At 64.0% G+C, this 57,671-nt stretch carries 50 protein-coding genes (1 of these 50 cut by a window edge); 49 read left to right on the top strand and 1 reads right to left on the bottom strand.

Annotated elements, in window-relative coordinates; all coding sequences use genetic code 11:
- The first annotated feature begins 298 nt into the window (after positions 1-298).
- The 49 genes from BSZ36_RS10860 (at position 299) to BSZ36_RS10620 (ending at position 56,363) form a co-directional block, all read left to right on the top strand.
- Positions 299-676, top strand: a complete 378-nt coding sequence (locus BSZ36_RS10860; protein WP_094548820.1) for an NADH-quinone oxidoreductase subunit A — start codon at positions 299-301, stop codon at positions 674-676.
- Between the two features lie 103 nt (positions 677-779).
- Positions 780-1,313: an NADH-quinone oxidoreductase subunit B gene (locus tag BSZ36_RS10855; RefSeq protein ID WP_094548818.1), complete on the top strand. Its 534-nt coding sequence runs from the start codon at positions 780-782 to the stop codon at positions 1,311-1,313.
- A gap of 55 nt (positions 1,314-1,368) precedes the next feature.
- On the top strand, positions 1,369-2,091 hold the full coding sequence (locus tag BSZ36_RS10850) for an NADH-quinone oxidoreductase subunit C (RefSeq protein WP_094551289.1): 723 nt from the start codon (positions 1,369-1,371) through the stop codon (positions 2,089-2,091).
- An 84-nt stretch (positions 2,092-2,175) separates the two neighbouring features.
- On the top strand, positions 2,176-3,603 hold the full coding sequence (gene nuoD / locus BSZ36_RS10845) for an NADH dehydrogenase (quinone) subunit D (protein WP_094548816.1): 1,428 nt from the start codon (positions 2,176-2,178) through the stop codon (positions 3,601-3,603).
- A gap of 59 nt (positions 3,604-3,662) precedes the next feature.
- Positions 3,663-4,352, top strand: a complete 690-nt coding sequence (locus BSZ36_RS10840) for an NADH-quinone oxidoreductase subunit NuoE family protein (RefSeq protein WP_094548814.1) — start codon at positions 3,663-3,665, stop codon at positions 4,350-4,352.
- Positions 4,353-4,354: 2 nt separating this feature from the next.
- Positions 4,355-5,008 (top strand): hypothetical protein, encoded by a 654-nt coding sequence (locus BSZ36_RS10835; RefSeq protein WP_094548812.1) that lies wholly within the window; start codon positions 4,355-4,357, stop codon positions 5,006-5,008.
- A 4-nt stretch (positions 5,009-5,012) separates the two neighbouring features.
- Complete coding sequence (gene nuoF, locus BSZ36_RS10830; protein WP_094548810.1) at positions 5,013-6,422, top strand: NADH-quinone oxidoreductase subunit NuoF; 1,410 nt, start codon at positions 5,013-5,015, stop codon at positions 6,420-6,422.
- A 65-nt stretch (positions 6,423-6,487) separates the two neighbouring features.
- Positions 6,488-7,039, top strand: coding sequence for a DUF4920 domain-containing protein (locus tag BSZ36_RS10825; protein ID WP_094548807.1), 552 nt, complete (start codon positions 6,488-6,490; stop codon positions 7,037-7,039).
- A 57-nt stretch (positions 7,040-7,096) separates the two neighbouring features.
- Complete coding sequence (locus BSZ36_RS10820; RefSeq protein WP_094548805.1) at positions 7,097-8,806, top strand: NADH-quinone oxidoreductase subunit G; 1,710 nt, start codon at positions 7,097-7,099, stop codon at positions 8,804-8,806.
- Between the two features lie 82 nt (positions 8,807-8,888).
- On the top strand, positions 8,889-9,983 hold the full coding sequence (nuoH, locus tag BSZ36_RS10815; RefSeq protein WP_094548803.1) for an NADH-quinone oxidoreductase subunit NuoH: 1,095 nt from the start codon (positions 8,889-8,891) through the stop codon (positions 9,981-9,983).
- 290 nt (positions 9,984-10,273) lie between these two features.
- The gene (locus tag BSZ36_RS10810; RefSeq protein ID WP_094548801.1) at positions 10,274-12,646 is read left to right on the top strand and encodes a polysaccharide biosynthesis tyrosine autokinase; all 2,373 of its coding nucleotides are present in this window, start codon (positions 10,274-10,276) and stop codon (positions 12,644-12,646) included.
- On the top strand, positions 12,643-13,440 hold the full coding sequence (locus tag BSZ36_RS18970; RefSeq protein WP_143536855.1) for an SLBB domain-containing protein: 798 nt from the start codon (positions 12,643-12,645) through the stop codon (positions 13,438-13,440). Before BSZ36_RS10810 ends, BSZ36_RS18970 begins: the two co-directional genes overlap by 4 nt.
- A gap of 20 nt (positions 13,441-13,460) precedes the next feature.
- Positions 13,461-14,486, top strand: coding sequence for an SDR family oxidoreductase (locus BSZ36_RS10800; RefSeq protein WP_094548797.1), 1,026 nt, complete (start codon positions 13,461-13,463; stop codon positions 14,484-14,486).
- Positions 14,487-14,710: 224 nt separating this feature from the next.
- Positions 14,711-16,027 carry a nucleotide sugar dehydrogenase gene (locus BSZ36_RS10795; RefSeq protein WP_094548795.1) on the top strand — a complete coding sequence of 439 codons (1,317 nt, stop codon included), beginning with the start codon at positions 14,711-14,713 and terminating at the stop codon, positions 16,025-16,027.
- A 30-nt stretch (positions 16,028-16,057) separates the two neighbouring features.
- Complete coding sequence (locus BSZ36_RS10790) at positions 16,058-17,848, top strand: ABC transporter ATP-binding protein (protein ID WP_094548793.1); 1,791 nt, start codon at positions 16,058-16,060, stop codon at positions 17,846-17,848.
- Positions 17,849-17,865: 17 nt separating this feature from the next.
- Positions 17,866-18,867, top strand: a complete 1,002-nt coding sequence (locus BSZ36_RS10785) for an NAD-dependent 4,6-dehydratase LegB (protein WP_094548791.1) — start codon at positions 17,866-17,868, stop codon at positions 18,865-18,867.
- A complete protein-coding gene (locus BSZ36_RS10780; protein ID WP_094548789.1) occupies positions 18,864-20,078 on the top strand; it encodes a LegC family aminotransferase in 1,215 nt (404 codons plus the stop codon). The genes BSZ36_RS10785 and BSZ36_RS10780 overlap by 4 nt, the downstream gene beginning before the upstream one ends.
- Entirely contained in the window at positions 20,071-21,243 is a 1,173-nt protein-coding gene (gene neuC, locus BSZ36_RS10775; RefSeq protein WP_094548787.1) for a UDP-N-acetylglucosamine 2-epimerase, read from the top strand. The genes BSZ36_RS10780 and neuC overlap by 8 nt, the downstream gene beginning before the upstream one ends.
- Before the next feature lie 2 nt (positions 21,244-21,245).
- Positions 21,246-22,322, top strand: a complete 1,077-nt coding sequence (gene neuB / locus BSZ36_RS10770) for an N-acetylneuraminate synthase (protein ID WP_094551287.1) — start codon at positions 21,246-21,248, stop codon at positions 22,320-22,322.
- 43 nt (positions 22,323-22,365) lie between these two features.
- Complete coding sequence (locus tag BSZ36_RS10765) at positions 22,366-23,415, top strand: nucleotidyltransferase family protein (protein WP_094548785.1); 1,050 nt, start codon at positions 22,366-22,368, stop codon at positions 23,413-23,415.
- The gene (locus BSZ36_RS10760) at positions 23,412-24,338 is read left to right on the top strand and encodes a Gfo/Idh/MocA family protein (protein ID WP_094548783.1); all 927 of its coding nucleotides are present in this window, start codon (positions 23,412-23,414) and stop codon (positions 24,336-24,338) included. The genes BSZ36_RS10765 and BSZ36_RS10760 overlap by 4 nt, the downstream gene beginning before the upstream one ends.
- On the top strand, positions 24,335-25,045 hold the full coding sequence (locus BSZ36_RS10755) for an acylneuraminate cytidylyltransferase family protein (protein WP_094548781.1): 711 nt from the start codon (positions 24,335-24,337) through the stop codon (positions 25,043-25,045). The genes BSZ36_RS10760 and BSZ36_RS10755 overlap by 4 nt, the downstream gene beginning before the upstream one ends.
- Positions 25,038-25,862, top strand: a complete 825-nt coding sequence (locus BSZ36_RS10750) for an SDR family oxidoreductase (protein ID WP_094548779.1) — start codon at positions 25,038-25,040, stop codon at positions 25,860-25,862. Before BSZ36_RS10755 ends, BSZ36_RS10750 begins: the two co-directional genes overlap by 8 nt.
- 88 nt (positions 25,863-25,950) lie before the next feature.
- Positions 25,951-27,027, top strand: a complete 1,077-nt coding sequence (locus BSZ36_RS10745) for a hypothetical protein (RefSeq protein ID WP_143536854.1) — start codon at positions 25,951-25,953, stop codon at positions 27,025-27,027.
- Positions 27,028-27,051: 24 nt separating this feature from the next.
- Positions 27,052-27,849, top strand: a complete 798-nt coding sequence (locus BSZ36_RS10740) for a glycosyltransferase (protein ID WP_094548775.1) — start codon at positions 27,052-27,054, stop codon at positions 27,847-27,849.
- Positions 27,846-28,715: a sulfotransferase family protein gene (locus BSZ36_RS10735; RefSeq protein ID WP_143536853.1), complete on the top strand. Its 870-nt coding sequence runs from the start codon at positions 27,846-27,848 to the stop codon at positions 28,713-28,715. The genes BSZ36_RS10740 and BSZ36_RS10735 overlap by 4 nt, the downstream gene beginning before the upstream one ends.
- Positions 28,712-29,641 (top strand): polysaccharide deacetylase family protein, encoded by a 930-nt coding sequence (locus tag BSZ36_RS20155; RefSeq protein WP_094548771.1) that lies wholly within the window; start codon positions 28,712-28,714, stop codon positions 29,639-29,641. The genes BSZ36_RS10735 and BSZ36_RS20155 overlap by 4 nt, the downstream gene beginning before the upstream one ends.
- Before the next feature lie 202 nt (positions 29,642-29,843).
- Positions 29,844-30,449 (top strand): sulfotransferase family protein, encoded by a 606-nt coding sequence (locus BSZ36_RS10725; protein ID WP_143536852.1) that lies wholly within the window; start codon positions 29,844-29,846, stop codon positions 30,447-30,449.
- Between the two features lie 91 nt (positions 30,450-30,540).
- The gene (locus BSZ36_RS10720) at positions 30,541-31,647 is read left to right on the top strand and encodes a glycosyltransferase family 4 protein (RefSeq protein ID WP_179271139.1); all 1,107 of its coding nucleotides are present in this window, start codon (positions 30,541-30,543) and stop codon (positions 31,645-31,647) included.
- Positions 31,648-31,652: 5 nt separating this feature from the next.
- Positions 31,653-32,243 (top strand): GNAT family N-acetyltransferase, encoded by a 591-nt coding sequence (locus BSZ36_RS10715; RefSeq protein ID WP_094548765.1) that lies wholly within the window; start codon positions 31,653-31,655, stop codon positions 32,241-32,243.
- 42 nt (positions 32,244-32,285) lie between these two features.
- On the top strand, positions 32,286-33,377 hold the full coding sequence (locus tag BSZ36_RS10710) for a GNAT family N-acetyltransferase (RefSeq protein ID WP_094548763.1): 1,092 nt from the start codon (positions 32,286-32,288) through the stop codon (positions 33,375-33,377).
- 207 nt (positions 33,378-33,584) lie between these two features.
- Positions 33,585-34,706, top strand: coding sequence for a glycosyltransferase (locus BSZ36_RS10705; protein ID WP_179271138.1), 1,122 nt, complete (start codon positions 33,585-33,587; stop codon positions 34,704-34,706).
- On the top strand, positions 34,703-35,755 hold the full coding sequence (locus tag BSZ36_RS10700) for a GNAT family N-acetyltransferase (RefSeq protein ID WP_094548759.1): 1,053 nt from the start codon (positions 34,703-34,705) through the stop codon (positions 35,753-35,755). The genes BSZ36_RS10705 and BSZ36_RS10700 overlap by 4 nt, the downstream gene beginning before the upstream one ends.
- 15 nt (positions 35,756-35,770) lie before the next feature.
- Positions 35,771-37,054, top strand: a complete 1,284-nt coding sequence (locus tag BSZ36_RS10695; protein WP_094548757.1) for a hypothetical protein — start codon at positions 35,771-35,773, stop codon at positions 37,052-37,054.
- Entirely contained in the window at positions 37,051-38,046 is a 996-nt protein-coding gene (locus BSZ36_RS10690; protein WP_094548755.1) for a polysaccharide deacetylase family protein, read from the top strand. Before BSZ36_RS10695 ends, BSZ36_RS10690 begins: the two co-directional genes overlap by 4 nt.
- A gap of 4 nt (positions 38,047-38,050) precedes the next feature.
- Positions 38,051-40,021 carry an asparagine synthase (glutamine-hydrolyzing) gene (gene asnB, locus BSZ36_RS10685; protein ID WP_094548753.1) on the top strand — a complete coding sequence of 657 codons (1,971 nt, stop codon included), beginning with the start codon at positions 38,051-38,053 and terminating at the stop codon, positions 40,019-40,021.
- Positions 40,022-40,157: 136 nt separating this feature from the next.
- Positions 40,158-41,930, top strand: coding sequence for an N-acetylneuraminate synthase family protein (locus BSZ36_RS10680; RefSeq protein WP_281253167.1), 1,773 nt, complete (start codon positions 40,158-40,160; stop codon positions 41,928-41,930).
- Positions 41,927-42,610 carry an HAD family hydrolase gene (locus BSZ36_RS10675; RefSeq protein WP_094548749.1) on the top strand — a complete coding sequence of 228 codons (684 nt, stop codon included), beginning with the start codon at positions 41,927-41,929 and terminating at the stop codon, positions 42,608-42,610. Before BSZ36_RS10680 ends, BSZ36_RS10675 begins: the two co-directional genes overlap by 4 nt.
- Before the next feature lie 2 nt (positions 42,611-42,612).
- The gene (locus BSZ36_RS10670; protein WP_094548748.1) at positions 42,613-44,139 is read left to right on the top strand and encodes a capsular polysaccharide export protein, LipB/KpsS family; all 1,527 of its coding nucleotides are present in this window, start codon (positions 42,613-42,615) and stop codon (positions 44,137-44,139) included.
- 3 nt (positions 44,140-44,142) lie between these two features.
- Positions 44,143-45,330, top strand: coding sequence for a glycosyltransferase family 4 protein (locus tag BSZ36_RS10665; protein ID WP_094548746.1), 1,188 nt, complete (start codon positions 44,143-44,145; stop codon positions 45,328-45,330).
- Positions 45,331-45,401: 71 nt separating this feature from the next.
- Complete coding sequence (locus tag BSZ36_RS10660) at positions 45,402-46,751, top strand: DUF4910 domain-containing protein (RefSeq protein ID WP_094548744.1); 1,350 nt, start codon at positions 45,402-45,404, stop codon at positions 46,749-46,751.
- The gene (locus BSZ36_RS10655; protein WP_094548742.1) at positions 46,748-47,422 is read left to right on the top strand and encodes a class I SAM-dependent methyltransferase; all 675 of its coding nucleotides are present in this window, start codon (positions 46,748-46,750) and stop codon (positions 47,420-47,422) included. The genes BSZ36_RS10660 and BSZ36_RS10655 overlap by 4 nt, the downstream gene beginning before the upstream one ends.
- Positions 47,423-47,534: 112 nt before the next feature.
- On the top strand, positions 47,535-48,482 hold the full coding sequence (locus tag BSZ36_RS10650; RefSeq protein ID WP_143536851.1) for a hypothetical protein: 948 nt from the start codon (positions 47,535-47,537) through the stop codon (positions 48,480-48,482).
- Entirely contained in the window at positions 48,479-49,648 is a 1,170-nt protein-coding gene (locus BSZ36_RS10645; protein ID WP_094548738.1) for a glycosyltransferase family 4 protein, read from the top strand. Before BSZ36_RS10650 ends, BSZ36_RS10645 begins: the two co-directional genes overlap by 4 nt.
- A 75-nt stretch (positions 49,649-49,723) precedes the next feature.
- On the top strand, positions 49,724-50,401 hold the full coding sequence (locus tag BSZ36_RS10640; RefSeq protein ID WP_143536850.1) for a sugar transferase: 678 nt from the start codon (positions 49,724-49,726) through the stop codon (positions 50,399-50,401).
- Positions 50,398-51,003: a NeuD/PglB/VioB family sugar acetyltransferase gene (locus BSZ36_RS10635; RefSeq protein ID WP_094548736.1), complete on the top strand. Its 606-nt coding sequence runs from the start codon at positions 50,398-50,400 to the stop codon at positions 51,001-51,003. The genes BSZ36_RS10640 and BSZ36_RS10635 overlap by 4 nt, the downstream gene beginning before the upstream one ends.
- Positions 51,004-51,023: 20 nt before the next feature.
- Positions 51,024-52,166, top strand: a complete 1,143-nt coding sequence (locus tag BSZ36_RS10630) for a DegT/DnrJ/EryC1/StrS family aminotransferase (RefSeq protein ID WP_143536849.1) — start codon at positions 51,024-51,026, stop codon at positions 52,164-52,166.
- Positions 52,167-52,299: 133 nt separating this feature from the next.
- Positions 52,300-54,213 carry a polysaccharide biosynthesis protein gene (locus BSZ36_RS10625; RefSeq protein ID WP_094548733.1) on the top strand — a complete coding sequence of 638 codons (1,914 nt, stop codon included), beginning with the start codon at positions 52,300-52,302 and terminating at the stop codon, positions 54,211-54,213.
- Positions 54,210-56,363, top strand: coding sequence for an acyltransferase family protein (locus BSZ36_RS10620; protein ID WP_094548731.1), 2,154 nt, complete (start codon positions 54,210-54,212; stop codon positions 56,361-56,363). The genes BSZ36_RS10625 and BSZ36_RS10620 overlap by 4 nt, the downstream gene beginning before the upstream one ends.
- A gap of 16 nt (positions 56,364-56,379) precedes the next feature.
- Here BSZ36_RS10620 and BSZ36_RS10615 read toward each other — a convergent pair whose 3' ends face one another.
- Positions 56,380-57,671 carry the 3' portion of a capsule assembly Wzi family protein gene (locus tag BSZ36_RS10615; protein WP_094548729.1) on the bottom strand. The gene runs 400 nt beyond the window's last position, so the window shows 1,292 of its 1,692 coding nt (coding positions 401-1,692); its start codon lies off the right edge, out of view — the gene reads right to left on this strand; it ends in the stop codon at positions 56,380-56,382.

Genomic DNA, 57,671 nt, shown 5'->3' with positions numbered 1-57,671 from the left:
CGCCGTAGTACGAACTGCGGCGCCCTTCGTGTCTCTATGTGCGGCGGTGTGCGAGGACCCGCGCGCCATTTCGGAGAGGGGTATACAGTGAACGGCCCCGCCGGCGCTTTCGCTTCACACCGCTGAGCCGGGCGCGGGTGCCCGCAAGAGGCCGGAGGTGTGAGAGCCTCTGCTACGGGCCGGAAGCGGACGCGCAGCGTGCCCGAGTAGAGAGGCGTATGTGAAGGGGGCGTTTCATCGCATCCTCGCTCGGCGCGCGCGTACTTTCCGAGCCCCCTCTGCACGCGTCTACGCCGCGATGATCACTGACTTCGTCCCGCTCTTCATCATGATCCTGCTGGCCCTCGGGCTGGCGTTCACGCTCCTGAAAGCGGGGCAGTATCTCGGGCCGTACAAGCCCGGGAAGATCAAGGGCAGCGCCTACGAGAGCGGCATGGACCCGGTCGGTACCGCTCGCGAGCGGTACTCGGTCAAGTTCTACCTCGTCGCGATGATCTTTATCGTGTTCGACGTCGAACTCGTGTTCCTGTACCCCTGGGCGGTCTCCTTCGGGGAGTTCCTCCGAGCAGGAGGACCGGCGGTTCTCGGCTCGCTCGCCGTAGTCGGCGTGTTCATGTTCATCCTCGTCGTGGGCCTGATCTACGACATCAAGAAGGGCGGGTTGGACTGGGACTGAGCCGCCAGAGGCTCTGGTTTTCAGTCCTGAGTGAAAACAGCCTCTGGCGCCCGAACCTCGGCGCCGTAGGGCCGTTCTCCCCACCACGCACACCCCAAGCACCATGTTTAGCGAAGAAGGCGGCTTCCTCACGACCTCCGTCGACGCGGTCGTCAACTGGGCCCGGTCGAACAGCCTCATGCCCATGCCCATGGGCCTCGCCTGCTGCGCCATCGAGATGATGGGCTTCGCGGGTCCCAAGTACGACGTGGCGCGCTTCGGCTCCGAGGCCATGCGGTTCTCGCCGCGCCAGGCAGATCTCATGATCGTGGCAGGGTGGTGCTCTCACAAGATGGCCCATACCGTTCGCCGCATCTGGGACCAGATGGCCGGCCCCAAGTGGTGCATCGCGCAGGGCGCCTGCGCCTCCACAGGCGGAATGCACCGCTGCTACGGCGTGGTCCAGGGAATCGACAACTTCCTTCCTGTGGACGTGTACATCCCCGGTTGCCCGCCGCGTCCGGAGGCTGTTCTCCACGCGCTGATGGACATCCAGGAGAAGATCCGCGCCGAGCAGTCTGTCGCCAACGAGGCGCACGACCTCAGCGGTCTCGTCGTAAAGCCGACCGACGAGGAGCGCCGCCTTATCGCCGCCTAAACTCACTGCCGCTCACGCCTATAGCGTGGGCCTCTGGCGCCTCCAGCGCACCGACATGGCCGAGACTCCCAACGACTTTCACGCCACCAAGAACACCATCGGTGGGCCCGACGACGGGCTCCAGGTAGACCCGGGGCAGGAGACGCAGACGCTGAAGTTTTACTTCACGCCGCGCGTCGGCCTCGCCGGCGAGGTGGAGCGGCTCAAAAGCGAGAACCCGCATGCGAAGTCGAGCACGTATCTGCCCGACCTTGCGGACGCCCTCAAGGCGCGCTTCGGTGATGCCATCGGGGAAGTGACGCTCTACGCAGGCGAAACGACGGTTTACGTCGATCGCGCGTCCATTCGTGAGGTGTGCCGTGCCCTCCGCATGGAGATGGGCTTCGACTATCTCTCCGACATGGGGACCATCGACCGGTTCACGGAAGAGGACCGCTTCGAGGTGTTCTACAACCTGCTCAACCTCAAGGCCCGCCAGAGGCTCCGCCTCAAAGTCCGCGTGGACGAGGAGGACGCCGTTGTGCCCAGCGTGATGAGCATCTGGCGCGCCGCCGACTGGCATGAGCGCGAGGCGTGGGACATGATGGGCATCACGTTCGACGGCCACCCGGACCTCCGCCGTCTGTACATGCCGGAGGATTTCGAGTACCACCCGGCCCGCAAGGAATTCCCCACGCTCGGCATTCCCGGATCGCTCCCGCTCCCGCCCAACGAGCCCGATGGTCCGCTCACGATGGACCCCTTCGCCCGCGCCCACGGCGACATGCCCAAGCAGTAATCCGTGATGCGTGATTCGGTTGGCCCGCCTCTGCCGCCAGAGGCCCGGCCAACGCTCACGCATTCCGCATCACGAACCAGACCTATGGCCGCCATTCCCTCCAACGTCCCCGTCGCGCACGCCGCCGCCCCTGGCGACGACGAGAACCTCTTCACGTTCTGGCCGCGGCACAACGCCGCGATCTACAAGGCGCTCGCGGACAAGTACACGCACATCGAGACGCCGGCTTCCGGCGATGGCGCGGCCTCTGGTGACGGCTCGATGGGCGAGCCGGAGGTGGTCACGCCGGACGACAAGCGCCGCGCAGAGTGGCGCGAGGAGCACTCCGCGACGACGGATCCGCTGGAGAGCAGCATGATCCTCAACCTCGGGCCGCAGCACCCGGCCACGCACGGCGCGCTCCGCGTGGTCGTGCAGCTGGATGGCGAGACCATCGAGCGGTGTCTGCTCGACGTGGGCTACCTCCACCGTGGCATTGAGAAGCTGGCCGAGGTGAAGACCTACCAGGAGTTCATGCCCTACACGGACCGCATGGACTACATGTCGCCGTACTCGAACAACGTGGCGTGGTGCCTCGCGGTCGAAAAGCTGTGCGGCATTGAGGCTCCCGAGCGTGCGCAATGGCTGCGCACCATCGGCTGTGAACTGGCCCGGATCTCGTCGCACCTCCTGTGGGCCGGCACGATGGTCATGGACGCCGGCGCCCTCTCGGTCTTCCTGTGGACGTTCAAGTACCGCGAGGAGATCTACTCTCTCTTCGACGAGATCGCGGGCGCGCGCTTTACCGTTTCCCACTCCCGCATCGGTGGCCTCGCGTTCGATTTCTCGGACACGGCGCTCGCCATGATTCGCGCCTTCTGCGACGACTTCGAGCGCAACCTCGCTGACTGGCGCAAGCTGCTCGACCGCAACCGCATCTGGATCGACCGCAACATGGGCGTGGGCGTGGTCTCGTACGAGGACGCTATCGCAGAGGGCTACACCGGCCCGAGCCTTCGAGCCTCTGGCGTCGAGTACGACGTGCGCCTTTTCGAGCCCTACCTCGTGTACGACAAGCTCGACTTCGACATCCCGATGCGGACCGAGGGCGACAGCCTCGCGCGCTACTTCGTGCGCGTGGAGGAGATGCAGCAGTCGATCAACATCATCCGGCAGTGCTTGGATCGCCTGCCCTCCGGCCCGGTCCGCGTGGACAACGCGAAAGCCGCCTACCCGAGTAAGGACGAGGTCTATTACTCGATGGAGGGCATGATCCACGACTTTATGATGACCGACACCGGCGTCGCCCCGCCAAAGGGCGCCGAGTGCTACCACGCCGTCGAGAGCCCCAAGGGCGAACTCGGTTTCTTCCTCGCGAGCGACGGCACCGGCAGCCCCTGGCGCGTGAAGATGAATACTCCGTCCTACTCCAACCTCCAGGGTTTGGAGTCCATGATGGAAGGCGCGATGGTTGGCGACACCGTCGTCCTCATCGGCTCCATCGACCCCGTTATCGGCGACTCTGATAAGTAGGGTACAGGGTACGGGGTACGTGGTACCCGTCTGTACCCTGCACCTCGTACCCCGTACCCATGAGCCCACAGACCCCCGGCGGCTTCGTCTCGCCCAAACCGCAGTACACGCCCGGCGAGACGCCGGAGCGGCACTTCTCCGACGACGAACTCGTCTGGACGGAGGACGAGAAGGCGCAGATCGAGACCTACCGCGCGCAGTACCCGACGAATGACGGCGCCGTCATGAAGGGCCTCTGGCTCGCGCAGGGCAAGTTCGGCTGGCTCCCGCCAGAGGTCATTCGCCTCGTGGCCGACACGCTGGAGATCCCGTACGCGAAGGTCTATGGCGTGGCCACCTTTTACACGATGTACTTCAAGGAGAAGAAGGGGCAGTTCGTCCTCGACGTCTGCACGTGCTTCTCCTGCCAGGTCTGCGGCGGTTACGATATCCTGCACTACCTCGAAGACTCGCTCGGCGTCAAGGCTGGGATGACGACCGAGGACGGGCTGTTCACCATCCAAGAGGCCGAGTGCCTCGGCGCCTGCGGCTCCGCGCCCATGCTCCAGGTCACCAACGGCCCCTACGTCCACAACCTCACGACCGAGAAGGTGGACAAGATGATCTCGTCGCTCCGCAACGGTGAGACGCTGCCGTTCGAGAGCGTCACGCTTCCTCAGGACGAGGACGAGATGGGCGGCAACCGCCGCTCTGACACGGAAGCGGTCACCGCATACCGCACGCCGCCGGTCTCGGAGCACATCCACTAGACGTGAGCGAGCGCCCCGCCCCCCTGATCATCGCCGCTGACCGCCGCCCCTCTTTCGAGGTGCGCGGCGACGTCTCACGCACCATCGGTCGCGCCTCTGGTGAGGCGGCCTCTGGCGCCAGAGGCAAAAAGGCTGTGACGCGTCCCCCGGGCGCTGGGCTCACGCTCCGCGAGCGGCGAATCAAAAAGATCCTGCTCAAGGAACTGGAGAAGCTCAAGAAAGGAGAGGGCGGGGGAGGCCTGAGCTACGCCGAGAAGCAGAAGCTGGAGAAAACGCTCGATGTAGGGTTCATCGACGCCGAACTGGCAAAGATGGATCAGTTCGACCGGCGGATGAAGCTGCTTCGCAATTGGGCGGCCATTCCCGTCATCGTGATCGCCGTCGCTGCCACGGCCTGGAATCTCGCCAGCGGCCAGCCGTTCGACGCCATTTTCCCTGCGCTCTGGCCCGCGCTTATCGGCTTCTCGCTCCTGATGCAGGCGAAAGCCAACAAGCGAAAGCGTTGGATCTACGAAGCCCTCCGCGAACTCTCCGACGCCGACGACCTCGACGTCCAACTTCCCGAGTCCGTCGCCCTCGCCGACCTGCTCATCGACCGCATCGTCGAAGCCGAAGACGCCACCTCTGGCGTCCCGCTCCGCCGCACCCGCGCCTAAACACATGGCCGACACCGACACCCTCCTCACCGGCGCCTCCAAAGCAGGCGACTGGCGCTCGTACGAGCGCGTCATCCTGCCGCCGATCAAGGACCTGCACAAGATCGAGGTCTACGAGCGCGAGGCCAATGGCTACAAAGCCCTCCGCGACGTGATCGTGGACGGCAAGTTCGATCCCAAAGGTCTGACTGATCACGTCAAGGCCTCGGGCCTCCGCGGACGCGGCGGCGCCGGGTTCTCGACGGGCCTGAAGTGGAGCTTCATGCCTCCGGTCGACCCCGACAAGCCGCGCTACCTCGCGTGCAACGGCGACGAGTCTGAGCCGGGCACCTTTAAGGACCGCCAGATCTTCGAGTACAACCCGCACCTCATGATCGAGGGCATCGTGTTGGCGTGTTACGCCATGACGATCAAGACGTGCTACCTCTACATCCGAGGTGAGTACTGGGAGTACGTCGAGCACGTGCAGAAGGCGGTCGATGAGGCCTATGCCAAGGGGTACCTCGGCAAGAACATCATGGGCACGGACTTCTCGACGGATCTCGTCGTGCAGGCCGGCGCAGGCGCCTACATCTGCGGCGAGGAGACGAGTCTTCTCAACTCCGTTGAGGGTAAGCGCGCCTATCCGCGCATCAAGCCCCCGTTCCCGGCTCAGAAGGGGCTGTGGAACATGCCGACGACCATCAACAACGTAGAGACGCTCGCGGACGTGCCGCTGATCGTCAACCGCGGCGCGGAGTGGTTCGCGGGCATCGGTCCAGCCAAGCACCCTGGTCCAGTCCTCTACGGCATCTCGGGCCACGTCAACCGCCCGGGCGTCTACGAGTACCCGACCGGCATGCTCATCACCGATCTCCTGGAGGTCGCTGGTGGCGCCAGAGGCGGCAAGAAGATCAAGGCCGTTGTCCCTGGCGGTAGCTCCACGCCTCCGCTCACGTGGGAGATGGCGCTGAATGCGTCGATGGATGCCGAGACGCTCCGCGAAGCGGGTTCGTCCATGGGCACCGCCGGTCTGTGCTTCCTGGATGAGGACACGGACATGGTGAGCTTCACACGGCGCATCGCGCACTTCTACCATCACGAGTCCTGCGGCCAGTGCACGCCCTGCCGCGACGGCACGGGCTGGATGGAGAAGCTCCTCGCGCGCATCGACGCGGGCGAAGGCTACACCCGCGACCTCGACCTCCTGCTCGACCTCTGCGACCAGATGGAGGGCCGGACGGTCTGCGCCCTCGCCGACGCCGCCGCATGGCCCGTCCGCTGGGGCATCAAGCGCTTCCGCCACGAGTTCGAGGCCAAGTGCCAGCAGACTGCCTTCGCGGGCGCCGACCTTGCCTCTGGCGACGGCGCAAGCGCTGAGCCTGTCCTGGAAGGGGAGGAGGACCACACCATCACCCCCGGCGGCACTCCCTGATCCTCTCGCGCCAGAAGCCGCCCCTTTGGTCGGTACCTTCGCGCCAGCCCCCAACACCTCCTGACATGAGACGTTTCCTTCTTCTCCCTGCTCTCGCGCTCGCCTTCACGGCGTGCTCCTCCGAGTCTGACGCGCCAGAGGCCGCTGGCGACGACGTTGCCGTCGCTTCTGACGCTCCAGACGCCGGCGATGCGATGGCGGGTGCCGAAACCACCGTTGGTGAGCCCCTGGGCTCTGACCTGGAGATCCTCCCCGTCTCGTCTGTCATCGAGCAGGCCAGTGATCTGGATGGTGAGACGCTCGTCGTCGAGGGCACCGTGTCCAAGATTTGTCAGGTGAAGGGCTGCTGGCTGACGCTCCAGAACGAGGCTGGCGAGACGTTCCGCGTTGCCGTTCCCAAAGACGACGCAGGCGAATACGTCTTCACCTTCCCGATGGACGTCACGGGCGCGACCGCCCAGCTAGCCGGCACGTTCTCCGTCGAGGAGGAATCCGTTGAGGACCAGAAGCACCTCGCTGAGGACGAGGGCCAGTCGCCGGAGGCCATCGAAGCCATCACGGCGCCCAAGCGCACCTACGTTCTGACCGCCTCTGGCGCTCGCCTGACGCGCGCCTAATCCCGATTTCGCCTCTGGCACGCGCCAGAGGCTTGACCGCACACCGCATCCCGCCCCATGCCGACGCTCACGATAGACGGCACCCCCCAAGAGTTCGAGCCCGGTGACAAGGTGCTCCAGTTCTGCCTCGATCACGGCGTCGAGGTGCCGCACTTCTGCTACCACCCGGCGCTGAGCGTCCCGGCCAACTGCCGTCAGTGCTTGGTGAAGGCGGGCACCCCCATGATGGACCGCGAGACTCGCGAGCCTGTCCTGGACGATGATGGCAACCCGAAGATCAACTACTTCCCGAAGCTCATGCCGAGCTGCGCGCTGGACGCGACGGATGGGATGGTCGTTCACACCCAACAGGACTCCGTAGAGGTTGCCGAGGCGCAGGCCAGCAACTTGGAGATCATGCTGGTCAACCACCCGCTGGACTGCCCGATCTGCGATCAGGCCGGACAGTGCCCGTTGCAGATCCAGGCGTACAAGTACGGTCCCGAGGGATCACGCTTCGAGTTCCAGAAGGTGCACAAGCCCAAGCGCATTCAGCTTGGGCCGAACGTGATCCTGGACGCCGAGCGCTGCATCAACTGCACGCGCTGCACCCGCTTCACGGCCGAGGTGACAGAGACGCACCAGCTCACCATCATCAACCGGGGTGACAAGAACCACCCGATGACGGCCCCGGGCGAGGTCTTTGACGACGCCTACTCGATGTGCACGACGGACATCTGCCCCGTTGGTGCGCTGACCGAGGATTACTTCCGGTTCAAAGCGCGCGTCTGGGAGATGTCCAAGACGCCCTCTGTCTCCGACTTCGGCGGCAAGGGGATCAACGTGGATCTCTGGGTCCGCAACAACCAGATCCTCCGCATCACGCCGCGTGAGAACCTGGATGTCAACGAGTACTGGATGCCCGACGCGGCCCGCCTCGTCTACAGCACCTACAACGAGAACCGGGCCTCTGGCGCGATGGTCAACGGTGCTCCTACGGAGTGGGACGCTGCCTACGACGCGGCAGCCGACGCGCTCCAAAACGCCAGAGGAGTGTTCTTCCTCGGCTCCGCTTCGGCAACGGTCGAGGACAACCACCTGCTCGCGAAGCTCGCCGAGTCTGTTGGCGCTGAGACGCCGCGCTACTTCTCACGGCGAGAAGAGGGGAGTGGCGATGGCTTCCTGATCTCGGACGATCCCGCGCCGAACACAGAAGGGGTCGAGCGCCTAGGCTTCCAGGCGATCGATCCGCTCACCATGGCTGGAGCGATCGCAAACGCCGACGTGGTCTACATCCTCCACGACGATCCCGTCGCGATGGGCGTGGCTGCGGGGGACCTGGAAGGCAAGACGGTGATCCTGCACCCGACCCACAGCACGAACGAGACGCTGCCTCTGGCGGACATCGTGCTTCCGATCACGATGAGCGTCGAGACGCTCGGCACGTTCGTGAGCGAAGACGGGCGCGCGCAGCTTCTCCGCCCGGCCAAGATGATCCGCGCGGTCAACCGCTCGCTCATGATGGCCTCCGGCGTGGGTCAGGGCCGCCCCGACAAGGTGGGCACGCCGTTCGACCGCTGGCACGACGAGGACAACAAGGTGGACTGCCTTCCTGGTTGGACGTCGCTCCCGGCAGTGGCGGAGCGTCTCGGCAAGCCGATGCACGTTCGCTCACCGCGCCAGGTCATGTCAGAGGTCTCCGATTCCAACCCTGCTTTCGCGGGCGTCACCCACGAGGCCATGGGCCTTCTCGGCGTCTCGCTCCAAACCGAAGCCGAACCCGCATAGCCCTGCTTCTGGCGCCGATACCCTCGCGCCAGAGGCCTGACCGCTTCCCCGCTGGCGTCTCCGCCAGAGGCCCCTCACCCGAATGGAACTGCTCGTCTCTGTGTGGCAGGTCGTTGACCTCCCGCTCGCCATCTTCCTCGTCATCAACCTCCTGCTGGTGACGGCCTCGTTGCTCGTCTATGCAGAGCGAGTAGTGAGTGCGTTCATCCAAGAGCGGTCAGGCCCCAACCGAGTCGGTCCGCGCGGGTTGCTCCAGCCGTTTGCGGATGTGTTCAAGCTCCTCTTCAAAGAGGACATCGTGCCAACAGCTGGTAACGGATTCATCCACTCGCTGGCGCCCGTACTGATGGTGGTCATTGCGATGAGCACCGCCGCAGTTATTCCGTTCGCCGGTTCAGCCGCTGGCGGCCCTGTTGTGATTGCGGACGTGAGCGTAGGGCTTCTCCTCATCCTCGCGATGACGAGCATCTCGGTGTACGGAATCACTCTCGCTGGTTGGGCCTCCAACTCCAAGTACTCCTTGCTGGGAGGGCTCCGCTCCTCGGCGCAGATGATTTCGTACGAGCTCGCGATGGGCGCTGCTGCTCTCTCTGTCGTCCTCTATGCGGGCAGCCTCTCGATGTTCGACATCGTGGAAAGCCAGAACGAGTGGGGCATCCTAGGCTGGAACATCTTCCGCAACCCCGTCGGGTTCGTGGTATTCGCGGTCTGTGCCTTGGCAGAAACCAACCGCGCACCGTTTGACCTGCCAGAGGCTGAGCAGGAACTGGTGGGGGGCTACCACACGGAGTACTCGGGAATGAAGTTCGGGATGTTCTTCTTGGCGGAGTACGTCAACCTCTGGATCGCGAGCATGGTTGTCGCCACGCTCTTTCTCGGTGGTTATTTGCTCCCGTTCCAGGGCTTCTTCGTCGACGTGCTTGGCGTAGACGGCCTTCTGTTGACAGCGCTTCAGATGATCACGCTTGTCGCGAAAACGGCATTCTTCGCCTTCTGCTTCATCTGGATTCGCTGGACGCTGCCTCGTTTTAAGTACGATCAGCTGATGAACCTCGGTTGGAAGTACCTGTTGCCAATCGCCATCGCCAACATCTTTGTGATTGCCTTGGTCGTCATCGGCCTCTTCTTCGGCTTTGGCGTGTTTGAAGGCCGGACGATCCCAGGATTGGGCCTGTAGCGCCAGAGGCCTTCATCAGGAACAGCGCGCCCGGTCTCTCTGCGAGTCCGGGCGCCTCGCGTTTAGGTCGACTCTCCAATCTGTATGGCGAAAGAGAAGCGCGAGCTATGTGTTCGTAGCACTCTCTTGGGTAGGAGTGAGCGTTGTGTCGCCAGAGGCCGCTTTGCGAATGGGTGTGACCTGTAGGGGAAGAATGGTCCCTGTCCCGAGAGCGGGTGTAGAGACAGCGCTGCTGCCGTAAGTTCTAGCTCCAATCCACACTCGTCCAGGCTGAAGGGCGACCGACCATTATGGGACCGACCCAACCGTTTCCCCCCGATTCGTTCCAGGCACCGGCCGGGCCGGCTCCCGGCGAGCACGTCGATTACGCGCGCTCCGGCTATTACGGGCCCGCAAACAAGCCTCCGTCTGACTTTGGAACGCAGCTTCGCGACTGGGTCGATCTGATCATTCGAGGCCGGAACTGGGTTCTTGCGACGTTCTTAATGGTTGCGATCCCGGTTACCATCTACGCGATTCTGGCGCCGAATGTGTATCGGGCTTCGTCCTTCCTCTACATTGAGTCCAACGATCAAGCAGCACTGACTACGGTAGGTTCGATGGGAGCCGGAACACAGGGTACTGTGGCCAACGAGCTTTACCTCTTGCAGTACGCACAGGACCTTGCCGACGACGCCGCGCGTGCGCTTCTCGTGGAGGCGGAAACGGCGGGGGGTGAGTTGCCCATTACGCAAACGAATGACGGTGACCTTGCACCGGTCGAGACGGTCGCTAACCGCGTTGGCAACGCGATTAGGGTAGACGGCGCCCAAGACGGGGTTGAAGGTATCCAGATCTCAGCCGTTAGTCAGTCCCCTGTAGAGGCCGCGCGCGTCGCCAACCTGTATGCGGATCTATACGTGGCTCGTACCCAGTCATCTAGCCGCTCGTCCGTTTCCGCAAGCCGCAGCTTCCTCAAGCGTCAGGTGGATTCAGTCGCGGTCGAGCTTCGGGCCCGCGAAGAGGCTACTGAGGCTTATATGAATCGCGAAGGTGCCGTCCGGCTGGATCAAGAGGCCTCTAATCTCGTTGGCCAACTGTCGCAGCTCGAGGCAGAGCGTGATCAGGCACGCGTCGAGGTCGGCATCCGGTCCAACCAGATCGCCACGCTCCGCAACCAGATTGAGAGCCTTGAGCAAAACGTCGAGACGCGACTCAGGGCAACGGCGGACCGCGAACTGTCCGAGTCCCAGGCACGAGTTGCAAGCCTTCGAGCACAACTCAACCAGGAGTACCTCAGCAACCCCGAGTTCAGAAATGGCGGGGCTGATGTGCCTGCTCGCGTTCTAAACGCGCAGCGGGAGGTCGCGACGCTGGAGCGGCGGATTGAGCAGCTCAGCGGCCAAATCGCGCGTGAGGCGATGGCTGCCGGCGGCGTCGATGGCAACACCTCGGGCCTTTCTCGCATCGCGAACCTCCGGGATCAGTTGGGGCAGGCTCAAGTGGAGTTGAGCGGCCTACGCGAGCGCATCAACATCCTCAACAGCCGGATCAGCGAGTACCAGGGTGACCTCGACCAAGTGCCGGCTCAGACGGTAGATCTCGCTCGCCTCATTCGCGATCGGGAAAGCACCGAGCAACTCCTACGTAACCTGACGGCGAAGCTTCAAGAGGTCAGCGTCCGCGAGTCCGCGGAGCTGGGTTACGCAGAAGTGCTACGGCCGGCCCCTGTACCCTCGACGCCAGCGGCCCCGAACCGGACGCGCATCATGATGCTTGGCCTAGCCATTGGACTCGGTCTCGGCGTCGTCCTCGCCGTTGGTCGGGACCAGTTGGACCAGCGGATTCGCCGTCCCATTGACCTCCGTGACATGGGCTACCCCGTGTTGGGCGTGATCCCGAGCATCGACCGTCTGATCGAAGACGACTTCGGCGGAGCTGAAACTGTCCGGGTCCAAGACCGTGACGTAGATACGCGGCTAGTCACGCTGCTCGTGCCTGTCGCCCAGGCCTCCGAAGCCTTTCGAGGTCTGCGTACGAGCATCCAGTTTTCCCGTCCAGATACAGTTATCCAAACAATCCTGGTCACTTCAGGGAGTCCAGGCGAGGGCAAGACGACAATGTCCTCAAACCTCGCCGCGGTGATGGCGCAGTCCGGACGCCGCACCCTCTTGGTTGACTGCGACTTGCGCCGCTCGCGCGCGCATAAACTGTTCGGTCTCAACCGGGAGCCGGGCTTGACCGACCTCCTCTCGCGAGGCGCCAACGGTCCAGCCTCTGGCGCAGCCATCGGGGCTGTGGAGGTGGCGGACGATCTCTTCGTCCTGCCCGCTGGTTCCCACGTTCCAAACCCGTCGGAACACCTCGGGTCTCTCGCGTTGCGTCAGCAACTTGACCAGTTCAAGAAGGAGTTCGACATCATCATCTTAGATGCTCCACCTGTCATGGCAGCTACCGATGCCGTCCTGCTCTCCACGCAGGTGGATGCGTCTATGCTCGTCGCTGCCGCAGGTAAGACGAAGGACTACGAGTTGGAGTTCGCCGTCACGGAGCTCACTAACGTGGGCGCTCACATCATCGGTGTTGTGCTCAACCGGTTCGACATCACTAAGGAATACGCTTACCGCGCGCAGTACAGGTACCAGTACGGGAAGAAGTACACCTACGGCGCGTCGTCCACATGATCCGATACGCCGCCACAATCGCACTCCTCGCCTGCCTATCCCTACCGGCAGCCTACTCCCAAACGGGAAGCACAGGCGAACTCGATCCCCTCTCACGGACCGCCTCATCAGCTCCAGGCTTCTTTTACAAGTTCGAGCGCAACGATCGCCTTATCAGCGTTAGAACCTCGGGCGCTATACAGAACGCCGTCGTTCTAGTCGGGGAAGGTGCTACGGTCGCCGACCTGATCTCCTTGTCCGGTGGTGTCACTGTAGACCGGTTGGGGAACGCTACCGTTCGGCTGCACCGTCAGGGGCGCGTGGTTTCCGAAATGGAAGTCCGAGATCTGTACACCGACAGCAGCCTCGCCCCAGCACTCCAAGAGGGGGATGTCGTCGAGGTAGTAGGGTTGAACTCAACTGTCCCTGGTTTCTTCGTCCATACGGAGCCAGGCGTTGAGTCCTTCTCCGTCACGGCCTCTGGCGCATTCGCTTCCCCCGGTCGCTATACCTTGAACGTTGGAAGCACAGTGGGCGATCTGGTAGCGTATGCGGGCGGTCTCGGCTCTCTAGGCGTTCGGGACTCCCGCACAGACGTTACGGCAACGGTGCGGCTCTACAGGAGTGGGGAGGTCGTGATGGAGTCCCCGCTTAGAGAGCTATATGCACAGCCGACGATGCTCTTACAACCCGGCGACGCACTCGATCTCGAGGTTGTCTCACGCAGCAGGACTCCCCTCTGGCGAGACGTGCTCAGCGTTACGACGACCATACTGGGCGTGGTGGTGGTGGTGGAGCGCGTGTTCTTCCGCTAAAACACCACACCTGAACACCGATGCTTGCTGACACCTTACGAGACCCCCGCACATGGTGCGTGACAGGGGCAGCGGGCTTTATCGGTTCGCACCTTGTGGAGACCTTGCTCGAGCATGGGCAACGGGTCGTCGCCCTCGACAACTTCTCAACCGGCCACCGGCGCAACCTAGACGATGTCCGAAGGTCTGTAGGACCTGACGCATGGGAGAGCTTCCGCCTTGTAGAAGGCGACATCCGCGAGTTGGAGGTATGTAAAAGAGCGGTTTCCGGCGTTGACGCCGTTCTGCACCAAGCTGCTTTGGGGTCCGTACCGAGGTCAATAGCTGACCCTCTGGCGACACACCAGGTCAACGTCGACGGGTTCGTTAACATGCTGCTCGCCACGCGTGACGCGGGGATCGGACGGTTCGTTTACGCCTCGTCGTCGTCCGTCTATGGCGATCACCCTGGGCTTCCGAAAGTGGAGGGGAAGATCGGTACACCGCTGTCTCCTTATGCCGTTTCCAAGAGGACGAACGAGCTCTACGCCCGAACCTTCGAAGATCATTACGACCTCACGTGCGTCGGCCTCCGGTACTTCAACGTGTTTGGTCCGCGCCAAGACCCCAATGGAGCGTACGCTGCCGTTATTCCGAAGTGGGTTGGGCAGCTTTTATCTGGCGATCGCCCACATGTGCATGGGGATGGAGAGACCAGCCGAGACTTCTGCTACGTACGGAACGTCGTACAAGCGAATATTAAAGCCGCAGTCACGCCAGAGGTTTGTGGCGTTTTCAATGTAGCATACCAGGCTAGGACGACTCTCTTGGATCTGTACCGATATATCGTAAGTGGGCTTGAAGCATACGTAGGCGGTGAGTTGCCTTCCGAGCCCACGTTCGGTCCCTTCAGGGAGGGGGATGTCCAGCATTCCTTAGCGGACACCTCGCGCGCTCAGGCAATCCTGGACTATTCGCCTTCCCATTCTGTTCGCGAAGGGTTAGAAGAAACGTTGGCTTGGTACGCATCCGCTCATAAGGGCGCCGTAGAGGACGCTATCGCTTAGGTCTGTGGTAGCTTTATCTCACCGTGGTTTTTGTCGACCGGCCGGCGGTAAGGTGAAAAATCATCGTCCGGTTCACGCAGGGCTCACAAGCAGATTGAACAGAGAACGCGTGGGAGAAGACGGTTAAGGGGGGGCTACTGTAGCTTCGGTAGACTGCCCGCTAGAGAAATTCCTTCCAGGCTGGCCATTCCTTGCTCCCCGTCCTAACCGCTACTTACCGACTCGTGAACGACTCCACTTCTCGCGCCTTACAGGATCTCCTCAAGCGCATCGACGAACGGAGCGCGCGGGTCGGCGTAATCGGTCTGGGTTACGTGGGGCTGCCCCTAGCAGTGGTCTTCGCTGAAGCTGGACTGCAAGTCGTTGGCGTTGACGTCAACGAAGCCGTCGCGAGGGGAGTGAACCTAGGTGAGTCCCACGTCGAAGACATTCCGAGCAGCCGGTTGCAACCGCTCGTCGAGAATGGGCTCCTCTCTGCCACGACCGATTTCAGCGCGCTGTCCGATTGCGATGGGATCTCGATCTGCGTGCCGACCCCGCTGCGGAAGACGGGGGACCCCGACGTCTCGTACATCATCGCCGCGACGGAGCAAGTGAAAGCGCATATCCGCCCGGGCACGGTGGTCGTGCTGGAGAGCACGACGTACCCCGGTACTACGAGGGAAGTCATTCTCCCGGAGCTTGAGGAGGAAGGCCTCACCGTTGGGAAAGACCTGTTTCTCTGCTTCTCGCCGGAACGCGTCGACCCGGGCAGGGAAGACTGGACGACGGTGAACACCCCGAAGGTGATGGGCGGCGTGACCGACGCGTGCGTTGAGGCCGGGATGGCGTTGTACGGCGCGGCGATCGAGACGCTGGTTCCCGTGACAAGCCCGGAGTCTGCGGAGATGGTGAAGCTGCTAGAGAACACGTTCCGAGCTGTAAACATCGGCCTTGCGAATGAACTTCTTATCATGTGCGACAGGCTGGGCCTCGACGTTTGGGAGATCATTGATGCAGCCTCTACGAAACCATTTGGCTTCATGAGGTTCACGCCGGGTCCTGGGTTGGGAGGCCACTGCATCCCCATCGACCCGTTGTACCTCTCGTGGAAGCTCCGCTCTCTTAACTACACGGCCCGGTTTATAGAACTGGCGAGCGAAGTGAACACGTCGATGCCGGCCTACTGGGTACAGCACATCCAGGATGCCCTCAACGAGGAGGGCAAGGCCATCAAAGGGAGCCGCGTACTGGTAGTTGGCGTGGCGTACAAGCGCGACATCAGCGACATGCGAGAGAGCCCGGCTTTGGACATCATCCAGCTTCTCCAAGATAAGGGGGCCGACGTCAGCTACCATGACCCCCACGTGCCCGTGCTCGATCACGCCGGCATTCACCTCCGCTCTAGCGGGGTTGAAGAGGGGATGGGCGCTGCTGACTGTGTCGTCGTCGTAACGGACCACACCGACGTGGACTGGGACGCCGTGGGCACATTTAAGGGGGCCTTGGTTGACACGCGTGCGGTGCTAAACCGCCAGAAAGCAACAGCTCTCGCGACGTAAGAATTGCCTCGGTCCGCCAGAGGCGGTCTCATGCAAATAATTCAGCAGCTCTATAAGCTTTTCAACCGCCGAGAGCGGTTGCAACTGTCTGTGCTCTTGGTAGGGCTCATCGTTCGCGCGTGTATTGAAATGGTCGGCGTGGGGAGCATCGCGCCGTTTATGAGTGTCGTAGCGGACCCCTCGGTCGTGGAGACCAACGAGTGGTTGCGAAAAGCGTATGTCGGGTTCGGCTTTGAGTCCACAACCTCGTTTCTGATCGCGCTCGGCCTGGCTGTGGTCGCGGTCCTGGCGATTAGCAACGCGATTAGCGCGCTCACGATTTGGGCCATGCTCAGGTTCTCGTGGGGGATGCACCATCGTTTGTCGTTACGCCTTCTCAAGGGGTACCTCTCTCAGCCTTATTCGTTCTTCGTTCAACGGAACAGCGCGCAGTTCAACAACAGCATCCTGTCTGAGGTACAGACCGTGATGAATGGGGTGTTATCTCCCGCGTTGAACGTGCTCGCTCGGTTCCTCGTCGTCGTCGCGCTGATCGTTCTTATCATCTTACTCGACCCGTTATTAGCGCTTGCAACGGTCCTCGTATTGGGGGGCGCGTATGGAGGGATCTACTACTTGGTGCGTACGAAACAGCGCAGGCTGGGTAGGCAAAAGGTGCAAGCAAACGAGAAGCGGTACAAGATCACCGGCGAGGCGTTTGGCGGTATCAAAGACGTGAAGGTCTTAGGTCGAGAAGACGCGTTCGCGTCCAGGTTCGCCCCGTACTCGTGGACGTACTCGCAAGCGACGGCGTCGAACCGCGCCATCGCCCAACTCCCTCGCTACCTCTTAGAGACCATCGCGTTTGGGGGGATCATCCTCATCGTCGTGTACTACCTCAGCGCGGGGGAGGGGATTGCCCGGATCCTTCCGACGATTAGCCTCTACGCGTTTGCTGGCTTCCGCTTAATGCCAGAGCTACAGAACATGTTTGGGTCATTCGCGAGCATGCGGTTCAGCCAGGCGGCCTTGGACGACCTCACGGACGACATCGCGGAGTTCAAGCCCCGTGGCCAACGCGACGAATCCACTGAGCCTCTGGCGTTCCAGCAAAGCATCGAGCTTCAGGACGTCACGTTCCGGTACGACGGGGGCGAGACGCCCGCTCTGGACGCGATCTCGCTGCGCATCCCGAAGAACCACACAGTAGGGCTCGTAGGTCCGAGCGGGTCCGGCAAGACGACTCTTGTGGACCTGCTGCTGGGGTTGTACGTGCCGGAGAGTGGGGCCATCCTCGTAGACGGTCGGCCTCTGGCGGAGCCGACGATGCGCGCATGGCGGCGTCAAATCGGGTACGTCCCGCAGCATATCTTCCTTTGTGATGACACGATCGCGAACAACATTGCCTTCGGGGTACCCCCCGAAGAAGTGGACCACAAGCAAGTAGAGCGGGCGTCCCGTATCGCCCACCTCCACGACTTTATCGGCTCCCTTCCCGACAAATACAGAACGGTAGTGGGAGAGCGCGGCGTCCGGTTGAGCGGCGGCCAGCGCCAAAGGATCGGCATCGCCCGCGCGCTCTATCACGACCCAGAGGTGCTTGTTATGGACGAGGCGACCAGCGCGCTGGACGGCGTGACGGAGGACGCCGTGATGGAAGCCGTAAGCGACCTCTCCGGGCAGAAAACGCTCGTACTCATCGCGCACCGCATCACGACGGTCCGCGACTGCGACCGCATCTTCTTGATGAAGGACGGCAAGGTCGCAGAGACGGGCACCTACGACGAACTCGCTGAGCAAAGCGCCGCGTTCCGTGCGATGGCAAAGCTGGAACCGGCCTGACGCACAACCCAACCCCAATGGCTAAAAAGATTCTTGTAACCGGCGCTGACGGGTTCATCGGCTCGCACCTCGTCGAGGCCCTTGTCGAGAGAGGATATGACGTGCGCCCGTTCGTGCTGTACAACTCCTTCGGTTCGTGGGGGTGGCTGGACGACCTCGACGCCGACGTGCAGGCCAAGCTGGACGTGTTCGCCGGGGACGTGCGCGATCCCAACGGCGTGCGGAAGGCGATGGAGGGGTGCGACGTCGTGCTCCACCTCGCGGCGCTTATCGCGATCCCGTACTCGTACCACTCCCCAGACACGTACGTGGACACGAACGTGAAGGGAACGCTCAACGTCATGCAGGCGGCGCGGGACCTCGGCGTGGAGCGTGTGGTGCACACGTCGACGAGCGAGGTGTACGGGACAGCGCAGTTCGTGCCCATCTCCGAGGAGCACCCGCTGCAAGGGCAATCGCCGTACTCCGCGTCGAAGATCGGCGCCGACCAGATCGCGTACTCATTCTACGCCTCGTTCGACACGCCCGTAACCCTCCTGCGCCCGTTCAACACCTACGGCCCGCGGCAGTCGGCCCGCGCGGTGATTCCGACAATCATCACGCAGATCGCCAGCGGCAAGCGGAGGATCAAACTCGGCGCATTGCACCCGACACGGGATTTCAACTTCGTCGCGGACACCGTCCGAGGGTTCATCGCAGCGGCGGAGACCGACGCGGGGATCGGAGAGGTTATCAACGTGGGGAGTGGGTTCGAGATCTCGATCGGCGACCTAGTGCACGTCATCGCGGAGGCGATGGGGGTGGAGGTGGAGGTCGTGACCGACGAGGAGCGGATGCGCCCCGAGAAGAGTGAAGTGGAGCGGCTCCTGGCGTCGAACGAGAAGGCGGCGGAACTGCTCGGCTGGCGACCGGAGTACGGCTCCCGCGAGGGGCTCCGGCGCGGCCTCGCCGAGACGGCGGAGTGGTTCACGCACAAGGAGAACCTCCGTCGGTACAAGGCCGAGGTCTACAACGTATGAGCGCCGCCCCCGTCCAGCGCCCCGCCTCTGGCGCCAGAGGATCCCTGGCGGGCGACGTCCTAGAAACGCTCCAGGGCGTCCTCGGCTCGCCAGAGGCGTTCGTCCCGTTGCACGAGCCAAGGTTCGCCGGCAACGAGTGGGAGTACGTTAAGGAGTGCATCGACACCGGGTGGGTGTCGTCGGCGGGGAAGTACGTCGACCGGTTTGAGCAGATGCTCGCCGAGGTGACGGGCGCGCGGCGAGCGGTGGCGGTCGTCAACGGGACGGCGGCACTCCACGTCGCGCTCCGCTTGGTGGGCGTTGAGCGGGGCGACGAGGTGCTGATCCCTGCGCTGACGTTTGTAGCCACGGCGAACGCCGTAGCGTACTGCGGCGCCACGCCGCACTTCGCCGACAGCGAGGAGGCCACGTTGGGGATGGACCCGGACGCGCTCGAGGACTACCTCGCCGGGATCGCGGAGGTGCGCGATGGCGCGTGCGTCAACCGCCAGACGGGCCGCGTGATTCGCGCCGCCGTGCCGATGCACACGTTCGGGCACCCCGTCCGGCTCGGGCCTCTGGCGGAAGTCTGCGAGCGGTACGGCATCGCGCTCGTGGAGGACGCGGCGGAATCTTTGGGCTCGATGTACCGCGGCGTGCACACCGGCCGCATCGGGCGCGTGGGGACGCTGAGCTTCAACGGCAACAAGACCATTACGACCGGCGGCGGCGGCGCGCTTATCACCGACGACGAGGCTCTGGCGGACCTCGCCAAGCACCTCACTACGACGGCGAAGCAACCCCACCGATGGGCTTACCACCACGACCACGTGGGGTACAACTACCGGTTGCCCAACATCAACGCCGCGCTGGGGTGCGCGCAGGTGGAGCAGCTGGACGGGTTCTTGGCTTCCAAGCGGGAGCTCGCCTCGCGCTACTCCGAGGCGTTCGCGGGCGTGAAGGATGTCCAGTTCGTGGAGGAGCCACCGGAGAGCACGAGCAACTACTGGTTGGGCGCACTCTTGCTCGCCAGAGGCCGGGAGGATGAGCGCGACGCAGTCCTCGCCGCCACCAACGACGCCGGGATCATGACGCGGCCCGTCTGGTCGCTGATGTCCAGCCTCCCGATGTACGCGGGCTCCCCGTCGATGGACCTCTCCGTCGCCAGGGGCATCGTGCGGCGGCTAATCAACATCCCTAGCAGCGCGTTCTTGGTGTCGGACCATGCGTAAAGTGTGCGTCGTCACGGGTTCAAGGGCGGAATACGGGCTGATGTACTGGGTGCTCCGGGGCATCGCCGATGCTCCGGAGCTCGACCTTCAGATCGCCGCGACGGGGATGCACCTCTCGCCGGAGTTCGGGGCCACAGCGGGCACCATTGAGGCCGACGGCTTTACGATCTCAGAGCGCGTGGAATCCCTGCTCTCCAGCGACACGGCGGTGGGCGTCGCGAAATCTATCGGCTTGGGCGTGATCGGATTCGCCGACGCGTTCGCGCGGCTGGCACCGGACGTCGTCGTCGTGCTGGGCGACCGGTTCGAGGTTCTCGCTGCGGCGCAGGCAGCACTCGTCGCGAAAATTCCCATCGCGCACATTCACGGCGGCGAAACAACCGAGGGCGCCTTCGACGAGGCCATCCGCCACAGCGTGAGCAAGATGGCGACGTACCACTTCACCGCGACCAAGGACTTCCGGCGCCGCGTGATCCAACTCGGCGAGTCGCCGGAGCGGGTGTTCAACGTGGGGGCGCCGGGGTTGGACCACGTGCTCCAAACCGAGGCGCTCTCGCGCGAAGACTTAGAGGCCTCGCTCGGCGGGTTCTCCCTCGCTGCGCCCGCCTTCCTGGTCACCTACCACCCCGCGACGCTCGCCTCTGGCGGCGTGGAGGCGCCCGTCGCCGCGCTCACAAAGGCGCTCGACCGCTTCCCCGACGCGCACGTCCTTATCACGAAGAGCAACGCGGACACCGACGGGAGGCGCGTCAATGAACTGCTACAGGCGTACGCCGATGCCCGCCCGGACTCCGTAAAGCTAGTCGACTCCCTCGGGCAAATTCGCTACCTCAGCGCGCTCCGCCACGTCAGCGCCGTGATCGGCAACTCGTCGAGCGGCATTACCGAGGCGCCGTCGTTCGGTGTCCCGACGGTGAACATCGGCGACCGGCAAAAAGGCCGGCCCCGGGCCGAATCGGTCCTCGACTGCGCCGAGAACGCCGACGCCATCGAAGCCGCGATCCGCCAAGCGCTCGGAGACGAGGTGCAGGCGCGGCTCGCCACCGTGCGCTCCCCATACGGGGGAGGCGGGGCCTCTGGCGCCATCGTCGAGCACCTCCGCACGCTCCCCCTGGGCGAGGGGGTCCTCGCCCGTCCGTTCTACGACCTCCCCCACCACCCGTGAGCGTGTACATCATCGCTGAAGCTGGCGTCAACCACAACGGGTCCGTAGACCGCGCGATCGAACTCGTGGAGGCGGCCGCGCGAGCGGGCGCCGACGCCGTGAAGTTCCAGACCTTCAGGGCCGACGCGATCGTCAGCGCCTCGGCTCCGAAGGCGGCCTACCAAACCGCCACGACGGGCTCGGCGGAGTCGCAGCTGGAGATGGTCCGGAAGCTGGAACTCGACCGTGGCGCCCACGAGCGAATCCAAGAGGCGTGCCGGCAGCACGGCATTGAGTTCCTGTCTACGCCGTTCGACCTGGCTAGCGTGGACCTCCTCGTCCGCGAGCTGGGCGTGCCTCGCCTGAAGGTCCCCTCAGGCGAGGTCACCAACGCGCCGCTCCTGCTCCGCGTCGCCCGCCAGAGGCTCCCGCTTTTCGTCTCGACGGGAATGTGCACGCTCGGCGACGTCGAGGACGCCCTCGGCGTGATCGCCTTCGGGCTCTCGGCGCCAGAGGCGGCTGCGCCCTCGCGCGAGGCGTTCCGCCACGCCTTCGCCTCTGGCGAGGGCCAAGCCGCCCTGCGTGAGCACGTCACGCTGCTGCACTGCACCACGGAATACCCCGCGCCTCTGGCGGAGGTCAACCTCCGCGCGATGGGGACGCTCCGGCACGCCTTCGGTCTGCCGGTGGGCTACTCCGACCACACAGAGGGCATCACGGTCCCCGTAGCCGCGGCGGCGCTCGGCGCAACGGTCATCGAGAAGCACTTCACCTTGGACCGCACGCTGCCCGGCCCGGACCACGCCGCCTCGCTAGAACCCGGCGAGCTCGCCGCGATGGTGCAGGGGATCCGTGAGACCGCTCTTGCTCTTGGCAAGCCGGGCAAACGGCCCACGGCGGTAGAGGCCAAAAACGTCTCCGTCGTGCGTAAGAGCATCGTCGCCGCCCGTCCCCTCGCCAGAGGCGAGGTGCTGACCGAGGAGGCCATCACGACGAAGCGTCCGGGCGGGGGGATCTCTCCCATGGATTTCTGGGAAGCCGTAGGCCGCGAGGTCTCCCGCGACTTCGCCGCGGACGAACCCATCCGGTTTTACAAGTAGAGCCTCTGGCGAGGGCGTACCCTGTAGCTCTCCCCTCTGACCTATGCGAGACTGGAAACAAACCCTCATCAGCCCGAAGGCGACCGTCCGCGAGGCCGTCCGCGTGATCGATGCCGCGGCGCTCCAGATCGCCCTCGTCGTTGACGATGAGGGGCGGCTTCTCGGAACCGTGACCGACGGCGACGTCCGCCGTGCGATCCTAAGCGGGGTATCGCTCGACGACGACGTTGCAGGCGCTACGAACCAGAACCCGACGACGGCGAAGGAGAGCGACGACCCGGACGCGCTCCTCGCGCTGATGCGCCGGAAGCGGCTCCACCAAATCCCCCGCGTGGACCTCCGGGGGCGTGTGGTTGGCCTTGAGGTATTGGACGACCTCTTAAGCCCCGAGCCAAAGCCCAACGCTGTCGTCCTGATGGCCGGGGGGCTCGGGACCCGGCTCCGGCCGCTAACCAACGACACCCCGAAGCCGCTGCTTCGCGTAGGGCCCAAGCCCATCCTTCAGACCATCCTTGAAGCGTTCGCTAGCCACGGGTTCAGCCGGTTCTACCTCTCGGTGAACTACCTCGCCGAGCAGGTCGAGGAGCACTTTGGGGACGGGAGCCAGTGGGGAGTTCAGATCGAGTACCTCCGCGAGAAGCAGCGCCTCGGCACCGCCGGCGCGCTCTCGCTTTTGCCGGAGACGCCAGAGGCGCCTTTCTTCGTCATGAACGGAGATCTCCTCACACGGCTCAACTTCGCCCAACTCTTGGATTTCCACACACAAAACGGAGCCGCCGCTACAATGTGCGTTCGGGAGTACGAAATGCAGGTGCCCTACGGAGTGATCGATATCGAGGAGCACTCCATCGTGGATATCCGCGAAAAGCCGACCGAGCGGTACCTCGTCAATGGCGGCGTCTACGTGCTAGATCCCAGCGCGCTGTCGCTAATTCCGACCGGCGAGAGGTTCGATATGCCAGACCTCTTCACTCAACTGATCAGCGAGCAGAGGTCCGTCGCGGCGTTCCCAATCCGGGAGTACTGGATGGACATTGGCCAGCCGGAGGATTTTCACCGCGCGAATGGGCACTTCGATGAGGTGTTCGCATGAGGGCGCTCGTCGTGGGGTACGGCTCTATCGGAGCGCGGCATACTCGCATCCTCGAAGAGGATGGTCACGATGTAGGCGTCGTGAGCCGAAGGCCGGTCGACGTTTCCCGTCGATACGGCGCGCTCTCACAAGCCATCCGCGAGCACCATCCGGAGTACGTCGTTATCGCCAACCGGACGGAGGAGCATCGGCGGACCGTCAAGGAACTCGTAACCTGTGGATTCGAGGGCGTTCTCCTCGTAGAAAAGCCTCTATTCAACCAGCCTGGCTCTTTCCCGCCGAACGGGTTCAGTGCGTGCTACGTCGCGTACAACCTCCGCTTCCATCCGGGCGTCCAGCACTTACGCCAGCGGCTTCGTGGCGAGCGCGTTCTATCGGTGCAGGCGTATGTAGGTCACTACCTCCCATTGTGGCGCCCGAATCGGGACTACCGCACCACGTACTCCGCGCGGAAGGAGGAGGGCGGGGGGGTGCTTCGGGACCTTAGTCACGAGTTGGACTATCTCAACTGGATCCTGGGGGGGTGGAAGCAAGCTGAAGCGCGCGGCGGCCACCTTAGCTCTTTGGAAATCAATACCGAGGACGCCGTAGGGATTTTGGCTTCGTTCGAGAAGTGCCCGGTGGCGACCGTCCACCTCAATTACCTCGACCGCGTAGGGCGCCGTTCCGTACTGGTTAACACAGACGCCCGTACACTTGAACTCAACCTTACGGAGGGGTATATCCAAGAGGACGGCGTGAGGACTCTGTTCGAAGTAGGTCGGGACGACACGTACCGTGCCCAACACGCGGCGATCTTGGCAGGAGGTGGGGATGCCTGCACGGCAGAAGAAGCCCTTGACGTGCTGGACCTTGTCGCTGAAGTAGAGTCCTCGCTACGTCCCCTCTCACTGAGCGCGCCCGCGCCGATCCCTAGCCGATGACTAGACTTTGTACTATCTGCGCCAGAGGCGGCTCGAAAGGCGTTGAGGGAAAGAACCTCATGGATCTAGGAGGGAAGCCTCTCCTGGCGCACTCTATCGAGCAGGCGCTCGCCAGTGGCTTGTTCGGAGTCGTAGCAGTGAGCAGCGATTCAGAAGCGATCCTCCAAGTCGCTTCGGAGTGGGGTGCCGAGGTAATCATCAAGCGGCCGGGTCATCTCGCTACCGACCGCGCGCCCAAAGTCCCTGTTATCCAGCACGCTGTGCAAACGGCAGAAGCAGAGACCGGCATGCACTACGACACGCTTGTAGACTTGGATGCAACCTCACCGCTGCGTGTCCCTGCTGACATTGTTGGCGCCGTCGGCCTTCTTGAAACCCGGGGTGTTTCTCAAGTCATTACGGCGATGCCTGCTCGTCGGTCTCCATATTTCAACCTCGTCGAGTTGGACGCTGCCGGGCACGTGCAACTGAGCAAGCGTTTAGATTCGTCCGTTAGTCGCCGGCAGGACGCTCCGGCCTGCTTCGACATGAACGCTTCTGTGTACGTATGGACGCGCGAGGGGCTAACAAACTGGCAGTCTCCCTTCAACCCAGACACGCTACTGTACGAAATGCCTGAAGAGCGGTCCGTAGATGTCGATTCGCCGCTTGATGCAGAGTGGGTCCGCTTTCTTTACGAGTCGAGAGATACCCGCAGCTATGACTGAATCTTATCGAGGACTATTCGACCTGACCGGCAAAGTGGCACTCGTAACCGGCGGGAGCGGGTTGCTCGGTACGCACTTTTGCGCAGGCCTCGCTGAATACGGCGCATCAGTGGCGGTGGTCGATCTTCAGGAGGAAGCCGCCATTGAGGCGGCTCATTCTCTGCGGGAGCGTTTCGGTGTCCGAACGGTAGGGGTGGGCTGTGATGTGAGTGACCCTGCCGCCGTGGACGACACGGTTCGACTCGTAGCGAGCGAGTTAGGACGCGTTGACATCCTCCATAACAATGCTGCGTCAAAGTCTAACGACTTAGAAGCATTTTTCGCGCCGACGGAGGATTACGCAGTAGAGGAGTGGAGAAAGATCATGAGCGTCAACCTGGACGGTTTGTTCTGGATGGCCCGCGCCGTTGGCCGCCAGATGATAGCGCAGGGGGCCGGCGGAGCCATCGTGCAAACGGCGTCTATCTACGGGGTGGTAGGGCCAGATAGCCGGATCTATGAGGGGTCCCAATACCTCGGGCAAGAGATCAACACTCCGGCGGTGTACGCGGCGTCGAAAGGGGGCGTAGTGTCCCTGACTCGCTACCTCGCGACGACGTGGGCGCAGCATGGCATCCGCGTGAACTCCCTCACGCCTGGAGGGGTGGAAAGCGGTCAGAACGAGGCCTTCACATCGAACTACGCGGCGCGAACGCCGATGGGCCGGATGGGTAGGCCGGAAGAGATGGTAGGGGCGCTGATCTATCTATGCTCAGACGCTTCCAGCTACGTGACGGGTCAAAATCTGATTGTGGACGGAGGGTGGACCGCGTGGTGATCTCTTCCGTACCCGAGTTGCCCCTTTGAAACCGTTGCCTATCTCCCCCCCCCTTCAGTTCGAGACGGTCTGCATCGCGTCTACGCGCATGCAGTACATCAACGTCGTAGAGGCCGCGGCCTCGCTTGGGTTCTCCTTCGAGTCCTCCCTCCTCGTAGCGCCAGAGGCGATGCGCATACGGCTTGGGGAACCCAAAGAACCGTGGGGGGACGTGCGGTGGTATTCCTACGGAAGGGACATCGGGAGGCTGAGCCGGTGGCTCGGCCGCTCTGCCTTAGGCCGAGCGAGCCGAACGGTTGACCACGTCCGGATGTTCGCGCAGTTGCTGCCACCAGACCTAAAGGGCGGACGCTTAGTTCTCGGTAACATCTTGGACCGTAGGCTCCGCCATGTCGCCAACGCGCTCGACCCTGCCGAGTTGGTATTGATCGATGACGGGACGGCTACCATCGTCGTTGCCCAGCGGCTCCGAGACCAACCCATACAAAGTGTCTTGGCCAGAGTGGTAGAAAAAGGCTTGCGGCTGGATACGCGGTACCCCACACGTGGAACGCTGTTCACCATTTACGACGTAGATCTACCCCCGTCGTGGACACTCCGACACAATGAGTACTCCGTTCTGGGGGCGAAACTCAGGTCTGTGACGACCGCAAATGAGGCGCTCATCATTGGGGGGCCATACGTCGACTACGGTTGGATAGACCTTGATGACTACATTACACACCTTGAGGGCATTCAGGAATGGGCCCGTACCCCCATCACCTACGTCCCCCATGGGAAAGAAAGCGCGAGCGTCATCGCGGCTATTGAGTCTGCACTAGGATGCAGGACGTGGCGGCCGCCAGAGGCGTTGGAGGTCGCCCTCGCGCACCGTGGGGTCGTTCCCCGCCACGTGATCGGGTTCTACTCCTCATTCCTGCCGAATGCTGCCATGCTCTTCGGTGGAAGATGCGATGTTCTCGCTCTCGACATTGCGTTTCCGTATATGCCAGAGGCTATACGGCCTGGGATCGAAGACGTGTACGACTACCTGAGGATGAACGTTCAGCTCCCGAACTTCGCCGTAGTGACGTCAGAGGCCTTACATACTAGGCCTGCGCATATAGGCATAGTGGCGGAGGAACCGAATCGGGCAACTCTGCAGAGCAGTGGGGGTAAAAAGTAATGATTACGTTCGCTAGTTATACGAATGATCTGTTTTTTTCCAGGTATATTATGTCTGTACAAAAGTATAATATATAACTCTCAGCTAGAAAGTTTCAAGCTCGTCGTACTTTCTCGTGGGCTGTCTGCAAATAATGAGAGTACTCTCAGACAGTTACCCGGGGTTAGGGTTATAAACCTGGACAAGTTGGATGGTTTGGGGGCCGGGACTGGTCTTAATGCAAAAAAGATGTTCAATATGAACAAGCTTTACCTGTTCGGCCTTGACGAGTACGAAAAATTAGTATACCTAGACGCTGATATGTTGTGTCTTGGAGATCTGCGCCCTCTCGAACATATCGAGCCTTGGGCAATGGCTCCAGATTACGGGCAAAATGTAGGGGCGTCTGTGGGTCAAAGGATGATGTTTAACACGGGCGTTATGGTGTTGCGGCCATGTAAGGAAACGTTTGGCAATTTAGTAAAAACGTTGAGGGGTATGAGGTTTGGTCACTTTGCTGATCAGGCTGTCATAAACAAATATCTTAATGACGATAGTGTTCCAGTTGAGTGTCTTCATCCCAAGTGGAATCTTATTATCTCAAACAAACATATAAACAAGAAAATGTATAGTGATATTATGAAAAGCGGCGTTAAATTTATGCATTTCACTAAAATAAAGCCTTGGGCAATTGGGCGTGGTCTCCTCGTGGAGAAGACCTCCTCAAAGGTGTATCTCCACGCCAAAGACAGGTTGCTGCGGTGGAGGTTTAAGGAGGAAATAGCATTGTGGAAGAGTGCCGACGCCTCCATGCGTATTGAGACCGCCTCGTCCGCAGTATGACCTCCATAATCCTCCTATCAGATAAGTCCTCCGGCTCCAGCGCCGTTCAGCGTGAGTTTCTTCGCGCTGGTGCGCGGACGCTAGGCAGTACTCCGCATATGGAGGAGGAGACGCTATACTGGATGAAAGCGGCTGCCGTATTGGAGATGGAACAACCTGCCATGCGGTATAGCCGTGACGTCCCGTATACCCGGAGCCGTGCGCGGGCGGAACTAGAGTATCTCCTGAGGGAAAACGTTCCTGGTTTTTCCATTCCTTCAGATCATGAGGCGCTTGTGTTGGATGGGTGGCGGGCGTTGTGCGAAGCATATGCGCCTGCGCTGTTCGAAAAGTCACCGCATCACCTCCACTCACGCTCCGCGCTCTCGCTGATGCGGAGGGCCTCTTGCGAACTGAGCGACGTGGAGTTCCGTTTTGTCGGGCTTGTGCGCAACCCTGTCGACACGCTCTACTCAATGTGGAGCCGCTGGCGCTACGTACCCGAAGTCAGAGAGCGTGAGTGGGTCCGAGCTTACGGAAACCTGTTGAGATTTAAGGACGACATGGGAGACTCGCTACGGGTCGTTCGGTACGAGGACATCGCTTCGGATCCGGCCGAACTCGACTCTCTCGTGGCATTCGCGCTGGGTGTTGGGCAAGAACCAGATTCAAGGCTCCACACGCGGTCCGTCCAGAAGTGGCGAGAGGACAGCCGCTTTGGGTACCAACCCTCCGAAGCCGTGCTCCGCATGGGGGAGAGGTTTGGGTACGACAGGCCATCAATGATCAATCCGCCGAGGGCAGGGTGGGCTATTTACTCCAACGCGACCCGCGCGTTTCGCGTGGGCCAGCAAGCGCTCGCCCGGCTCCGCGGACGAGTACAATGATGGGATCTGCGAGACTATCGAAGACGATCGACAGCGCGCTTGCACGCTCTCCGTTCCAGGCCGCGCACCGATGGCGGACACGGGGAGACCTAGCTGTTCTCGCGTACCATAGCGTCGAAGACGGCGCGCAGTTTGCGCGCCAGATGGACCTAGTTCGCGAGCTTCGCCGCCCGGTTTCCTTAGACCACATCATCCACGCTATTGAGAACAAGACGCCGCTGCCCCCCCGCGCCGTTCTGGTAACGTTCGATGACGGCGACCGAAGTGTGCTAGAAGTCGCCGCGCCGATCCTGCTTGAAAGGCAGATTCCAGCCGCAGCGTTTGTCGTTGCCGGCCTATTAGACACAGACGCGCCATTTTGGTGGGACGAAGTCGAAGACCTAGTTCGCAGAGGGGGGCGGGCTGACATTATCGACCCTCGGGAGTCCCCATTCGGGGTGGTTCGAACGCTTAAGAGGATCTCGAACTCGAAGCGCCTTCTTGCTATCGAATCGCTAAGGCGTACGGCGCGAGAGCCTGCGCCTCGGATGCTGCAGTTACGTCGGTCCGAACTCGTGGAACTTGAGCGCAGCGGGGTCGAAGTCGGCAACCACACGATGACGCACCCGTGCCTCCACGAGTGCTCAACACATACGATCCGAGAAGAACTGGCTACGTCGCAGCGCGAGCTGGCTCAGGTGTTGGGCCATGCTCCGCGCGCGCTCGCGTATCCCAATGGGGACCATGACCCTAGAGTTCGAGAAGCAGCTGAAGCATGCGGCTTTCGAGCAGCGTTTCTGTTCGATCACCGTATGGCGCGGAGCCCGATACCGGATCCTCTCCGGATTTCTCGCCTACGCATCGACGCGACCGCATCATTGGAACGGCTACGGGTCACGCTAAGCGGCTTACATCCTGCGGTGCACCAAGCTCTAGGGCGTCCCTGAACCGCCCGCGCACATAGCCATCAGGGCGGAGCGTTGGGCAGGCGGCCAATCGGTTGTTTCCTGCTGATCGGCAAAAGCGTTTCCTCATGCTTGACGGGCTCAGTAGTCTGAGTGGCTATTATATTCCGCATCTCGTCACCCGTCTCTTACTCGGCTGAAGGTTGCCGGGACCCCGACTTAAAATTATAAATCCGATCCGGGCATGAAGCAGAAAGTTTTTGGGATAGGACTGGGTAGAACTGGCACGACTACTCTTAGAAAGTGTTTTCACCTATTGGGCTATTCGACAGTTGGTTCAGATGATGACATGTTTGAGCTATACAGTAGTGGTGAGATGGACCGCTTGTTGTTCGAGGTCGACAAGTTTGATTTTGCCAAGGACTATCCCTGGGCTCTTATGTATAAGGAGCTTGATGAGAGGTTTCCTGATAGCAAATTTATTCTGACTACAAGAAAGAGTGGCGACATCTGGTACGACAGCTTGCGGAGGCATGCAAAGCTGAAGGGGAAAGACATGAGTTTGTCTGTGCGAGGCCTCGTGGGCGAGGGTTCTGGCAAAAAAGATTACATAGAAATGTATGAGAATCACAATCAAGAGGTAAGGGATTACTTCAGGGGGCGGGATAATTTTGCGGAGATGTGTTGGGAGAACGGGCATGGGTGGGGGGAGATCTGCACGTACCTGGGTTTGGCTATACCCCTGGAGGATTTTCCTCACAGCAACCCCAGCCCGAACCTAGCCAAGCGATATTACCTGAAGGCACGGAGGCCGATCCGGGCGCTGATAAAGAAGTACACCGGATTGTAAGGGCAGCACTGTTCCCGTACCCGAGGGTTAGGGGCAGCCTGCAATGTCTGCGCAGAGTGACCTGACATATTCCTTTAGACCCCGCTCTCGTATGCCCCTGGCGCTCCGCATTGCGCAACTCGTCTCAAGCCGCCAGAGGCGAGGGGCTGAAGTCTTCGCCTCGGACCTCTCCGAAGCCCTCGCCGCCCTCGGGCACGAGGTCTCCTTCGCCGGCTTGGCAGCACCCCCCGTGGAGCCTCTGGCGCCAGAGGTCACAAACGTGGACCTCACGTCGGGGCCTTTGGCGTCAATGAGTTTGGAGATCGTCCGCTCGACCGCTCGGCACATCCGCGAGACGCGGCCCGATGTGATCCAGGCCAACGGGGGGGCGGTCATGAAATACGTCGCGCTTGCGCAGGCGTGGGGGCGGACGCGGGTGCCCGTGGTGTATTGCAACATCGGGCTCTCCAGCGACTGGGTGCGGCACAGAGCTCAGAGGGCATGGACCGGGTGGCTGCTCCGACGGGCCGACGTGACGGCTGCGGTTAGCGCAGCAAGCCGCGACGATCTCCTCCGCCAGTACGGCCTCGACCCTGCGGTCGTCCGAGTGGTCCGGCGAGGCGTAGACGTGGGAGCAAGGGTACGCGCTGACGAGGGCCGCCGGGCGCTTACCGAAGCGGGCGTCCCCTCCGGGTCCTTTGTGGTGTTGCACGTTGGGAGCTTCTCGGAAGAGAAGAACCACGCGGGACTTATCCGCATTGTTGAGCGCGTGCGTGCGGAATCGGACCGCGACGTCCGGCTAGTGTTGGTGGGTGGCGGACCTCTCTACGAAGCCGTCGAGAGGTCCGCTCCTGCTCACGTACACATCCTCGGCATTCGCGAGGACGTCCCCGCTTTGATGGCTGGCGCCGATGTCCTCTTGCTTCCCAGCCGGACGGAAGGGATTCCGGGCGTCGTTCTTGAGGCGGCCGCCCAAGGGATCCCTACGGTAGCGTACGACGTGGGCGGTGTCAGCGAGGCTGTCCGTGACGGAGAGACCGGTGCTGTCATTGAGGCGGGGGACGAGGCTGCTGCCTCTGGCGCAGTGCTCCGGCTAATCCGAGAGCCGATGACGCTTGCTGAGTGGGGGGAAGCCGCCCGGGCATTCGTGCGCGACGAGTACAGCTTGGACGCGAGCGTCCACGCATTTTTAGACCTCTACCGAGAAATCACTCGCTGACGCGGATGGCACACTTCCTCAAAACGCTCTGGCGGAAGGTCCGCGACCGATTGTATCACCGAGTCGTCTACATTTACTACGTCGTAGACCTTCCCGCGCCGGAGATCGCGCAGGACTCGCCTCGCGTGGCGGTGGACGACCCCTCGGCGCACGACGCCCCGGTACCCGACGGCTCTGCTCGGGCGTCGCCCTCGTTTAGCAATCGGGTTGAGGACCGGGCGCGGACCGGGTCCAAGTTCTACACCGTCTCGTTCAACGGCAACCTTGCCCACTGGGGGTGGGCCACGCCCTTCGAGGGCAAGATCCGGCTGCGCTCAGCCGGAGCGGTGCTCGTGACGGGCAAGCCGGGCGTGATGCTCGTGGACTTCTACACCGAGCCAGCGTTCCGCCGTCAGGGGCTCTACGCGGAGAACATCCGCAAAATGCTTCACGACGCCACGGCCTCTGGCGCCGAGCAGGCCTTTATTGCGACGAAGATGACGAACACGCCGTCGCGCCGGGCCATCGAAGGAGTGGGGTTCCGCCCGTTCCGCGAGTACACCCGAACGCGCGTGCTCGGCCGCTCGTGGACTCGGGCGCGCGACCTCCCCTCTTAAAAAGCGCCCGCCCGCTCTCCCCCGAGACCCGGCGGCATCTCTATGCAGCCCCCCTCCGAAGCCGCCGTGCCGACGTTCCAGATCACTGAGGAAACCATCTCGCCAGCCTTCACCGACGAGTGGGAGGCGCTGGTGTATAACGTGGGGGGCTCGTTCTTCCAAAGCCCGCAGTGGGTACGCGCGTGGCAGAAGGCGTACGCGCCAGAGGCGCCCCTTCTCGCCCTGACGGCGCGCGACGCCGACGGCGCACTGGTAGGGACGTTCGTCCTCGCCGAACTCACGCGGGCCGTCCACCGCTACGCACCGCTCCCCCTCGCCTACCTGGGCGTCGCGGGCTCGGGCGCGGGCTCGGCCGATCGGCTGGGGCCTCTGGCGGAGTCCGAGGACCTCGCACGCGCGCTGTTCCACGCCGCGCTCGGCGCGCGCCCTGGCCGCTCGGTCTTGCTGGAATCACTGGGGCCGCTCGCCCCGCCAGAGGTCGAGGGCGCGCTGACGAAGACCGCGACCTGCCCCGTGGCGGACCTCTCGGATGTTGAGGCCGTAAAGGCGCTCTGGAGCCGGAAAACGCGGAAGAACAACCGGCGCCACCGCCGCAAGGCCGAGGACGCCGGCCTGAGCCTCCGGTGGTACGAACCCGGGGAGGCCACGGCCGACGTGCTGAAAGGGATCGGTGCGCTCCACATCGCGAGGCAGCAAACCCTCGGGCGCTCCGGCCTCTTCGACGAGCAGCGGCTCCGCGTGCTCCAAGCGATCGGCGAGGGGCGGTACCGCGACAGCGACGGACTCTGGGTCTCAACGCTCACCGATGCCAGCGGGGTGATCCGCGCTGGGCTTATGGGCTTCCAGTACGCGGGAGGGTTCTACGAGTACAAGACGGGGTGGGACCCTGATTACTACGAGGTGTCCCCAGGTAAAGTCCTCAAAACAAACTCAATTGAGCGAGCCATAGATGGCGGGCTGAGCCGCTACGAGTTCCTTCGCGGGACAGAGTCCTACAAGTTCCGCCTCGGCGGCGAGAACCGCCCCGATACGACTGTGCTCGTCCCGCGGGGCGCCGCAGGACGGCTGCTCGCCATCCGAGAGCGCTTCGGCGCGGAGGCCACTGAGCACGCCGACGAGGAGTCGTCCGATTAAGTCGGGAGGGGGGGCATACCGGGCGCGTCACATCGATGAAGAGGGGGCTGCTTATGCTGCGCTCCGGAGGCGCGAGCAAACGACCGCCGCGCGTCGCCGCACGGTCCTCTGGCGAACGGTATGCGAAGACTGAGAGCGCCGCCTCGAACCCGCACCCCCGGGCTGTACACTCCCTTTCACCCCGCTTCTCCCGTCCCGCGCCGCGCTGTGAGCATCCGCGTTCTCCATCTGATTAAGAGCCTCGGCAGGGGCGGGGCCGAGGTACTGCTAGAGGAAGGGCTCGCCAAGGCAGATCGCGAGCGGTTCGAGTACAGTTACGGGTACTTTCTCCCGTGGAAAGACGCTGGCGAAAAGCCCCTGCGCGACCTCGGCGCTGGGGTGAGGTGCTTCAACGCTGGGGGGACGGCGCGGACGCTGCTCTCGGCGCGGAGGGTCGCCGCATACCTCCGCACGAACGGCATCGACCTCGTGCACGCTCACCTGCCCATCTCTGGAGTCGTCGCGCGGGTGGCGGGCCGCATGGCGGGCGTCCCCGTGGTGTACACCGAGCACAACGTGATGGAGCGGTACCACCCCGTCACGCGACGCTTGAACCTCGCGACGTGGGGGTGGCAGAACGTTGCCATCGCGGTGTCGGGCGACGTAGCCGAGTCCATCGAGTCCCACGCCGGTGCTAAGGTCCCCGTCCATACCGTGCTGAACGGCGTGAACGTGTCCACATTCGACCCCGAGGCGTACTCGGGGGACGCGGTGCGGGCCGAGTACGGCATCGCGCCAGAGGCCCCCGTCGTGGGCACCGTCGCGGTCTTCCGCCCGCAGAAGAGGCTGGACCACTGGCTGGACGTCGCGCAGAAGGTGGCGCACCGGGTCCCAGAGACGCGGTTTGTTGTGATCGGGGACGGACCCCTGCGCGCCGAACTGGAAGCGGGCGTGGAGGCGCGTGGGTTGGGCGAGTCGGTCTTACTCGTCGGGTTCCAAGAGAAAGTGCGCCCGTTCCTCGCCGCGATGGACGCGTACCTCATGACCTCGGAGTTCGAGGGGCTCCCAATCGCGCTCTTGGAGGCGATGGCGATGGCCCTCCCGCCCGTCGTGACGGGTGTCGGCGGGATCCCGGAGCTGGTCGCCGACGGGGAGAACGGGGCTGTCCGGCGGTTTGGCGACACTACGGGCCTCGCCGACGCGCTCGTCCCGTTCCTGACAGAGCCGGCACGCCGACGCCGGACCGCGCTCGCGGCGCGCCGCACGGTGGTGGAGGGGTTCAGCATGGGCGGGATGCAGGGCGAGCTGGAATCGATCTATACCCGCGTGCTCGGCGCGCCAGAGGCATGAGCGCAACGGGACCACACGCCGCGGGCACGCCCGAAGCGGACGGCCTCACGATCCGGCGAGCGACGCCAGAGGACGAGGGGGCGATTATTCAACTCATCCGTGAGAGCATGGGGCCAGACGACGCCGTGGAATGGTCGGCGGAGTTTTGGCGTTGGAAGCACGAGCGCAACCCGTTCGGCACATCGCCTGTCCTCGTCGCCGAGGACGCCGGGCGACTCGTTGGGCTCCGGACATTTATGAGGTGGATGTGGACATGCGAGGGGCGACCGGTTCCAGCCGTCCGCGCCGTCGACACGGCGACACATCCCGACTACCGGGGGCGTGGGATCTTCCGTCGCCTCACCGTCCGTCTCCGCGATGAAATGGGCGAAGAGGGCGTCGCGATGGTGTTCAACACTCCAAACGATAAAAGCCGTCCGGGATACCTCAAGATGGGTTGGGAAGTCGTCGGGAACCCTACCGTCTGGGTCCGGCCCGTCCGACCCCTTCGCGCGGCGAGGGGATTGTTGAGCGGCGACGGTTCGCCTCTGGCGCCCACCGTGCGCGCTGAGGCGGCGGTAACAGCGCTCGATTCTCCCGGTGTGGCGTCCATCGTAGACGCCGCAGGGGCGGGCGGGGTAGGGCGGTACCACACCGCTCCTACTCTCGACTACCTCCGATGGCGCTACGGCGCCATTCCGGGGTCCGACTACCACGTCGCAGTGCGCGGGGACGGCAGCGGCGGCGCGTTGCTCGTCGTGAAGACCCGCCTCCGCGGGCGGATCCGCGAACTCCGCGTGTGCGACGTGGTGGCAAACGAATCGGCGGAATCGCGCCGAAACGCGCGGGTGCTGCTCCGCCGAGCGGGCCGCTTGGCGCACGTGGACGCGGTGATCGTGATGCCGACGCCAGAGGCCCGCTGGAGCGACCTCGCGCGAGCGGGGTACGTCCCTGTGCCCCGGTCCGGACCCACGCTCACCGTCTACCCCCTGGACCTTGCACCCGGGGTTCCGCGCCCTACTCTTCTGAACAATTGGAGCTCGTCCATCGGCGCCTTCGAACTCTTCTAGCCCGTTAAGTCAGACATGCGAGAGATAAACCTAGAGCTGATCCCACTCTACGACAGTCCCCTGGGCGTCGTGGCGATGCTGATGGTCTACTTGTTTATCGCCTTCGGGGTCTCGACGTCCCGACTCCGGCCAGCGCTGAAGTGGTTGCTTTGGGGAGGGCTCGCCGCGCGCGTTGTGGGCGTGCTGCTGCGCGATGGGATTAAGGCGGACGCTATCCGGTACTACAAGCTCGCGGGGTCGCACGCGTTGCACTTCGCTCAGTTCGACTTCTCTCCGTTCTGGGATAGCACCCAGTGGTGGGGCGGGAGGGACTGGATGGGGTCGAACATCATTCCGTACCCGGCTGGGTTCATTATGGTGTTCCTCGGGCAGAACATCATGGCTGTGTTCTTCGCATACGCGCTGATTGCGTTCGTGGGGCTTCTGTGTTACGTCCGCGCGTTTGAGAACAGCCTGCCCCGAGCGTCCTCGACGGGATACATGGCGTGGATTTGCCTATTCCCATCGCTGTGGTTCTGGCCGTCCAGTATCGGCAAGGAGGCGCTGATGACGTTTGGACTCGGGGTAGCGACGCTGGCGTACCTCCGGTACGACGGGCGCACACGTTGGGCGCTCCTTGTGGCGGGGCTCAGCGTAGTCTTCGTCATCCGGCCGCAGGTGGTAGCCGTGTTTGCGATGGCTATGGTGCTCTCCACATTTCTGGATTTCAAGCGGTGGACGCCTCTCCGCATCTTGCAAGGGGCGGCACTTCTGGGGATCGGATTTGCGATGATGTGGTACTCCTTGAGATTCGCTGTGGAGATGGATGGCGTAGGGACTGTCGAGGACTACGTGGCGACAAACGCCAATAACTCCACTCAGGGTGGTAGCGAGGTTGGCGCTGCATCAATGAGTCCTGTTGGTGTTTTTGTGTCCATCTTGAACGTCCTATTCCGTCCTTTCCTATGGGAGGCTCACAACGTGACGGCTGCTTTCGCCGCGATAGAAGTGTCGATGATGTGGGGGATCATCTTCGTGAGGAGGCGTCAAATCGCAGCCATGTTCAGAGTGTGGCGGAACCACCTCGCCCTCCGCTTCGCCATCCCCTTTACGGCGCTTTACGTGATCGCGCTGGGGATGAACCTCGGCAACCTGGGGATCATCGCGAGGCAACGGGTCCTTGTCTTCCCCCTGTTCTTCCTCATCGTAGAGGCTGGTACGATGGCGGTGGCCGCAGAGACGAGGAGGCGTAGTGCGATTCCCCCCGCACCACCGCGCTTCCCGATGCGGGGGGCCGGGACCCGTCCGGTGCCGACGTGAGCGACCTCCAACCGACGGTGGCCTCTGGTGCCTTCGTGCTCTCGGTCGACTTCGAACTGCACTGGGGCGTGCGCGACCACACGCCGCCAGAGGCTCCGTACGCCCAGGCGCTGCGCGCCGCGCGCGGCGTGGTGACGGAGACGCTGCGGAGGTTCGAGACCCGGGGCGTGGCCTGCACGTGGGCGACGGTCGGGTTCCTCTTTGCGCGGACGCGGGACGAGCAGGAGGCGCTCTCGCCCGCGTCCCGCCCCGCGTACGCGGACGCGGCGCTGGACCCTTATGCCGAGCCCGTGGGGAGCGGCGAGAGCGAGGACCCGCTCCACTTCGCCGCGAGCCTCGTCGACGAGATCCGCGCGGCGCCCCGCCAGGAGCTCGCCACGCACACGTTCTCGCACTACTACTGCGGCGAGCCCGGCGCCACGCCCGAGACCTTCCGGGCCGACCTCCGCGCCGCCCAGAAGGCCTCTGGCGAGCCCGTGCGCTCAATCGTCTTCCCGAGGAACCAGAGCGGCGATGCCTTTCTAGCCGTTCTTCCGGATGTTGGAATTGACGTCTACCGCGGTAACCCCGAAGGTAGACTCTGGCGCGCCGAGGACGGTGCGATGGGGCGGCAACTCCCGCGCCGACTCGCGCGGCTAGCCGACTCGTACCTCCCGGTCCGGGACGACGTCGTGCGGTGGGACAGCGTCCTCCGGCCGGACGGGCTAGCCGACGTGCGGGCTAGCCAGTTCCTCCGCCCCGTCTCCCCGCGACTCGCGCCCCTGCGCCCGCTGCACCTCCGGCGTCTCCGGCAAGGGATGACGGCGGCGGCACGCCGGAAGCAGGTGTACCACCTGTGGTGGCACCCCCACAACTTTGGGACCTATCCCGAGGAGAGCTTACGGGACCTCGACGCGCTGCTCGACCACTTCGAACGACTTCGCGACCGCTACGGGTTCGCCTCGCTGACCATGGCCGAGGTCGCAGACGCGGCGCGACGCCGCAACCCCTAACGACATGTGTGGACTCGCCGGATGTTTCGCCCCCGCCACGAGCGCGGCCCAGCGCCAGGCCGAGGTCGCGCGCATGAACGCGTGTATCGTGCACCGCGGCCCCGACGCCTCTGGCGTATGGGCGGAGGAGACGGGCCGGGTGGCGCTGGGGCACCGCCGGCTCTCCATCCTGGACCTCTCAGAGGCTGGCGCGCAGCCGATGCGCTCTGCTAGCGGCCGGTTCGTCGTCGCGTTCAACGGGGAGGTCTATAACCACCTCGACCTCCGCGCCGACATAGACGGCGTGGAGTGGCGGGGACACTCCGATACGGAAACGTTGGCGGCGGGCTTCGAGGCGTGGGGCATCCGCGCAACGCTGGAGCGCGCGGTGGGAATGTTCGCGCTCGCGATCTGGGACCGTGAGCACGGAGAACTCGTTCTGGCACGAGATCGGCTCGGCATCAAGCCGCTGTACGTCGGGCGTCTGGAAGGAGGGGGGGTCGCGTTCGCGTCGGAGTTGGAGGCCGTAGCGCGGCACCCGGCGTTCCGCCGCGAGATCGACCGCGAGGCTGTGGCGCTCCTCCTGCGTTACGGGTGTATCCCCGCCCCTCATGCGGTGTACGAAGGGGCTCGGAAGCTCATGCCGGGCTCCATCGTGACGTACCAGGCGCCCCACTTGGATGCGGGCGAGGAGGAGGTGTACTGGTCCGGTGCCGCCGTCGCCGCGCGGGGCCAGGCGTCCCCATTCACCGGCTCGCCAGAGGCCGCGGTCGACGCGCTGGACGGCCTCTTGCGCGACGCCGTGGGCGCGCGGATGCTGGCCGATGTGCCGCTGGGGGCGTTCCTCTCTGGCGGCGTGGACTCCTCGACGGTGGTGGCGCTGATGCAGGCACAAAGCAGCCGGCCCGTCAAAACGTTCACAATTGGCAGCCACGACGCGCAGTACGACGAGGGCGAAGACGCCGCGGCCGTCGCCAAACACCTCGGCACGGATCACACATCGCTGGTAGTGAGCCCGGAAGACGCGCTGGCCGCGCTGCCGGCCTTGGCCGCAAGTCAGGACGAGCCGTTTGCGGACCCCTCCATGCTGCCGACGTTCCTCGTCTCCCAGCTCGCCCGCCGTAACGTGACAGTCGCGCTCTCGGGCGACGGCGGCGACGAGCTCTTCGCGGGCTACAACCGCCACCAGTGGACCGAGCGCGTGTGGCGCGCCATCCGCCCGGCCCCCCGCTGGGTGCGCGGCGCGGTCTCGCGCGGGATTGAGGCCGTATCGCCAGAGGCGTGGAACGACCTCTTCGAACGGTTCGCGCCCGTGCTCCCGCCGTCGCTCCGCCTCCGGATCCCCGGCTACAAGCTGCACAAGCTCGCCGGCGTACTCTCAGCGTCGTCCCCGCTGGACGTATTCGAGCGCTCCTCGGCGCAGTGGCAGGACGCGGCCCGCCTTGTGCGCGGCGCTGACGGGCTCGCGCCAGCGCATCCCAGCGAGCTTGCGGGACTACCCGACATCGCTTCTCAAACGATGCTCGTGGACCTCTTGCGCTATCTCCCCGACGTGATCCTAACCAAGGTGGATCGCGCAAGCATGGCCGTAAGCCTGGAGGCCCGGGTGCCGCTCTTGGACCATCGCGTGGTGGAACATGCGTGGAGCCTCCCTCTCGGCCTCAAGCTCCGCGACGGCACCACGAAATGGGCGCTTCGCCAGGTGCTCTACCGTTACGTGCCGCAGCCGTTAATCGACCGGCCGAAGTCCGGCTTCGACCTACCCCTTTACGACTGGCTGCGTGGCCCTCTCCGGGGCTGGGCCGAAGCGTTGCTCGATGAAAAGAGACTCCGAGAGGAGGGCATCTTCGAGCCCGAACCTATCCGCGAGGCCTGGGCACAGCATCTCGCCGGGACCCATTCGCTGGAGTACCCTCTCTGGACTGTCTTGATGTTTCAGTCATGGTTGGACGGGCGCCACACGCCAGCAATCGAGGCCGAACGCGCACAGGAGTAACGCCTCCGTCAGCGACGGAGGGTATTGCGGCATAAGGTTGCAATGGAATCTTCTATGGGAACGAGAAGGCGCGTTCGGCGCGCGGATTAGCTTGCATGGATGCTCCGCGCCCGTTTCCGTGGACAAACCCATTGGAATGACAGAGTCCATCCGTTCCCATCCTACATGCCACGCAATCATCCAGGCCCGGATGGGAAGCCAGCGGCTGCGCGGTAAATCGTTGATGCCTCTGGCGGGAGCGCCGTTGCTTTCACGGGTGCTGGACCGGGTTGGCGCGATGGACTTCGTTGATACGATCACCGTCGCAACATCCAACGAAGCGGCAGATGATCCCATCGCGGCTGTATGCGCGGCGCGAGGCGTCGCCTGCGCCAGAGGCCCCGAACGCGATGTGCTCGCACGTTTCGTGCTGGCAGCGCAAGAACTCGCGGACACCGATGCGGTCCTGCGCTTCACCGCCGATAACCCACTGTACGACGCTGATCGGACTCGGCAGCTTGTCCATGCCTATGCCTCTGGCGAGTATGGCTACGCTGGGATCAAGGGGCTCTCGCCTCACGTGCCGGAAATTGTACGCGTGAGCGCGTTGCGAGAAGCACACGCTGAAACAGAAAGCGCGTACGACCGCGAGCACGTCACCCCATTTGTGATTGCGCGGCCGGATCGGTTCAGCGCGCTGATCCTGCCTGAGGACGCGTTCGGCTTGCGCCCAGGCCTATCGCGCCAACTCACGTTGGATACGGCCGAAGACCTCTCGCGCATCGAAGCGCTCTTGCGCGACGTTGAGGCCTCTGGCGATCCCGCGACGGTTGAAGCATGCTATGCGTGGTTAGAGAAGCGCGAGGCGCCAGAGGAGGTTGTACGTCTGGCCGGCCACAAGGTGGGGAAGGGGCAGGCGTCCTTCATCGTGGCGGAGATCGGACAGAACCATAACGGCGACCTAGAAACCGCGCTCGAACTCGTGGAGATGGCCGCGCGCTGCCGCGCGAGCGCGGTCAAGCTCACCAAGCGTGACATCGCGAGCGATCTCAGTCGCGAGATGTACGACCGACCGTATGAGGGTCCGCAGTCGTTTGGCGCTACCTACGGTGAGCACCGCGAGGCGCTCGAACTGACCGAAGACGAGCACCGCGTCATTCGCGATCACGCCCACGCCAGAGGCCTCGTGTGGTTCTGCACGGCTTGCGACATCCCTTCAGTGGAGATGATGGAGCGGCTAGGCAACCCCGTGTACAAAGTCGCCTCGCGCGATCTCGACAATGAGCCGCTTCTAGCGCGTATCGCGCAGACCGGCAAGCCGGTCATCCTCTCGACGGGAATGGCGGGTCTGGAGGACTTGCAGATCGCGCTCGATGCGCTGGGCGATGGGCCGGAGGCCATCATCGTGCTGCACTGCGTCTCGCAGTACCCTACGCCTATCGACAGCGTGAACCTGCGGGCGATGGACACCCTGCGGGAGGCCACAGGCCTGCTCATCGGGCTCTCAGATCATACCACGGGACTCGCCTCGTCCATTGCGGGCGCCGTCATGGGTGCCTGCGTGGTTGAAAAGCATGTCACCCTCTCGCGCGCCGCCAGAGGCACGGATCACGCAGGGGCATTGGAGGAAAGCGGGTTGCGCACCCTCGTCAAATACATCCGCGAGGCAGAGCGCGCGATGGGTGACGGCAACCCCGCAGCAGATCCCGCCACGGAGTCGGCGCGGCAGAAGCTCTCGCGCAGCCTGACGCTCAACCGGCCTCTGGCGACGGGAGCGGAGATCACTGAGGACGCACTGACACTCACCAGCCCGGGAACGGGCGTGCCATGGCGCCGCCGAGGTGAAGTGGTGGGCCGAAGGGTGGCGCGGGATTTGGAGTCGGGTACGCAGATCCGCTTTGCCGACCTGGAGCCCGACTCCTCTGCATGACTGTTGCTCCTCTTTCTGCTGTCCTCTTCGATGCCGGTGACGTGCTCTACGACGCCACAGCGTGGCGCCGTTGGCTTGCCGAGCGCTTGAGTGCCTCTGGCGTTGATATCACGTACCCCTTGCTCGTTGAGCGGTGGGAAGCACAGCTCGTAGACGTCTACACGGGCCGTGTCGGATACTGGGACCGCTTTCGGCGCCTGCTCTCCGATTTTGACATTCCCGACGCCGATCTCCCCAAATGGGAAGCAGCAGCCCGGGCGAAGGGATCGGAGGTGCAGGAAGTCCACCGCGCCTTCGACGGCACGCGTGAGATGCTGGAAGCGCTCCGCGCTAGAGGCCTTCGCCTCGGCGTGCTCAGCGACACGCAGCAGCCTGCCGAAGACGTCCGCCGAAAGCTGGATGGCTTCGGCTTGGATGGGCTCTTCGACGCAGTTGTGACCTCGATCGACATCGGTCACGTCAAGCCGGAGCGGGAGGCGTATCAAGAGGCGGCCAACGCCGTAGGCTCGCCTCTGGCGCAGTGCGCCTTTGTCGCGCACGATGTGGACGAGCTAGAGGGCGCGCAAGAGGCGGGGATGTGGGCCATCGCTTTCAACGCGGCTCCTGGTGTGCCGTGCGACGCCTGGGCGGAGTCGCTTACAGACCTCGTTGAGCTTGTCAACTCTCGCCTTCCCGCCTAGCGATGCGCGTCCTCATCCTCGCCGTCGCCGGCTACGACGAGCGTCTGGCACACAAGCTCGCAGAGGAAATACGCCGCCAGATGCCAGAGGCCCGCTTCGCGGGCATCACCACGCGGGAGCATAACCTCGCGTCGAGAACGTGCTACATGCGTTCGGTGGATCTGTTCGAATCCGTTACCACGCAGGCGCAGTTCCTCAACCAAGCCGCCGCTAGCGGCTTCGACTACGACAACGCGGTTCTCGCCAGGCTCGAAGCTGACTACGGCGATCCACGCCTGTGGCCCCTCGTGACCGCGGATCGGCGGATCTCGGTTGCGACCTCGCGTGACTTGGTCCGCTATGGCAAACCATTCACGCGCAGCGAGACGCTTTCTATTCTCCAGCACCGCTTTCTGGGCTTGGAGGCGCAGTTCGATGCCTTCCAGCCCGACCTGCTTCTCTTCGCTGGCGGCGACACGAGCCCCGGCGTCGGACCTGTGGCCGAACGCATTGCCAAGGCGCGCGGCATCCCGGTGATCGTTCCTCACCTCGCACGCTTGGGCGACCTCTACGTTCTCGCGGATACGGTCTACTCGCGCTTTGCAACTGTTGAGGAAACGTATCGCGAACTGCTCGCGACGCCAGAGGCCGAGGCGGGCCCAGAGGCGCTGGGCCTCTTGCGCGAGGCGGGGGATCACCTTGCTGGCCGTGTGCCGGCCTCACCGGATGAGATCGCGGCGCCATACGTAGACCAGACGCTGCCGCCGAGGGGGCCTCTGGCGCGCGCTGGCCTCTGGCGGGACGCCTTCGTGGACGGCGTAACAGGACGGACGCGCGGCGACCTCCAGGAAATTCCCCCGCTAAACCGGCTCCGTGACAGCTTCACGCGCCGCCTGCGTATCGCGGCACTCTCGGCCCGGTCCCCCTTCCGCGCGCCGGAGGCCAGCGCGCGCTACGCATTCTTCCCACTCCACTCCGAGCCGGAGATCGCCCTCCACCTCTACGCTCCTTACTGCGTGGACCAAGCGGCCGTCGTTCGCAACGTGGCGCAGTCGCTGCCGGTAGGCGTGGCGCTGTACGTTAAGGAGCACCCCGCAATGGCCTCTGCCGGGTGGCGGAGCCTGAGCTTTTATAACGAATTGGCACGAACACCTAATGTCTACCTTGTAGATGGAAACGCGCAGGAACTAGTAGCAAAGTCCGAAGCCGTAATCACCATAACGGGTACCCCAGGATGGGAAGCTGCCATCGCTGGGAAACCGGTACTGACGCTAGGCGAGGTGTTTTACAACGCGCTTTCCTCCCACGTGACCGCCCTGCGGTCGCCGCGGGACGTGGCGGTCGAGTATGAGCGCGCCATCGCTGCGCCACGCGACCATAAGTCGCTCGAACTCTACGTCGAAGCTATCACGAGGCATGGCATCTCTGTCCCAAGCGGCGCATTGTTTAACTTGGCTTCAGAACACACCATCGATCTGGGTACGCTCTCAGCTTACGTAAGCCAAGTATTAGACGATCTTCGTCGCCAGAAGTCCGTGCGTGAGAACTAAAGGATGACGATTCTCTATCTAAACCCTGCTCTCACAAACTTCGGGCCTGGCCCTGCGGTGCACGGCAACGCCCTCGTGGAACAACTCCGCGGAATCGGTGAGGACGTGGTGACGTATCCATCCGTACTTCGATCCTCAAGCGCTGTCTCAGGGGGCGTTCCTGCCGTCCTCCGGAAGGTAAAACGCAGCGTCGAGCAGTCCGTTGGACCTGTACTGCGGGTCCCCTACTCCATCCAGCGAGGCCTGCGAAGTGCCTCTGCAATGCAAAGCGTCGGCGCTGATGTCGTCCTGGCGAGGCACACTGCATACGACTTATCTCCGGCGTTGCTCGCGAGACGTCTGGGCAAGCCTCTCGTGCTGGAAGTGAACGCGCCGATCTACATCGAGCAGCGGCTGCTCGGCATCCGGGAGCGGCCTCTTCTCTACGCGATGGAGCGAGCGAGCTGGCGCGCGGCCGACTGCATCTATGCTGTCTCCAACGCGGTTCGCGACGCGATTATTGATGTGGGAATAAGTCCGGGGAAAATCGCAGTGATCTACAACGGCGCAACTCCCGACCCTATCGCTCCGATGCGGGGGGCTAAAGATGCTGGAGAGGAAATCGAGATCGTGTTTGTAGGGTCTCTGTACAAATGGCAGCATTTGGGAGACATGATCCGCGCCCTAGCAGAGAGCCGCGCCAGGGGCACACGTGTTCGACTCACGGTGGTGGGTACTGGAGACTACTTGGAGTCAGCTCGTCTGACGGCGGAGGAATACGGGGTTGCGGACTTTGTCACCTTTCTTGGTCGAGTTCCACACGATGAAGTCAGGGAGCAGTTGCGTGCTGCTGATATCGCAGTCGCTCCTTATCCCAAACTTGAGCACTTCTATTTTTTACCGCTCAAATTATTCGAATACATGGCAATGGCGCTTCCGGTTATTGCGTCAGATCAGGGTCAGGTTCAGTCTGTGCTGAGCGACGGGGAAACAGGTCTGCTTTATGCGCCTGGGGATGTAGGAGCTTTGAGCAAAGCCATCGACACGCTGGCTGTAGATCCTGACTTGCGCGCACGTCTCGGCGGAGCAGCACGCGCGCGGCTAGAATCTCGTTACACATGGCGCCACACGGCTGAGCATGTCCGCGACTTATGCGTTGAGGCTCGAGCCCTTCACGATGGGCGGCCTGTCCGCCTCATCCAGTCATCATAAGAAGTGTTGAGACCTTGCGAGCCCTTCCAAAAGTGACCTCTAGAGCATGCCCTAAGAATGATGGCCATGAAATGCACCAATGGGCGAAGGGCTTAGCGCAGACGTGGAGGAGCATTACCGGCCCCGGCGTACGCGAAACGTTGAGGTATATACAAGATCTTCTGCCTAACCTGAAGATTCGGGAGGTCGCGACGGGAGAGTCTGCCTTTGACTGGACGGTCCCCGATGAATGGACGCTGCGGGCGGCCTGGATTGAGAACGAGGCGGGCGAGCGAGTCATAGATGTCGCCAACCATCCACTTCATGTAGTGGGTTACTCCGTGCCCACGGACCAATGGCTGGACCGTGCGGAACTGGAGACGCACTTGCATTCGCTTCCAGACCAACTCGATGCGATTCCGTACGTCACGTCGTACTACGCGCCACGGTGGGGCTTTTGCCTCACGCACCGTCAGAGGCTCAAATTGCCTGAGGGCCGCTACCGCGCTGTGGTGGATTCCACACTCATGCCCGGGGTTCTCAACTACGGAGAGCTCCTGATTCCAGGCGAGACGGAGGAAGAAATCTTGCTGTCGACGTACATCTGCCATCCCGCGATGGCGAACAACGAACTCTCGGGGATCGTAGTGACGACGGCTCTAGCGCGCTACTTGGCCTCTGACGGGAGGCCGTTCGACGCCGCTGGCGTTGAGTCGGAAGGGGCGCCCCGGAGGAGGCGTTACTCCTACCGAATCGTGTTCGTGCCGGAGACGATCGGCTCCATCGTCTACATCAGCCGAAACCTCGATGCGTTGCGGGCGCGTGTGCGCGCAGGCTTTGTCCTCACATGCATCGGCGACGAACGCGCGTATTCCATGGTACCGACGCGGTGGGGGACTACTGCATCTGACCGGGTAGCGCGGCACGTGCTCCGGCACCACGCACCGGAGCACAACGAGTATTCGTTTCTGGACCGTGGCAGCGACGAGCGGCAGTACTGCAGTCCGGGTGTGGACCTTCCCGTCGCGTCCCTCATGCGCTCTAAGTACGGTACCTACCCGGAGTACCACACGTCGCTAGACGACTTAGACCTCGTGACGCCGAGAGGCCTCGCTGGCGGTTTCGCCATCGCTAAAGAATGCGTGGACGCTCTGGAAGCCGATCGAATTCCCGTCGCTACCACGCCGTGCGAGCCTCAGTTGGGCAAGCGTGGCTTGTATCCTACGCTCAGTACGCGTGATCGCTCGCTTCAACCACGCGCGCTCGTGGACCTGCTCGCATATGCCGACGGCCACAGCACGCTTCTAGAGATCGCCGATACCATTGGTGTTCCGATGCGGGAAGCTGTCCAACTATGCACGCGCCTCGAAGATGAGGGGCTCATCGACTCCTTTCCGACCGTCCCTGAGTTCCCACCACGCCTCCGCCGCCCAACCCTATGACCCACTCTCGCGTTTCAACTGTCGACTGGGAAGACGACATCTACGCCCAAGGGCAGCAACTCAACCATTGGCCGTTCTCAGACCTCGTGTCGGCGGTCTACGGGATCGCTGCTGGGCGGGATCCGAAGACGCTCCGCGTGCTTGAGGTCGGCGCTGGAGCGGGCAACAACGTGGTCTTTCTGGCAGAGGCTGGGTTCCAGACGACGGCCCAGGATATGTCCCCTTCCGCTATCGAGTACGCTCGCCAGAGGCTCAACGCGAAGGGTCTCACCGCGGACCTTCACGTGGGCGATTTGGTCAGTCTGCCCTTCGAGGACGAGGCGTTCGACATCGTGATCGACCGCGGGGCGTTTACGCAGAACAGCTTAGAGAACACGACAAAGGCCGCCGCCGAGGCGCACCGTGTGCTTACTCCTGGAGGGACTCTGTTGTGTTTTGATCTGATGAGCGCCGGCCACGCTGACAAGCGCTTCGGGACGGAGGTCTCCCACCACGCCTACGACCACTTCACCGATGGCGTTTTCCAGCGCGTCGGACTGACGCTGTTCGTGGACGAGGACGACATCGAGGAGATCTTCGCGCCGTTCCACACAGTGGATGCGGTGACGGTCAGCAAGCACCGCGGCGAGACGCCTCTGTGGGAAGCCTACACCATCACGGCCACCAAGTGATCTCCGCTCCTCGCCTCTGGCGCCAGAGGCTGACTTCCTGCCGCCAGAGGCCTCTGGCGCGCTCCCCCCTCGCACAGGCTGGTAGGTGACGAACGGATATTCCTTGGCTCCTGTGGAAGACGACGGCGCGTGGGACGCGCTCGTTCGTGAGTCCCCTCAGGGCTCCCTTTTCGCGACATCGCTGTTTCTCCGCACACTGCCTGATGGGTTTGAGCGCCGGTGGGTGCTTAAGGGTGAGGAGCAAGTCGCAGGTTTGTACTTCGATGCGGGAGCGGCACCACGAGCGGCGGGCCAACGCGCGCTGATTTACAGCGGCGTGTTATTCAGCGCGGCGGTCTCCATTAATACACCCTCAAATCGGTCGCGTCGGTTTCACATTACCGAAGTGCTCATTGCGTGGCTGGAGCGGGACTACCGCTCAGTCGCCATTCGGCTCTCGCCTCACGTCGAGGACGTGCGGCCGTTTTCGTGGCACGCTTATCACTCGCGAGACCCCTTCGAGAAGTACACGCTTACACCGGAGTACACAAGCTACCTCGGTTTGGGCGAGTTCTCCTCTGGCGTGAGCGCGGCGGCAGTGACACGGATGGGGCAGTCGCGCCGGAACCTCTGGCGTCAAGGCCAGGCTCGAGGGCGCACGGAGGAGATGTCGCGGTTGGACCTCCTCACGCGCGGCTACTCAGAACTCATGGAGGCACAGGGGAAGCCGGTCACAGCCGCGACCACACGGGCACTCGTCGTCCAAATCAGCGCGTTAATTAGCGCTGGCGTAGGCGCGCAGTACGTTACCTACGACGGCAATCGGCCGGTCTACACCACCGTCTTCGGGTGGGACTCCAAGCGCGCGTACAGTCTCTATAGCGCACCTATTGGCGACAAACCAACGGCGTGGCAAGGGACTGTATGCTATCTCCATGCGTTCGAGCACCTCGCCGCCAGAGGCCTGTGCGAGGTAGACTTCGAAGGCGTGAATAGCCCCCAACGAGGCTGGTTCAAGCTCGGTTTCGGCGGCGATCTCCGGCAACTGTTTCTGGTCACCCGACCGCGTCGGCCCGAATGACCAAACCCCGCCTGCTCTACGTTGTCACGCACCCGATGACGGCGCGGCACCTTTTGCGCGGTCAACTCGCAGCAGCGCAAGCGCGCGGCTACGATGTCGCCGTCGCGACCTCGCCCGGCCCTGACCTCGACGCGGTGGCAGAGCGCGACGGTGTAACCGTCCTGCCCGTCCCGATGGCTCGCGAGATCGCACCTCTGGCGGACCTCCGCTCAGTCTGGGCGCTTGTGAAAACCATGCGTCGCTGGCGCCCGGACATCGTCAACGCCGGCACGCCGAAGGCCGGCCTGCTGGGGAGCCTCGCTGCGCGCCTCGCGCGCGTGCCCGTGAGGATCTACACGCTTCGCGGTCTGCGCCTGGAGACCACAGTCGGCAAGACCCGCACGATCCTGAGCACGACCGAACGGCTGGCCTCTGGCGCCGCACACCGCGTCGTCGCGGTCAGCCAGAGTCTTGCCGACCGGTACGTTGAATTGGGTCTCGCGCCCGCTTCCAAGGTGACCGTGCTCGGGCAGGGAGCGAGCAACGGCGTGGACGTGGACCGCTTCGCGAGTCCGGACCCCGAGGCGGTCGCGGCGCTACGCCAGAGGCTCGGCCTCTCCGAGGACACGCCGGTGATCGGCTTCGTGGGGCGCTTTACGCGCGACAAAGGCATCGCCGAACTCGTGGACGCGTTCGATGCCGTCTACCGGCAGGCGCCAGAGGCGCGTCTGCTCCTCGTGGGGGATTTCGAGGCAGGCGACCCCGTGCCTCTGGCGACGACCGAGCGGATCCGGCAAGACCCGGCCATCCTCACGCCCGGTTTCCTGCCAGACCCGGCGGCGGCGTACGCGCTTATGGACGTGCTCGCGTTTCCGTCGTATCGAGAGGGCTTTCCCAATGTGCCCATCGAAGCCGCAGCGGCAGGTCTCCCCGTTGTGGGCGCACGCGCCACGGGGACCGTGGACGCCGTCGTGGACGGCGAGACTGGTGCGCTCGTGCCCGTAGGGGAGACCGAGCCTCTGGCGGATGCGCTCGCGCGCTACGTGAACGATCCAGGCCTACGACAGAGGCAAGGGGGGGCTGGTCGCGCGCGGGTCCGCGCTCATTTCACCCACGAAGCCGTCTGGGCGTCCTTGTTTGCGGAGTACGAACGCCTCCTAGCTAAGACGGGGCGGCCGACGCCCTGACCGAATGGGTCTGGAGTTCCGCGTGAGCGCCCGGGCCTCTGGCGTACTCTGCCATTCCTCGCACCTCACCGACTCATGCGCCGCTCCATCTACGCCCGTTTCGGGAAGTCCATGCTGGACCGCACCGCCGCCGGCCTCGGGCTCGTGGTCCTGAGCCCGGTCCTCGCCGGGGTGGGCGTCCTGGTCCGGCAGAAGCTGGGCTCGCCGGTCCTCTTCCGGCAACAGCGACCTGGGCTCCACGGCAAACCGTTCGAGATGGTCAAGTTTCGCACGATGACCGACGCTAGAGGCCCTGACGGAACGCTCCTGCCCGACGCGGACCGTCTTACGCCGTTCGGCCAGTTCCTCCGCAGTACGAGCTTGGACGAGTTGCCCGAACTGTGGAACGTGGTCCGCGGCGAGATGAGTCTGGTGGGGCCGCGTCCGCTTCTCATGCGGTACATGGATCGCTACAGCCCTGAGCAACTCCGTCGCCACGACGTACGCCCCGGCGTGACCGGCCTCGCGCAGATCGGCGGGCGCAACGCGATCTCATGGGAGGAGAAGTTCGCGCTCGACGTGGAGTACGTCGAAAACGTCTCGCTCGCGCTTGACCTCAAGATCTTGCTCCAAACCGTTCTGCAGGTCGTCCGACGTGCCGATGTCTCGGCCGACGAGCACGTCACCATGCCCGAGTTCCTGGGCTCGGCGCACTCCGCGCCAGAGACCAACGGGCTTGCCCTCGCGCCGTCGCCTCTGGCGGCGAAGCGGTGAGCGTCCTCGTCGTTGGCGCGGGCGGCCACGCCAAAGTGGTCATCGCCACGCTACGGGCCTCTGGCGCTGAGATTGCAGGCATGCTTGACGATGCGCCAGAGGCCTCGCCTGTCCTCGGCGTTCCGGTGGTAGGGCGCACGGAGGTGCTTTCTTCCCACGCCGGTCAAGCCGTAATCGCGATCGGGAGCAACCGCGTCCGCCAGAGGATTGCCGGAGAGTACCCAAGCGTAGCGTGGGCTACAGTCGTGCACCCCGCGGCCGTAGTGCACGAGAGCGTCGCTCTCGGTCCCGGGACGGTCGTGTTCGCCGGCGCCGTGCTTCAGCCCGACACAGTCGTCGGTCGGCACGCCATTATCAACACCTCCGCGACAGTCGACCATGACGGCGACATCGGCGACTTCGTGCACGTCGCGCCGGGGTGCAACCTCTCGGGCGGCGTCACGCTGGGGGAGGGCGTCTTCCTCGGCGTCGGCGGCGCGGCGCTCCCGGGCGCCACCGTGGGCGCGTGGACGGTCGTCGGCGCCGGCGGAGTCGTCGTGCGCGATCTTCCCGCGAACGTAACAGCCGTAGGCATTCCCGCACGGCCTCTGGCGCGACCTTAGAGCGCCGTTACCTCCTAGATATGATCGATCTGCCGCGCATCTTCCTCTCGCCGCCCCACATGGGGACCGACGAGGCCGCCTTCGTCACCGAAGCGTTCGACACCAACTGGGTCGCGCCAGTCGGCCCGCACGTCGACGCCTTCGAGGCGGAGTTCGCGGAATACGTGGGCGCGAAGCACGCCGTCGCGCTTTCCTCCGGCACGGCCGCGTTGCACCTCGCCCTGCGCGATCACGGCATCGGACCAGGCGATAAGGTCCTCGTGAGCGACCTCACGTTCTGCGCCAGCGTCAACCCGATCCTCTACGAGGGCGGCACGCCCGTCTTCGTGGACAGCGAGCGCGAGTCGTGGAACGTGGACCCCAACCTCGTGGAGGACGCCTTCCGCGCGCGCGCCTCTGGCGGGAATCAGTTCAAAGCCTTCGTGCCCGTCCACCTCTACGGTCAGACCGTAGACATGGACCCGATCGTCTCGCTCTGCGAGCAGTACGGCGTCACGATCATCGAGGACGCCGCCGAGGCGCTGGGCGCGACTTATAAAGGGAAGTCGCCCGGCATCTTCGGCCGCGCGGGGATTTTCTCGTTCAACGGCAATAAGATCATCACCACCTCTGGCGGCGGGATGCTGGTCACGGACCGCTCCGAGACAGCCCAGCACGTCAAAAAGATGGCGACGCAGGCGCGCGATCAGGCCCCGCATTACGAGCACTCCGAGATCGGCTTCAACTACCGGCTCAGTAACCTCCTCGCGGGCGTCGGCCGGGGACAGCTCCGCGTGCTGGACGAGCGCGTGGACGCCCGCCGCGCCGTTTTCGACGCATACGTGGACGCCCTCGGCGATCTCCCCGGCGTGGAGTTCATGCCCGAAGCGCCCTGGGGACGCAACACCCGGTGGTTGACGTGCCTGACGCTCCAGCCTGACGCCTTTGGCGCCACGCCAGAGGAGGTGCGCCTCGCCCTCGAAGCCGTCAACGCCGAGGCGCGGCCCGTGTGGAAGCCGATGCACCTCCAGCCGATCTACAAGGACTACGAGTTCATCGGTGGAGACGTCTCTTCCGATCTCTTCGCCAGAGGCCTCTGCCTCCCGTCTGGTTCCTCGATGTCGCCGGCCGACATCGCGCGCGTCGTGGACACCGTCGCGAGCACGCACCACGCCATCGCGTAACGGACTCTGACCTGCGCGGGGAGCTAGGCCCGTATTACCCTGTGCGGGCCTCCCCGCTGCTTTCCGCCGACCGCACCGGCGCGCCTTACACCGACCCGTTCCTGACCCCCCGGGCCCGAGTCCACTCCTCCGCATGCGCAACGTCTCCGCCGTCAAGTTTCTGGCCGACGTCCTCGTTTGGGCGGCTCTGACGCCTCTGGCGTTCCTGCTCCGCTTGGAAGGCAATGCGGACGGCTTCGTGAACCAGCTTCTGGCGTACGGATCGGTCGCGCTCGTCGTAAAAGTGGTCGCGCTGTACGGCGCGCGGATGTACCTGCGCCCCTGGCGGTGGGTTAGCGTCCGCGACCTCCGGCGCCTCCTCATCGTCGTCGGAGTTGTAACGGTGGTGTTGACCGTCGGCGTTTTGATCGCCTTCGGGTTCTCCGTGGATCGCGGCGTGGCGCCCGTCCCGCGCAGTGTGCCCATCATCGAGGGGCTCCTTGCCGTCCTCGCACTTAGCGGGCTGCGCATGGTCAGCCGCTTGCGCAACGAGCGCCAGAGGCGCCCGCAAGAGGCCGGGAAACGAGTGCTGATCGTAGGCGCGGGCGAGGCGGGTGTGATGCTCGCACGCGAGATGCTCCGGCACCCCGAAGCGGCGCTCACACCTGTCGGATTCTTGGACGACAAGGATTGGAAAACAAAGCAGCCGCACCTCGGCCTGCCTGTCTTCGGAGCGCTGAGCTTGCTGGAGGAGACCGTACGCGAACAGGAGGTCGACGAAGTGCTGATCGCGATGCCGTCTGCAAAGGGCGATGTCATCCGCGGCATCGTGGAAGCCAGCCAGCGCGCCGGCGTCCCCAGCCGGGCGGTCCCCACGCTTACGGACCTGGCCTCTGGCGAGGTCGAGATCTTGCAGTTCCGCGACATCGACGTGGAAGACCTGCTCCGGCGCGAACCCGTGCGACTGGAGCCTGAGCCGATCAGGGCTTACCTGAAGGGGAAGCGCGTGATGGTGACGGGTGCCGGCGGCTCTATCGGGTCCGAGATCGTGCGCCAAGTGGCGCAGTTCGGGCCGGCGCAGATCACGCTGCTCGGGCGCGGTGAGAACAGCGTGTATCTCATCAACCGTGAGATGGCGCAGCGCTGGGGTCACATCGAGCGCGAAGCGGTTATCTGCGACGTGCGAGATCGGCACTCGCTCCACTCCGTGTTCGAGCGCTTCAAGCCTGAAGTCGTCTTCCACGCGGCCGCGCATAAGCACGTCCCGCTGATGGAGGCCAACCCCGAGCAGGCCGTGTGGAACAACGTGATGGGCACGCGCAACGTCGCCGAGCTGTGCTCCGAGCACGGCGTGGAACGTCTCGTCAACATCTCGACGGACAAGGCGGTGAACCCCACCAATGTCATGGGCGCATCCAAGCGCGTGGCGGAAAAGGTCGTCGCCGACGTCGCGAGCCGAAGCGAGTGCCTCATGGCGTCCGTCCGGTTCGGCAACGTGCTGGGCAGCCGCGGCAGCGTGGTGCCTCTGTTCCGCGATCAGATCAAGCGCGGCGGGCCAATCACGGTCACGCACCCGGACATGGTGCGCTACTTCATGACCATCCCCGAGGCCGCGCAGCTCGTGCTGCAGGCGGGCGCGCTGGACGACAAGAACCGCGTCTACGTGCTCGATATGGGCGACCCGGTCAAGATCGCGGACCTCGCGAGCGACCTCATCTTGCTTTCGGGCTTGGAGCCCGGGGTAGACATCGAGATCGTGTTCTCTGGCGCCCGGCCTGGCGAAAAGCTTTTCGAGGAGCTGTTGCTAGCAGAGGAAGGCATCGAAGCCTCGCCGCACGAGAAGATCTTCGTTGCTCGGAAGGGCGCGCCAGATGCGAGCTTCCCGGCCAAACTGGAAGCCCTCCTCGAAGCGGCCCAGACGGGGAGCGATCAGGCGGTGCGCGACGCGTTCCAGTACGTCGTGCCGTCGTACAAGCCTGAAAGCGCGGCGCCCGAGGGCAGCGGCCGGTCCGAGGCGGGGCCCGCCTCCGGTGACGGCTCCACCCTGGAGCCTCTGGCGACGCCGTGAGCGTAGGAGAGGGCACGGCAACGCCACGTCCGACGTGGCGCCAGGACATACAGGGCTTGCGCGGCATCGCGGTCCTCTTGGTCGTGCTGTACCACGCGGGCGTGCCGGGATTCTCGGGCGGCTACATCGGCGTGGACGTGTTCTTCGTGCTCTCGGGGTACCTCATCACGGGCTTGCTCGTGCGCGAGGTGAACGAGACCGGGCGTGTGGACCTCTGGCGGTTCTACGCCCGCCGTGCGCGGAGGCTGCTGCCCGCGGCGGCAGCGCTGATTGTGGGCGTGGCGCTTTTCGCCGCCGTGTTCTACGCGCCTGTGGAGCAGGCGCTGATCGCACGGACGGCACTCGCGACGGCGGCGTACGCCTCCAACCTGCTGTTTGTGAGCGACGCGACGGACTACCTCGCCGCTGGCGCCGAGACAAACCCGCTGCTGCACACGTGGTCGCTCGCGGTGGAAGAGCAATTCTACATCGCGTGGCCGCTGCTGGTCGGTGTGCTTCTGGCAGGGTGGGCGGCGTTTAGAAAGGCTGGGGCGGCCCCGCGCCATCGCCAGAGGCTCGTATGGGGCGCGGCCCTCGTCTCGCTCCTCTCGTTCGGGTTCATGCTGGCCCTGATGGGCTCGCGGTACGCGCACTGGGCGTTCTTTTTCTCACCTGCGCGCGCCTGGGAGTTCGGCCTCGGCGCGCTGGCGGTTCTCGCGCCGCAGGCTGCCTCTGGCGCCAGAGGCGACGCGACCGATAATGGGGAGCCCGCCAGAGGCCTGGCTGGCCTTCGCTTTGAGGGCGGTTCCGACCCCGTCTCGCCTCTGGCGCACGCGCTGGGGTGGGCCGGCCTCATAGCCGTTCTCGCCTCTGGCGTAGCGTTCACGACAACGACGCCTTTCCCCGGTTGGGCCGCTCTGCTGCCGACCGTCGGCACGGCGCTCGCGCTCCGTGGCGGAACGGCCGCGACACGGACGGCTCTCGCGCGAACCCTCGCGTGGCGACCGCTGCAAGAGCTGGGGCGGCTCTCGTACTCGTGGTACCTCTGGCACTGGCCGGTTCTGGTGTTCGCCGCCGGGCTATACGGGGAGCTGCCTCTGGCGACGCGCGTCGCGCTCGCGCTGGGCTCGTTGCTCTTGGCAGAGGTGTCCTACCGGTTTATTGAGAACCCTGTCCGCCACAACCGCTGGTTCGCGGCCTCGTCCCGGCGGGGACTCGGGCTCCTGGCAGGCGTGACCGTGCTTTCTCTCGTGATCGGAGGCGGATGGTACGTCGCCGCCAGAGGCCTGGCCGAGAGCCCGCGGCACCGAGCGCTGACGAATGTGCTGAAGGATGTCCCGGATCTCTACGAGCGCGAGTGCCAGCGGAGCACGGTCAGCGACACGCTTGGCGAGGACTGCACTGACGTGTTCGCCTCTGGCGAAAACCTCGCCTCTGGCGCTGACTCCACGCCGACCGTGCAGGCGCCAGAGACGGGTCGCGAGGTCGTCCTGCTCGGCGACAGCCACGCGGCGCAGTGGGCGCCTGCGTTGCAGGCCATCGCGAAACAGCGCGGCTGGACGCTCTCGTACCACACCAAGTCTGGGTGCGCGCCGCTCGGCGTCTCCTACGTCGACCCGCGCCTGGACCGCATCTACACAGAGTGCGAGACGTGGACGGGACTGGTCATGGACTCCATCCGCGCCGCACGCCCGGACCTCGTTGTTCTCGCGATCTCGCATCAGACCCCGATCTCGCCAGAGGCGTGGCGCGAGGGGATGGACCAGACCCTCGTGGCACTCGCGGAGGCCTCCGGCGACGTTGTCGTGTTCCGCGACACGCCGTGGGCGCCGACAGACACGCCGGTCTGCCTCTCGCGCCAGGAGCACTATGCGGCGTTCGGCCGCACGCCCGACCCGTCCTCGTGCGATTTCGCGGCGGACCACGATTCCGGAGAGCGGGTCTACGCGATTCTCAAGGCCTCGGCCCGCGCCAGAGGCGCATCGGTCTTGGACCTGACAGACCTCGTGTGCCCCGGGGGCACGTGCACCGCTCGCCGAGGCGAGATGGTGACCTTCCGCGACCCTCACCACATCACGGCGACCTACGCCGAGGCTCTCGCCGAGCCCTTGGCGCGCGAACTGGACCGCGTAGTGCCGTCGCGAGCTGCCTCGCCAGAGGCGGAGGGATAGCCTCTGGCGCCAGAGGCTAGTACCGCGGCCCGAGGGGGACGGCGGACCAGCGGAGGAAGAGCTGCGGGGCGACAAAGCCCGAGCGGCCGAACGCCTCGTCGTCGGTCATGCGCGCGAGGACGCGGAGGCCGACCGTCGCGTCCGGGAGCACGCGGGCGCCGAAGCTGACATCCGCGAACGCGAGCCTCTGGCGGACGCCCTGGAGCGTCGGGTTGGGCTCGGGGACGCGGTCACCGTTCTCGCGCTGCGGATCGGAGCCGTAGTTGAGCAGGTCGGTGTTGCGGCCGCGGACGGTATAGGAGAGGTCGGCGGAGAAAACGAGATCGCGGGAGGGACGGTGCTCCAGGCGCACGTTGAGGTCGCTCGCGTTGGGGCCGGCCGGGTGGCCGAGCACATCGCCGTAATGAACGGCGGCGGTGACGGAGTCGCGGTGGGCGTAGACGTACGGGCGGATGCGGCTGTATTCCACCTGGAGATCCGTGTTGACCAGCCGACCGAGTCCAGGAATCTTTGGGTCCGAGACCTGCGCGCCGAGTACGAAGCCCCACTTGCTGGTCCACGCGTCGTCGAAAAAGCGGGCCGCGACTAACTCGTCCAAGAGGCCCTGGCCGTAGACGCGGACGCCAGAGGTCGGGCGCCAGGCAGCGCCAGCACCGAGCAAGATGTTGTCCGGACTGCCGAGGTCGCGCTCGACGGCGCGGTACAGCGCGAACGGCGTGAGGTAGGCGAGTTCGAAGCCGTTGCGGTTGTCGTCCTCGCGGTCGCCGAAGATGACGGTCTCGAAGACCTCGATCTCCACGCCCGCGCCCGGCCGGTACGCCACGCGGTGGAACGCGCCGTAGCGCTGCTCCACGACGCCGTCGGAGTCGCTCCCGCCGGCCTCTCGCGGGTCTAGGAAGCGCGCGTACACGCTTTGAAAGGAGAGCGGGCCGACGTTCAGGCGCACCTGCGCATGGTCGTACTCGGACGCGTAGTTGCTGAGGATGAGCGAGCCTCTGGCGAAGCCGAGCCGGTTGCGGTCGCGCCCAGCGCGGAGCTCGACAAAGCGGTCGCGGTAGCCGACGATGCCCGTGGAGCGGACGTAATCGTACTCGGCGTCGGGGGCGTTGGCTGTCCCGCCGGTTGTGCGCGCAAAGGCGATGCGCGGCGCCGTGCTGCGTGTGCGCGAGCCGTTGGGCACCAACTCCTGCGTTTCCGCGATGCGCGTCTCGGCGAAAAAGTGCCCGGCGTGACCGGCTACGCGGAGGCCTCTGGCGAGCGTCCACGCCGAGCCGGTTTCAGTCCCGCCCTCCTCGGCGCGGTTGATCT

It is taken from the genome of Rubricoccus marinus, assembly GCF_002257665.1.
GTDB lineage: Bacteria > Bacteroidota > Rhodothermia > Rhodothermales > Rubricoccaceae > Rubricoccus > Rubricoccus marinus.
The sequence above is the reverse complement of the archived record's forward strand: the minus strand, read 5'-3'. Positions and strand labels throughout refer to the sequence as shown.

Excerpts from the sequence above, each read along its gene's own strand:
- BSZ36_RS10785 (WP_094548791.1), top strand. The coding sequence starts at position 17,866 with ATGGCTAAAAAGATTCTTGTAACCGGCGCTGACGGGTTCATCGGCTCG.
- BSZ36_RS18970 (WP_143536855.1), top strand. The coding sequence starts at position 12,643 with ATGATCCGATACGCCGCCACAATCGCACTCCTCGCCTGCCTATCCCTA.
- BSZ36_RS10680 (WP_281253167.1), top strand. The coding sequence starts at position 40,158 with ATGACAGAGTCCATCCGTTCCCATCCTACATGCCACGCAATCATCCAG.
- BSZ36_RS10740 (WP_094548775.1), top strand. The coding sequence starts at position 27,052 with ATGATCTGTTTTTTTCCAGGTATATTATGTCTGTACAAAAGTATAATA.
- BSZ36_RS10675 (WP_094548749.1), top strand. The coding sequence starts at position 41,927 with ATGACTGTTGCTCCTCTTTCTGCTGTCCTCTTCGATGCCGGTGACGTG.
- BSZ36_RS10750 (WP_094548779.1), top strand. The coding sequence starts at position 25,038 with ATGACTGAATCTTATCGAGGACTATTCGACCTGACCGGCAAAGTGGCA.
- BSZ36_RS10700 (WP_094548759.1), top strand. The coding sequence starts at position 34,703 with ATGAGCGCAACGGGACCACACGCCGCGGGCACGCCCGAAGCGGACGGC.
- BSZ36_RS10640 (WP_143536850.1), top strand. The coding sequence starts at position 49,724 with ATGCGCCGCTCCATCTACGCCCGTTTCGGGAAGTCCATGCTGGACCGC.
- BSZ36_RS10825 (WP_094548807.1), top strand. The coding sequence starts at position 6,488 with ATGAGACGTTTCCTTCTTCTCCCTGCTCTCGCGCTCGCCTTCACGGCG.
- nuoF (WP_094548810.1), top strand. The coding sequence starts at position 5,013 with ATGGCCGACACCGACACCCTCCTCACCGGCGCCTCCAAAGCAGGCGAC.
- BSZ36_RS10630 (WP_143536849.1), top strand. The coding sequence starts at position 51,024 with ATGATCGATCTGCCGCGCATCTTCCTCTCGCCGCCCCACATGGGGACC.
- BSZ36_RS10710 (WP_094548763.1), top strand. The coding sequence starts at position 32,286 with ATGCAGCCCCCCTCCGAAGCCGCCGTGCCGACGTTCCAGATCACTGAG.
- BSZ36_RS10660 (WP_094548744.1), top strand. The coding sequence starts at position 45,402 with ATGCACCAATGGGCGAAGGGCTTAGCGCAGACGTGGAGGAGCATTACC.
- BSZ36_RS10840 (WP_094548814.1), top strand. The coding sequence starts at position 3,663 with ATGAGCCCACAGACCCCCGGCGGCTTCGTCTCGCCCAAACCGCAGTAC.
- BSZ36_RS10665 (WP_094548746.1), top strand. The coding sequence starts at position 44,143 with ATGACGATTCTCTATCTAAACCCTGCTCTCACAAACTTCGGGCCTGGC.
- neuC (WP_094548787.1), top strand. The coding sequence starts at position 20,071 with ATGCGTAAAGTGTGCGTCGTCACGGGTTCAAGGGCGGAATACGGGCTG.
- BSZ36_RS10780 (WP_094548789.1), top strand. The coding sequence starts at position 18,864 with ATGAGCGCCGCCCCCGTCCAGCGCCCCGCCTCTGGCGCCAGAGGATCC.
- BSZ36_RS10735 (WP_143536853.1), top strand. The coding sequence starts at position 27,846 with ATGACCTCCATAATCCTCCTATCAGATAAGTCCTCCGGCTCCAGCGCC.
- BSZ36_RS10715 (WP_094548765.1), top strand. The coding sequence starts at position 31,653 with ATGGCACACTTCCTCAAAACGCTCTGGCGGAAGGTCCGCGACCGATTG.
- BSZ36_RS10745 (WP_143536854.1), top strand. The coding sequence starts at position 25,951 with ATGCAGTACATCAACGTCGTAGAGGCCGCGGCCTCGCTTGGGTTCTCC.
- BSZ36_RS10800 (WP_094548797.1), top strand. The coding sequence starts at position 13,461 with ATGCTTGCTGACACCTTACGAGACCCCCGCACATGGTGCGTGACAGGG.
- nuoH (WP_094548803.1), top strand. The coding sequence starts at position 8,889 with ATGGAACTGCTCGTCTCTGTGTGGCAGGTCGTTGACCTCCCGCTCGCC.
- BSZ36_RS20155 (WP_094548771.1), top strand. The coding sequence starts at position 28,712 with ATGATGGGATCTGCGAGACTATCGAAGACGATCGACAGCGCGCTTGCA.
- BSZ36_RS10625 (WP_094548733.1), top strand. The coding sequence starts at position 52,300 with ATGCGCAACGTCTCCGCCGTCAAGTTTCTGGCCGACGTCCTCGTTTGG.
- BSZ36_RS10720 (WP_179271139.1), top strand. The coding sequence starts at position 30,541 with ATGCCCCTGGCGCTCCGCATTGCGCAACTCGTCTCAAGCCGCCAGAGG.
- BSZ36_RS10790 (WP_094548793.1), top strand. The coding sequence starts at position 16,058 with ATGCAAATAATTCAGCAGCTCTATAAGCTTTTCAACCGCCGAGAGCGG.
- BSZ36_RS10765 (WP_094548785.1), top strand. The coding sequence starts at position 22,366 with ATGCGAGACTGGAAACAAACCCTCATCAGCCCGAAGGCGACCGTCCGC.
- asnB (WP_094548753.1), top strand. The coding sequence starts at position 38,051 with ATGTGTGGACTCGCCGGATGTTTCGCCCCCGCCACGAGCGCGGCCCAG.
- BSZ36_RS10725 (WP_143536852.1), top strand. The coding sequence starts at position 29,844 with ATGAAGCAGAAAGTTTTTGGGATAGGACTGGGTAGAACTGGCACGACT.
- nuoD (WP_094548816.1), top strand. The coding sequence starts at position 2,176 with ATGGCCGCCATTCCCTCCAACGTCCCCGTCGCGCACGCCGCCGCCCCT.
- BSZ36_RS10820 (WP_094548805.1), top strand. The coding sequence starts at position 7,097 with ATGCCGACGCTCACGATAGACGGCACCCCCCAAGAGTTCGAGCCCGGT.
- BSZ36_RS10760 (WP_094548783.1), top strand. The coding sequence starts at position 23,412 with ATGAGGGCGCTCGTCGTGGGGTACGGCTCTATCGGAGCGCGGCATACT.
- BSZ36_RS10850 (WP_094551289.1), top strand. The coding sequence starts at position 1,369 with ATGGCCGAGACTCCCAACGACTTTCACGCCACCAAGAACACCATCGGT.
- BSZ36_RS10645 (WP_094548738.1), top strand. The coding sequence starts at position 48,479 with ATGACCAAACCCCGCCTGCTCTACGTTGTCACGCACCCGATGACGGCG.
- BSZ36_RS10670 (WP_094548748.1), top strand. The coding sequence starts at position 42,613 with ATGCGCGTCCTCATCCTCGCCGTCGCCGGCTACGACGAGCGTCTGGCA.
- BSZ36_RS10755 (WP_094548781.1), top strand. The coding sequence starts at position 24,335 with ATGACTAGACTTTGTACTATCTGCGCCAGAGGCGGCTCGAAAGGCGTT.
- BSZ36_RS10695 (WP_094548757.1), top strand. The coding sequence starts at position 35,771 with ATGCGAGAGATAAACCTAGAGCTGATCCCACTCTACGACAGTCCCCTG.
- BSZ36_RS10810 (WP_094548801.1), top strand. The coding sequence starts at position 10,274 with ATGGGACCGACCCAACCGTTTCCCCCCGATTCGTTCCAGGCACCGGCC.
- BSZ36_RS10655 (WP_094548742.1), top strand. The coding sequence starts at position 46,748 with ATGACCCACTCTCGCGTTTCAACTGTCGACTGGGAAGACGACATCTAC.
- BSZ36_RS10855 (WP_094548818.1), top strand. The coding sequence starts at position 780 with ATGTTTAGCGAAGAAGGCGGCTTCCTCACGACCTCCGTCGACGCGGTC.
- BSZ36_RS10860 (WP_094548820.1), top strand. The coding sequence starts at position 299 with ATGATCACTGACTTCGTCCCGCTCTTCATCATGATCCTGCTGGCCCTC.